The following is a 57,671-nucleotide window of genomic DNA, read 5'->3' on the forward strand; positions in this document are numbered from 1 at the left end:
CTGGCGAAATTGCCGGAGAAACCAAAACAGCTGTATCTGAAACAGTCGTTGATGCAAGCGAAACAGCTGCAGCAGAAACGGATAAAGTTGCTGACGAAATTTCTGACAAGGAATAAAACCACATTCTTTTCTTATAAAAATAAATACTTTATATTTGCAAAATAATACACCTTCTCATTTTGGGAAGGTTTTTTTATCCTTAAAAAACAATGATGAGCCCGGAACAATTAAGCACTTACGCTACAAGATTTATCGATGTACTAATAGATTATTCTCCAAAATTAATCTCTGCACTTCTAATTTTATTTGTTGGATTATATGCCATACGATTAATAAACAGAATTATCAGAAAGATAATGGTAAAGAGAAATCTGGATCCTACACTTACAAAATTCCTTGCAGATATTTTATTGTGGGCTCTCCGAATCCTTTTATTTGTAACTTTTATTTCAAAACTAGGAATCGAAACTTCATCTTTTGTTGCCATTTTAGGAGCGATGGGACTTGCAGTAGGTTTATCACTTCAAGGTTCACTTTCTAATTTTGCAGGAGGAATGCTGATTATTGTTTTTAAACCTTTTAAAGTTGGCGATACAATAGAATCGCAAGGTGTTATTGCAACAGTATTAGAAATTCAGATTTTTGTAACCAAAATGCTAACTGCAAATAATCAAACCGTTTTTGTACCAAATGGTGCTTTATCAAACGGAACAATTATCAATTATTCGATGCAGGGAGAAAGAAGAGCAGATTTAACGTTTGCAGTTTCTTATGATTCAAATATCAAACAGGCAAAAGATATTTTACTGGATGTTTTAAACAAAAATCCAAAAGTGCTTAAAAATCCTGCTCCGGAAGTTTTTGTAAAGAATTTAACCGCAAGTTCTGTCGAATTTGCTGTTCGTCCGTGGGCAAAAAATGCTAATTATGGAGCTGTTTTTTCTGAAACTTTAGAGAATTGCAAAACTGCTTTAGATGAAGCTGGTATTTCAATTCAGCCTTATACCATACAAAAATAAAACGTTTATTGTTTTTTTGATGGCTGCGTCATCATAAAATCTTTCAAATAATAAGGTTCAAAATAAGCGACATCTACAATGTCGCTTTTTTGATATTTATCGTAACTGATTTTACTCATTGCATTTGCCGAAGGGTATTTAATTCCTTCCAAAAAAACAAAGTTTTCCTTTGTCAATACCGTTTTACATTTATCAGCACAATCACCAACAAAATAAACTGTTTCATTATATTCGCTAAAAGATTCCTCTGTAATAACTTCAGCAAGAATACTTCTTTCAACTTCTAATTTAGCATTAAAAACTTCGCTGTAAACTTCCATTCTTCGGGCATCAAGCATCGGGATAATTTTTCCCTCAGAAACATTTGCCTGTGAAGCTAAAGTCTGTAAAGTATCAACCGCAATTAAGGGAATATTTAAAGCAAAACACAATCCTTTTGCTGCCGAAACACCTATTCGTAAACCAGTGTAAGAACCTGGCCCCTGACTCACTGCAACTGCTGCTAAATCCTGAACTGAAATTCCAGATTCGGCAATAACATCTTCAATAAAAACATGAAGCTTTTCAGCATGTGAATAACCTTCTTCAGCAATTTCTCTGCAAATGATGGTTTCACCATTTTTAGCAATTGATACTGAACAATTTTTGGTCGCTGTTTCGATATTGAGAATAAAAGACAAGATGGTGTGTTATTAAAAAATTATACAAAAATTAAAGCAGCAAAAATAAGGGTTAATAACCAGAATAAGAGAAATGCCACACATAAATTTGCCAATAAAAAGCCTATGTATATGATCAGTCTTTTTTCTACTGCAAAATATTTAAATTCGTCATTATAATATTTTGTTTTATAAACGCTATAATGTACCCATATCAAATATACAATCACACTAAGAGAGCCGCCAACAACACTTAAAATGATTTCTGACGGAACTCCATGCAAAGCAATTCTCATATTATAATCTACTTTTTGGGCGTTTCAGCTTTCTTAAGCTTTACCTTGTCACCAGAATTCAAATCCTTAGAAACTGTTGTATAAGGACCTGTAATTACAACATCCCCAGCTTTCAATCCCGACATTACTTCAATATTAGTATCATCCTGAATTCCGGTTTTAATAATTCTGATTTTAGCTTTGTCTCCTACTTTTACAAAAACACATTCAAATTTCTTGTCACTCTTTGGAGCGGCTTTTTTATCTTCATTAGGATCTTCTACTTTAAAATCTTTTACAGCAGTTGTATCCGATTTTACCACTACAGAACTAATTGGCACTGCCAAAACATTTGTTTTTGTTGTAGTAATAATATCTACCGTAGCTGTCATTCCAGGTCTAAAAGGTGAATAAGCACTTGGCTTTCCTTCTAACAAATCCTGATATGATTCTTTTAAAATACGAACTTTAACTTTGAAGTTAGTAACCTGATCTGATGTTAAGGTTGTACTTGCCGAATTCGAAATACTAGTTACAACACCTTTAAATTTCTTTTTCAAATAAGCATCAACTTCAACATTTGCTTCGTCTCCAATTTTTATTTTTACGATATCATTTTCATTTACATCAACTTCAACCTCCATATTATTAAGATTCGCCACTCTCAAAAGTTCTGTTCCCGCCATTTGCTGCGTTCCTAAAACACGTTCTCCCAATTCTACATTCAAAACCGAAATAGTTCCGTCTGCAGGAGCGTAGATTGTTGTGCGTCCTAAATTGTCTCTGGCTTCTGTAACTGATGCCGAAGCACTTTGTACATTATAATAAGAGCTTTGTTTTGTTGCTTTGGCTACTTCGTAAGTCGAAACTGCTTTATCCCAATCTGATTTTGAGATAACCCCTTTATCATATAAGGTTTTATTACGATCGTAATTTGCTTTTGCTTCTTTAAAACTAGCATCAGATTGTGTTAAACCAGCCTTAGTTCCTGCTAAATTTGCAACAGATCTTTCTAGTCCTGAAGTATACAAATCAGGGTTTATTTTTACTAATAAATCCCCTTTTTTAACCACCTGACCTTCTTTTACATTTAATGCAATAATCTCACCTGAAACCATCGATGATAATTTTACCTCGATTTCCGGTTGAATTTTGCCGGTTGCCGAAACCGTTTCTACAATAGTTGATGCTGCTACTTTTGAAATTTCTACTTCTTTTCCTTCATCCTTATTTCCTAAAACTCCAGCTTTCGAAAGACCAACTAAAATCGCTATTAATACTACTGCTCCTCCGACTAAGAAATAAACTGTTTTTTTTGACATAATAAATTATTTTGTAATAATTGGAACAATTGGAATTCCAAAGTAGAATTCAAGTATTTTTATTTTGAACATGTAATCGTATTTTGTTCTGATAACATCAGACTGTGCATTTGTTAACAACGTTTGAGCTTGTGTAAAATCAAACGAGTTCATCAATCCAACATCATACTTTTCTTTAGCATAATTATAAGCCTGTTGTCTTGCTTCTAATGTTACTGTCGCTGATTCGTATGTATTTAAAGCTCCTTTTGCGTTTGTAAATGCAGTATATACATTACGTTGCAAATCTAAACTTTTTTGTTCTAAATCTATTTTAGATTTCTCTAAACTTACTTTGTTACGCTCGACATTATTTCTAACCGAAAATCCGTTGAAAATTGGAACATTCAATTGAAAACCAAAATTATGTCCTTTATTATCACTAAACTGTTGAAATATTGGGTCTGGTCCTACACTGTAAGGTTGGTTATTTGAGTCAAATTTAATCTGATCACTATAACTCGCTCTTGTATTAAAAGCATAAAAACCAGAAAGAGTTGGCTGATAAGCTCCTTTTGCAATTTTTACATTTTTCTCGGCAATTTCAAGATTAGTCTGTGCCAGTTTTAATTCTGTTCTCGTCTCTTTTGCTTTATTGTAAATATCGATTGGACTTTGCGCCATGATGTTGTTTTCATCTTTTGCATTTGTATCGTCGATGACATCAAAATCTGCAAATTCTTTTAGCTGTAAAAGTTGCGCTAAACTTAATTTTGAGATCAATAAATTATTTTCTGAAACTGTAATGTTTTGTTTATCCGTTGCTATAGTAGCTTTCAGATCAAATAAATCTCCTCGTGGAATCGTACCCGCACTAACCATTTCTTCAGAACGTTTTAAACGTTTTTCATCAATTGCTAATTGTTCTGTTTTTACCTTCAAATCTTCTTTATAACCCAGGATCTGAAGAAAAGCATTAGCAACATTCAATGAAATATCTTCCTGCATTTTCAATAGTTGATATTGAGATGCAATAATAGCTAATTTCGCCCTGCGATAGGTATTTTGATTTTGAAGACCTTTATAAATATCAACTCCCGCATTAATACCAACTGATGAATACTGAGTGGTCTGATTACGTAAAAGACCTGTTGTAACATCCTGGTTTAAACCAATGTTCCAGGAGTGCGAAGCGTTTCCGCTTGCCGATGGAAGATAGTTTCCTAATGCTCCCTTTTTATCAATATCAGCATTTTTTACATCCAGTTCTGATAGTTTAATTGTAATATTATTATCCAGTGCATATCTTACACATTCTTCAAGTGTCCATTGTTTTGTTTGTGCCTGGCCTGATAATGTAAACCCAAAAAGCATGGCAAAAACAAGACTATTATATTTATTTATTTTCATATATTTTGAATGAAAGCACAGTAAAAAACCATGCAAATTTAACATTTTAAAAACCCTAAAAACTCGCTATTTGATCAAACTATTTTTTCTCTCCTTGTCCTTCTGTGATCAAACCCTGATTCCAGATTTTAATCTTATCTGAATCTTTAAGACCGCTTTTAACCTGAACATAGATTCCATCACTTACCCCCAGAACAAGATCTCTTCTTTGAAATTTCTGTGGACTAGTTTCTACTTCTACATATGGTTTTTGAGTTTTTTTGTCAAATTGTACCAATGATTCTTTAATTGCCATAACCTTATCTGCTTTTTCTAATATGATAGAAGCATTTGCACTTAATCCGGCTCTGATAAAGGTTTCATCTCTATTTTGTAAAGAAGCTTTAATTTCAAACTGAATAGCTCCATTTTCTGTAACTCCTTTTGGTGCAATATCTGTTAAAGCCGCATCAAATTTTTTATTTTCAATGGCTCCAATTGTAATTTCGATAGGCATTTTTTCTTTGATTTTACCCACCTCAGATTCGTCAATTTTTCCAATAAAAATCATTCTTCCAACATCGGCAACACTTGCAATTGTAGTTCCTTCGTTAAAATTATTACTTTCAATAACCTGATTTCCAACTTTTACAGGAACCGCCAATACCATTCCGTTTACCGTAGAACGGATTAATGTATTTGCATAATTTCCTAATGATGTCGTTGTTCCGGTTTTTACAATATCCAAACTTTGTTTTGCTGCCAGATAATTTTGTTTTGCCTGTTTGTAAGCCAATTGGGCTGCATCAAAATCATTGGCAGAAATTACATCTTTATCAAACAATGTTTTTTGTCTTTGATAAATTTTCTCCTGATTATCTAAAGCAATCTTAGCAGTTTGTACTTGGTTTTGAGTACTACTTACATTCGATACGTTGGCCACAACTCTAATTTTTGCAATCATGTCGCCAGCTTTAATTTTCTCACCTGCTTTGATATACACTTCTTCGATAATACCTGAGATATTTGGTTTGATGAGGACTTCTTCATCAGGCTGAATGTTACCGGTTGCAATGGTGTTTTTAACTATCGTTTTAATCTCTGCCTTTTCTGTTTTAAAAATAATTGGCGACTCTTGATTTTTTGCATATAAATAATAAAGTGCGCCAAAGAAAACTATAGCTATAAAGATTAAAATGGTTACGGTTACTCCTTTTTTCATTTTGTTTTTTAGTTTAATTCGATTTTATTTTGATTGATAATTTATTCTGTTCTTAATGCATCGACCGGTTTTACATTTATCGCGGTCTGTGCTGGTATAAATCCGGCAAGCAAACCAGATCCGACCAATATTAATAGGGCAACAAATACAACTCCTAAATCTACACTCGGATTCGCAAACATCGTATTACTTTCCGGGGGCATTGAATCCAAAACCATATTTAGTATAGCAATAATACCGGTTGCAACTGCTATTCCAAGCATTCCTGAAATAATAGTTAAAAATATCGATTCTGATAAAATTTGTCCGCGTATTGCCGCTGGTGTAGCTCCTAAAGCTCTTCTAATTCCAATTTCTTTAGTTCGTTCTTTAACTACAATAAGCATAATATTAGATATCCCGATAACTCCTGAAATCAAAACTAATGTTCCAACGAAGTAGGCGATGATTTTTAGGATATTAAATAAACTTTGCACTTTATTAAACTGTTCATATAAATCAAAATTACCTACCGCTCTGTCATCAGTCGGATTTACAGAATGCAATGCTTTTATCAATTCCAGAATTTTTGGTTTTAAATCGGTAATGGAAGTTTCATCCTTTGCAGTAAGCGCCATCCAGCCTACTTTATCTCCAAAATTAAAAGCTTGCTGAAAAGTGGTAAACGGAATAAAAATATTTTTTTGTTCCTGTTCTGCATTTCCTCCCTGCTGTTTGGATTTATAAACTCCAACAACCATAAAATTGATACTGTTTATTTTAATATAAGTTCCAACAGCCTCTTCTTCTTTTCCATAAAGTTCACTGATTACTCCTTTTCCAATAACACAAACTTTTCTTTTTTCTATAATATCCTGCTGATTAACAAATCGGCCTTTAATGATATCCATTGGCTGTTGTTTAATCAATTCAGGATAATCCCCATAAATAGTAAAAGCAGATGTTTTTGTACCCCGAACAACATTATTTGTCCCGTTAAAATCACCTAATTGATTCCTTGGCGAAACGTATAGCAAATCTGGCAAGGCCGCTTTTAAAGCTGTAACGTCACTATTTCTGAAATCATAACGGCGTGTTTTAGGCAAACCTTTGTAAGCCTTTGATGTTGTCTGACTCCACATAAACATAGTGTTAGTGGCAATCCCGTCAAATCCTTTTTTAATACCATTTTCCAGACCGTTTCCTGCAGCCAGCAAAATCACCAAAATAAAGATTCCCCAAAAAACACCAAATGCCGTCAGAATAGTCCTGAAAGGATTTGCCGTCAAGGCCTGTAAAATTTCTTCCCAATTATCTTTCTTAAACATAATTATTCGTCTCTAAGTGCTACAATAGGTTTAATCTTGGCAGCTCGGTATGCCGGAAAAAATCCAGCCAGTGCACCGGCAAATACTAATAAAACCAGTGTTGTTAAAGCTACATTAAAATCAACCTGCGGATTCTGAAAATATTCACTCTGTACCATTGGCCCCACAAACTCTAATAATAAAAGACTTGCCAATAGTCCAACAAAACCTGCTATCGTGGTAATAAAAATAGACTCATGAAGGATCATGGTAATAATAGAAAGCGGAGAGGCTCCTAATGCTTTACGAATGCCTATTTCTTTTGTTCTTTCTTTTACAATGATTAGCATTATATTACTAACTCCAACAACTCCGGCAATAATAGTACAAATACCAACCCACCAAAAGAAAAGTCTGATATACAAATTTAAGTCATAAAACTGCTTTGCATCTTTTACTGAGTTATAAACTCCTACTCCGCCATCATCATCCGGCGCTACAATATTTTTGCTTTTAAGCAAATCTTTTAGATCCTGCGTAAACTTTTCAGATTGCGCCAAAGCTTCATCATAATCATTTGTCTTTTTTAATGTAAAAAACAAATTACTAATTTTATCTCCGCCTCCAAAAGTTCTCTGCACGGTAGTCAAAGGCAAATATGCTCTGGTTTCTTCTCTTTCTCCCCCGGGTCTGTAAAAACACCAACTACTTTAAAATTGATTTTATTGATCTGAATTTCTTCTCCTATTGCATCTTTATCCTTCAACAAATCATTTTTCAATTTCATTCCAATCACAGCGACCTTTTCGTTATTTTTTAAATCTTTACTATTTATATAACGTCCCTGAACTATTGTTAGATTTTCTATTCCGCCATAATCAGGATCCACTCCTCTATATTGATAACTTCCGGATTCTTTTCCATAAGAAAAAGGTGCCCCCCAATAATTTTGTGTCGAAGCTCTTAAATCTAATTTATCTTCAAATTTCTTAACTGATTGTGAATAATCACTATTTCGAAACTGAATTTGTCTTCCCGGGTTAAGTCCTTTATACTCTTTTGTTGTCATACCGGACCAAACCTCAATAATTCCCGCAGCATCCCGCTCGAACTGTTTTTCAATACCGTTTTGAAGTCCTTTTCCCGCTCCAAGCAAAATCACAAGAATAAAAATTCCCGATGCTACTGAAATTCCGGTTAAAAAAGTTCTTAGCCGGTTTTTGGAGATTGCATCAAATATTTCCTGCCAACGCTCAATATTAAACATAAGATGAAGCTCTAATTTGTTCTACCTTTTTATCGTCGATAATTAATCCGTCTTTCAGGACCACATTTCTTTTGCACATTGCGGCAATATCAGGTTCATGGGTAACAATCAAAATTGTTTTTCCTTCATCATTAATTCCCTGAATAAGTTCCATTACTTCATAAGAAGTTTTAGTATCCAAAGCTCCGGTAGGTTCATCTGCAAGCAAAACTTTTGGATTTGAAGCTAACGCTCTGGCAATTGCAACACGCTGTTTTTGACCTCCTGAAAGTTCATTTGGCAAATGATGAGAATGTGATCCTAACCCCACTTTCTCCAGATATTTCATTGCAATGTCGTAACGTTCTTTTCTTTTTATTCCCTGATAATACAATGGCATTGCCACATTATCCAGAGCGCTTTTATAATTAATCAAATTAAATGATTGAAAAACAAAACCTAAAAATTTATTTCTGTATTTAGAAGCGATAGTTTCGTTAAGCTTTTTAATAGGCGTTTTATCCAAAGTATAACTCCCTGAATCTGCTTCATCCAAGATTCCCAAAATATTTAGAAGCGTAGATTTTCCAGACCCGGAAGATCCCATAATAGCAACCAATTCGCCTTCTTCAATATTAAAATTTATTCCTTTTAACACATGCAATTCTGAACTGCCCATTTTATAGGATTTGTGCAAATCTTTGATTTCAATCATGGTATTGTTAAATTTTTAAACAATAATAATATTTTTTATAAGTAATTTATGATAACAAAACGTTAATAATTTCGTTTCAGTATCTAAATAAGACGGCACTTATAATCAATTGTTACAGTTTAATACGTTAAATTGATTGTTTTTTTAATTTTGTACTACCTAAAAAAAATAATACTAATGAAGTTTTTTTCGACCATCTCTTTGTTTACGGTATTTGCGGCACTTGTTAGCTGCTCAACAACTCAAAAATTAGAAACACTAAAACCTGAACCAGATGATGCAAGTCCGTTGGTTTATGATGCAAATCCTTCGTTTATTAACCTGCCCATAACGGTTAAATTAAGTGATATTGAGAATCAAACCAATTCACTTTTGAATGGATTAATCTATGAAGACAAGAATATTGAAGATGATGATATTGAAATGAAAATATGGAAACAGGCACCCATCAAAATTCAAAATGACCCCGCAAATCCGGACAAAAAAATAAAGACTATTCTACCTCTAAAAGCAACGGTTAAATATCGAATTGGCACAAAAAAGTTAGGAATCGAACTTTATGACACACGCGAATTTAATTTAAATGGAGTCATCACTCTATCTAGTGAGGTTGCTTTGACCAATTGGAAACTTAACACCAAAACAGAATTTAAATCGTTAGACTGGAGCGAAAGTCCAACAATGATGGTTTTTGGAAAAAGTATGCCGATAACCTATTTAGTAAATCCTGCAATTTCTATTTTCAAATCTAAAATCGAAAAGAAGATAGACGAAGCAATCGAGAAATCAATGGATTTTAAGCCAAATGTTTTATCTGCACTTGAAAAAATCTGCACTCCATTTCAGATGAGTGATACTTACGAAAGCTGGTTAAGAATTGTTCCTGTCGAAATCTATTCAACCAATGCAAAACTCAAAAACGACTTATTTTTGTTAGACATGGGAATGAAATGCAATATGGAAACCATTATAGGCAAGCAACCCGAATCTAAATTTAATGCCAGTAAGATTGCTCTAAAACCCGTTGCCAAAATACCAAACCAGATCTCTGCAAATATCGCAGCAATATCAAGTTATATTGATGCTTCTAAAATTATGACCAAAAACTTTGCCGGTCAGGAATTTGGATCCGGAAGCAAAAAAATAACAGTGAAAAATGTTTCCATCTGGCATAAAGATGGAAAAATGATTATTGCGCTTGATGTTCTTGGCTCTATAGACGGAACACTTTATTTAACCGGAATTCCTCAATATAATGCACAGACAAAAGAAATTTACTTTGAAAAACTTGATTATGTTTTAGATACTAAAAGTAAATTAATGAGAACTGCAAGTTGGCTGGGACAAGCCTATATTATAAGAAAGATGGAAGAAAGCTGTCGCTATTCGATACAGCCCAATTTAGAAGAAGGCAAAAAAAGTATGGCAGCGTATCTTAAAAATTACTCGCCAATGCCGGGCGTTTTTGTAAATGGAAAAATGGAAGATATACAGTTTGATAAAATCCAATTAACCAATCAAGCCATTATTGCTTTCATAAAGATAAATGGAACTGTAAATGTTTCTGTAGACGGATTGAAATAAAATAAAAAAAGCAGTCTGAAATTAGACTGCTTTTTTCTTTTTCGATTTGTACATTCTGTAAATCAGAACACCAATTATTGCTACTAGTAAATATGGTATTATCATTAAAAAAACGATTCCGTCATTTACAGCTTCAGCCTTTTTTATATTCGAATCTCCCGCAAGCGCTGCACGACACATTGCACATTGAGCGTTTGCACTCAGAGAAAAGAAAATAGAGAAAAGAATATAGAAGCATTTCGTTGAGAAAAAATTCATAAATCCACTTCTGTTTGCCTTTCTATTTTCTTTATTCTTTATTTTATTTTCCATTTTAAGCATAATAAGGGGAAATCATTAAGTAAACTACAACACCGGTAACCGCAACATATAACCAAAGCGGAAACGTTATTTTAGCTATTTTTTTATGTCTGTCAAAACGTTTTGCCAATGCTCTAACGTAAGTAATTAACACCAAAGGAATAATTACAATAGACAATAATATATGAGTTATTAAAATAAAGAAATAAGCATAACGCAAACCACCAATCTTTGCAGTTTCGACAAGATCAAGGATTCCATCATGATTTAAATCTCCAAATTTAGTAGAGTCTGCTGTCATGTGATAAGCCACATACATTACTAAAAATGCAACAGACAATCCAATTGCAAAGGTCATTAAACGCTCATGCAATGCACGCTTCCCATTTTTAATTGCTATTACCGCCCAAACCAACACAATAGCAGTTAAACCATTTGTTGTAGCATAAATTGGAGGCAAAAACGAAAGTGGCTCAACATCGAATCCAAAATCTTTTAATTTAACGGTAAACAAAACCGCAACTACTAATGGAATTACAATTGATACTGCAATAATAAACTTGCTAAACTTTTTTTCTAATGAATTATCTTCCATTTTTATTCTTCTAATAATATTTTTATGTCTTCCTGAATGTCTCTAACTCCTTTTTTATCCAACCCATCATAGTATAAAATCGGATTACCAAATTCGTCTTTTCTACAACGAATATTTCCATCTTTATCAATTAAGGCAAATAATCCCGAATGTTCAAAACCACCATTTACTTTTTCATTTTCACCGGCATAAAGATTGAATCCTTTATTTGATAAATCCATAATAGTAGTTTTATCACCAGTAAGAAAGTTCCAGTTTGAAGATTTAACACCTAGTAATTTAGCATGATCTTTTAAAACCTTGGCTGTATCATGTGCAGGATCAATAGTAATAGAAACAATTCCGAAATTAGGATTTCCAAAAAAAGTTTTCTCAATTTCCAGCATGCTCAAATTCATCTTTGGGCAAATTGAAGGACAAGTAGTAAAGAAAAACTCTAAAACATAAACTTTCCCTTTATAAGTTTCATTTGATATTTTAGCGTTATCCTGATTCGTTAATTCAAATTTTGGAGCCGGACCAATAGTTAACAATTTAGTATCCTCTTTTGAGCTTTTCAAGCCAACATTATCCAGACGGTTTCCTTTTACAACTTCGTCATTTTTTATTCTGTCAACAATTTTTGGCACAGCGTAAATACCAAATATTAAAACGATAAAAGAAATTCCGATGTATGATTTATTTTTAAACATTTCAGTAAAGATTTAGAGTTCTTTTGTAGCGTTATGATTCTTTTTAAGAGCAGCACGATATTCGTATAAAATGATTTTAAAATCATCCAGCATTTCGTTACTCAATTCAGACGGATGAAAAGTATCATAACCTTCTTTGTAATCGTCTTTATCTTTTCTTCCTCTCAAATTTCTTTCTTTGTCGACTATGAAAACATTTGAAGTTCCAAGCTTTTGATCTAATTTTCCTTTCAGATGAAGCTGATCATAAAATGCCTGAATTTCATTAGGAGAAGCAAAAACAAAATTCCAGCCCGAAACATCGGTAAAAGGCTTCAATGCATCAACCAATTTCTGAGCCTCTGCTTCTGTTCCTAAAGGACAAATCACAACAAATTGAAGATCTTCAAATCCATTGTAGCGTTTGTAAATTTTTTCATTTAAATTGAAGTAGTTTCCTCTGTGTTCTAAAATATCAGAACCGGAAAAACCAAGAACAGTAATTTTTTTATCCAGAGAAACTTTTTTACCGTCTAAAGATTTCCAATTGCCAAAGTCAGCAATTTTAGGCGTTATTGTAGGAAGTTTTGTAAAGCTATTTACACCTGAAGCAAAAAACAAATAAGCAACAATAGGCAAAACAAAAAGCACAAAAAGAACTATATTTTTTTTCATTGTATTAATCGAAGTTTTGAGGTACAAAAATAAAAAAAGCTCCGGTAATCGGAGCTTCTTTTCGAATTAATATCATGTTAAAAATTCCATTTAATAGTAGAATCTTTAAAAACCCCATAAATATAATGTCCTTCTGTCAAAAGAATAAACAATAAATATAATACCAGGAAAATAACTGGTGAAACAACAGACCATCTAAGGCTGCTTTTTTCACCTTCCATGTGCATGAATGCCCATACTATATAATAAGCTTTGAAAATTGTAAGGATATAGAAAATCCAGTTCAACAAATTCAAACCTACAAAATGATTAAGCTCTAATACTCCTGGTTTGTAGATACCAAGAATAACCTCTACTGTAGTTACTACAGACAATAATGCAAAAACAAACCAGATTCTTTTTGTATTTGATACGTGCTCGTGTGACATAATAATTAAAATCTAAAATTAAACTAAGTAGAAAACTGTAAATACAAATACCCAAACTAAATCTACAAAGTGCCAGTATAAACCAACTTTCTCTACCATTTCGTAGCTTCTTCTTTTCTCGTAAGTACCTAATAATACATTAAAGAAAATGATAATATTAATGATAACTCCAGAAAATACGTGGAATCCGTGGAATCCAGTAATAAAGAAGAAGAAATCAGCAAACAATTTGTTTCCGTATTCGTTTCTAATCAAGTTTGCGCCTTCTACCACATATTTTGCACTTGCTAAATGAGTTTCAGATTCTGCTCTTGTTAAAACAGTTTTTTTCTTCTCTGCAGTAAGTTTCTCTGTTCTGATTAACAATTCAGGATGTGCTTTAAAACCAGCCTGCACTTCAGCTACTGAATATGTTGGCAAAGTTTCTGCATCTTGCATAAACCAAGTAGATTTACTTCTTGTTAAAGCTTCTCTTTGTTCCGGTAATTTTACAGCAAAATCTGCAAGAGCAACTCTTTTACCATCCTTATCAACAAATTGTAACAAACTTCCACCCACAGTTTCAACTGCACCGTACTCACCCTTAATGAAGTTTTTCCACTCCCAGGCCTGAGACCCAACGAAGATTAAACCTCCAATAATTGTTAAGAACATGTAAATTGCAACTTTTGTTTTCTTTAATTGATGTCCTGCATCAACAGCCAAAACCATTGTTACAGATGAAAAAATCAAGATAAAAGTCATTAAGGCTACATAATACATCGGAGCCGAAACACCATGCATAAAAGGAAAGTGAGTAAACACATCATCAGCCAGTGGCCAAGTTTCAATAAATTTAAATCTAGAAAAACCATAGGCTCCTAAAAATCCAGAAAATGTCAAGGCATCTGATACGATAAAAAACCACATCATCATTTTACCATAACTTGCTCCTAGTGGCTGAATCTCATGACCGCCTCCCCAAGTTTTTTCGTCGTTGTTTGCAGTAGTAACTGTCGCTCCCATAAAAGATATTCGTTAAAAAGTTCCCAAATTTACGTTTTTTTCTTATTTAAAGAAATATAAAAATAAAAATAATAATACCCATAATAAATCCAAAAAGTGCCAATACATCGCACCTAGTTCTATACCAAGAGTTTGGGTCGGATTGTATTTTTGTTTAAAATGATTATAAATTATAATTAAAAGTGAAATTAACCCTCCTGCAACGTGCAACAGGTGCATAAGTGCTATTACATAAAGAAATGTTGTAGTAATTGAACTACCTTGTCCGGTCATATAATAACCGCTTTCTATAATTTGACCGAATCCTGCAAATTGCAGAATAACGAATAGAATTCCTAAAGCTAATGTTCCGAACAAAAAAGCTGTAGTTGCACTTCTATTGCCTTTTTCAATCGCTTTTTTAGCCAGATAAAACATAACACTACATCCAATAATAACTACTGTACTGTAATAAAATGCAATTGGTATTTGAAAATTCTGCAACCAGTCTGCTCTTGATTTACTTACTACAAATGCACTTGTAAGTCCGGCAAACATCATGGTCATACTAACCATTGCGAATAACAAAATCAGTTTTGCCGATTTTGATTTCCTTAATTGTTCCTCACTTGTTGTCATTGTCATTTCCATAACTATCTTAAAAATTTATCTACTATAAATACGATTTGCAGTAATGAAATATACGAAACACTTACTAACATTAATGTTCTGGCAGATTTTGGTGTTCGAAGCTGATACAATTTTACAGCATAAAACAACATCCATAATCCTAACAAAAACACTAAAACCGCAGCAATTGGCGAAATAAACAGCTGCCCGGTATATCCTAGTGCTGGTAATAATGATGCTGCGATAAGCCAAACGGTATATAAAATAACCTGCAAAGCGGTTCCTTTATCTTTTTTTCCTGTTGGCAACATGAAGATTCCTGCTTTTTCATAATCTTCGTATAAAAACCAGCCAATAGCCCAAAAATGCGGGAATTGCCAGAAAAACTGAATTAAAAATAAGGTTCCGGCTTCAATACCAAATTCCCCTGTAGCCGCAACCCATCCTAACATAAACGGAATTGCTCCAGGAAAAGCGCCCACAAAAACAGACAAAGAGGTCACTGTTTTTAGAGGTGTATATATACTTGTATATAAAAAAATCGAAATTGCAGCAAACATGGCTGACTTTGCATTGATTGTATACAATAAACTTATTCCCAGAATAGTCAATAAGCTTGCAACAAGTAATGCAACTTTTGGAGACATACGTCCAGAAGGAACCGGGCGGTTTTTAGTTCGATCCATCAATGCATCGATATCTTTTTCTATTACCTGATTAAACGCATTTGATGCTCCAACCATGCAATAACCGCCAATAGATAAAACTAACAAAACACTCCACTTAAAAGGATGTTCTTCATTGACTCCTAACAAATATCCTGCAATTGACGAAAACAAGACACTAATTGCTAAACCAGCCTTAGTGATCTCTTTAAAATCCAGAAATATTGATTTGGGTGAAATAGTATTTTTTGTAGCGTTCAAACCGTTATTGTTTGTATATTTTTTTTGAGTGCTGCAAATGTACAAATTAGATTGTAGAATTTAGAACTATAAAATTAGATTTTTTTCAATAAAACCTTTACAAAATAAGGACTTGTAAATCTTTAACACTATTATTTCGAAAAATCTTATTAAAAATCCTAGTAATCAAAATACCAATTAAAAATATCTGAACGCAATCCGATAGAAAACCAGGTTGTATTTTGCTTAAAAGTTGTTGCTGTTTCCTGAGTCGGATCAAAATTTCTATATATAAAACTTCCAAACAATTTCAGGTTCGTCATTGGGTTTATTAAATAACCTCCCTGAACATCTGCAATAAAAACACTTGTTTTGTTTCCTTGTCCAACTTTTACACCTGTATTATAAGGACGTTTTTCGTCGTAACTTTTATAAATATTACCTCCGTAATTGTAGCTGTCGGCTGTAGTATTAAAATCCAGACCTCTTGTTCCTGTTGTCACTTTAGCATCACCAAAAATACGCCCCTTGTGGTAACGACCAATTAAAACAAGCTCGTTAAAATTTCCTCCCCATTGATGACCAACGCTCTGGTTATTATGCCCGTAATTTGTTATTACCGCGCTGTGCGCATAAACATAAGGACGCACATGATTGTATTCTACCTGTACTAAAAGATCTTTTACATTGAAAGCATTGAAATATTTTCCTCCAATTTGAAAACCAAATTTATTTTTCCAGCTTTGATCTCCCGCTTTCACATCAGAAACCGAAAATTCATCGATCAAAAACTGACCGTACAAGTTTACATTATTATTCCATTTGTATTTTCCTGTAAAACCTAGTAATGCATTTCCACTTTTTGAAGAAGATCCAAACTCAACCGCACGATAAAAAATAATAGGATTTATAAAATTAGCATCAAATCCTCTATTATTTGAATCTGTCCAGACTACTGACTCGAAAAAACCTAAATTCAATCTATTAGAAACATTCCAGCTCAAATAGTGATTCGCCATAAATTTAGTAGCATAGGTCTTCTCTGCTGTTACTTCAGGACGCACATCCTTAAGCCACATATAGGTATTGGTATATTTAATTTTCCAGAAAGTAGTGTTGATTTTAAAATACGGATATGGGCTGACTCCGTCGCTTTCAAGCAAAGAACGGTATCCATCTCCAATAAAATTTCTTCCATACCCTAATTGTAAATCAAAGAATTTACTTGGCACATAAGTAATATTTGCTTCTGCCATAGGAAAATCATACGCATCTGTTTTAAATCTTTTTGCAATTCCAATTCCCGGAATAATAGCAGGGTTTCCTCCAGAAGGCTTTATCGATTCTGCATAATCATTATAATAACCCGCAAATCTTCCCTGACTTTCAAAAACGGTAGTGGTAAAATTAACCTGTTTTCCCAGCCCTCCTCTAAAATTCAAAGCACGTGTATTTACATAAGTATAAGAAGCATCTAAATCTGATGCTTTACCTACTTGCAAATCAAGAATTGGATTTAATACAAACCAATAGTCTTCACCCTGAATCTGCACCAGATTTTCGTTCCACCATTTTCTTCCTAACCAGGTTGAAACATTTTTCTGAAGAGATTCATTAACCGCTTTCAGATTATAATATTTAGAAACTTCTGCATATGTATAAGGTTTTGAAGCAGTATGATTGTTACTCCCAACCTGGTTCATCGCTCCGTCAAACTGCGCATAATAACTGTGTGAAAAAGGAATATTCAAATGACTTTCGAACTCAGGATTTCGATACTTTTTAGACACTATACTATCCAGTTCTGTCATTGGCTTCTCAGCTGGCTTTAAAATTTCGGCTGCCGCCAAGGCTTCTGCTTCAATTTGCTGAGAACTTTTTAAAGGAATAGCAATCGAAATGGTATATTTTGAATAGGTCGGTTTACCATTATAGGTTGATGGTTTTATTTTTGGAAACTTCTCAAAAACACGTTTAGCTTCTACAGACAACTCATCATTTCCTGCATTAACATAAATTACTTTAAATACCCCTTCGCTATCTACTTCAAAGAGTACTTTTACCTCACCTTTATAATTGGATTGTTTTAAATTTGCAGGAACTTCAAAATTTTGAAAAACAAAATCCTGAACTTCCCTGTAAAAGCAATTTTCTAATTTTTTAGATTCTAAATTTTCACAATTTGGAAAAACAGGAAACTTTTCACTTGTAAATCCGGACTGAACTGAAGAGTTATTATTTTGTTGCGCAAAAACAGTTATAGAGGCTAACATTAAAACAAAAGATAAAACATTTTTGTTTTTTACGTAGGTTTTGATTTTCATTTAATATTGATTTTGGGTATTTTCTCCATTTGCAATAGCCTTTGCAGCTGAAGTTCCGATGCGTTTAACTCCTAAACGAATCATTTCTATTGCTTCTTTATATGAGCGGACTCCACCAGCCGCTTTAACTGATAAAGGAGAGGCATTTTCTAACATTATAATAATTGCAGGAACAGTTGCTCCGTTTGGCAAATCATTTTCAGTTTTAAAAAAACCTGTCGATGATTTTACAAAAACTGATGCGTAATCCTCTTCTTTAAAATTAGATATGACTACGTTTTTGATCAGCACCGAAAGCTGTATAATTTCTTTTTCGGTCAGGGCTGCGATTTCAATAATCCATTTTACAGTTTTATTATGCGCCAATCCTATTTGTGTACCTACTAAGATTTCTTTTTTTACCAGTTCAAGGTCTCCATTTTTAAAAGCTTCATAATTACAGACAAAATCTAAATCATCTGCTCCATTTAGAATGGCTTCATTTGCTTCTTTAATTTTCTCCTCCAACTCTGATTTACCTTGAGGAAAATCAATAACAGTACCTATAAGCAAACTCGAATGGGCTGCTATTATCATTTCTTTAGCTAAAGAAACAAATTCAGGCCTGATCATTATTAATTTGAAACCTTCTGTTATAGCCTCTTCAATTGTATTTTTTACAATAACAAAATTCTCTGCATCCGAAATTCCCGCCTGGGAAGCCGTCTTCAAATAAGTGGAATCAAGATATTGTTTTACGTTCATAACTTTTAAAATTCACAGAGTTGCGACAAAAATACATTTAATATTGAGAAAAAAAACAATCTTTTGAAGCTTGATTTTTAGACAATAAAAAACCCACCGAAGTGGGTAATCTTATTCTTATATTTTATCGATTTGTTTCTTAAAAGCTATTGCCGTAAAGACACCGACTGTAGCACCAATTGTATTTGCTAAAACATCTGACACATCCGAAGCTCGTGTAACTGTAAAAACGCTTTGCAAAATCTCTATTGTAATACCAAAAAAAACAGAAAATATAAATGCGATTAAATAGGCTTTATAATCGTCTGTCGTTTTTCCTTTAAGTTCTTTTTTGAAAAACAGAATCCATGAAAGTGTAAATCCAAAATGAAAACAAAAATGTACAATCTTATCTATACTTGGAAAATTTACCGCTGGTATATTACTTGAATCTGTCAGACAAAAATAAGCAATTATACCTGAGCAGATAATCGCCCAAAGTAAAAGGAGTTGTTTAGGCACCTATTAATTGTTTGTAAGCTTCGTCAGATAATAGAGAATCGATCTCTGATGGATCAGCGATTTTTACTTTGATCATCCATCCTGCTCCATAAGGATCAGAATTTACTGTTTCAGGCGCGCTTTCTAAACTATCATTAAAAGCAATGATCTCTCCAGTTAATGGCAAAAACAAATCTGAAACTGTTTTTACTGCTTCAACAGTTCCAAAAACTTCATCTTTATCAAGTGTCTGATCTAAAGTTTCCACCTCAACATATACGATATCTCCTAATTCTTTTTGTGCGAAATGCGTAATTCCTACTGTAGCTACATCTCCTTCGATGCTAATCCACTCATGATCTTTTGTGTACTTTAAATTTGCTGGTATGCTCATAATTGTGTGTTTGTAAATTGATAATTTAATAATTTAGTCACAAATGTAATAATCTTCTAATAAAATTTGGTTTACAAACTCAAATTTAATTTCCAAAATTGTAACGAAGTGTAAATCCTGATCTAATATTAGTTAACGGAAACGATGTTGATATTACAGCTTTTGAGAACGAATGATCGTAATAAAATATAGCCGTAAGGTTCTTACTAAAGGCGTAATCTGCCGTAAGTTTTAATGTCCAGATATTTTGACCTGCCGCCAATTGATTGTTATCATAATCTAAATAACGCACCAATGTCTGGTTATTTCTATACGAGAAATCAGCTTTAATGTTGATATCACTTTTTATAATTCCGGTTGGACTATCTGCCAATCTTGACGAGAATATAACATCTTTAAAACGATACCCTAAACCTACTAAATACTCAATACCTTTTACTTCTGTCAACAAGTTATTATCAAAACTCATCGATAATGCTCTGTCTTTTTTAATTTCACTTAGTAAACGCAAAGAGCTTTTTAATTCGAAATCTACTCGAACCAAAGGACTAAACTGCTCTACTAAATTGACATTTGACATGATCGTTTTATTAAAGAAATTTGTATTTAAATCTTGCCCTGAAGGGTTTTCATTGTAATCAAAATTAGACCTAAACTGATTGATCGTATAAGATGCTCTATAATTATGCTGCAAAGAAAAACGTTTAAATCTGTCTTTAAAATACTTATAACGCATTAAACCATTATACTTAATACTCCAGTTTGGAATAGGAAAACTTCTAAAAATATCTGTTGAGCTACTTGATGCATTACTTCCTGTATAAGCCGCTAAAAACGAAGGCAGCAAAACAGCCTGATTACTTTTTGTAAAACCAATTGGGTATCCAACATTTGATGAATAAATAGCATAGTTCGGATCTCCTTCTGCCGGAATAGGATTGTTTGCATCACCATATCTTGGTATTGTAACTCCTGCACCATAATGATCTTCGGCAAGACGATTTGCAATAGTTAATCGGTTATTTCTAAAATCATCAAATGCCGCAGATTGTGTCTCATTACTGGTAGAAAAAGCGGTCTTTATTAAAACCGTTGAAATAGAAAACATTCCATAACTGTAAGGCGATAATGGCGTATATTCCCCATCGATAACGCTATATTGTTCTGATGAATTTTTAGAATATGCACGATCCATTGCCAAATCTATTTTTAAATCAGGAAGCAAATCTATATTTGCCGTGATCTTTAAAAGTTCGTTTTGCACCTGCGTAAAGTTCTGATTGAAATTTTCATAATTTGTCAACCAGCCATTCTTTGCAGCCTCGTAACGCACATCATCCTGGCTTCCAAAAATAAAACCTAAACTTGGTTTTGCTGTTCCTAAGAACCCAACACTTGGCGTATATCCAGGTAAAACGGTTCCGCTATTTTTAGTATAATTAACCTGAATGTTTTTAACACTTGTCAAAACTCCAATCATTCCATCATAAAACGGACTATTGTTTACAACAGGTTTTGCTGTGTTCACCACTTTTTCTCCTGGCTTAGGCGGTGCAGCCGGTTTAGTTTTAGCTGTTTTCTTAGCTCCCGGAGTTAAACCTAAATACTTATACAGCATATTCATATTTAACGTTGTCGTAAATGTATTTGAATTTGCATTCTGAATTGTATTTCCAAGATTATACTCTGTTCCGGTATCATCAACAAATTGAGACAAAGCAGTCGAAGAACGCTGCCAGCTATAATCTGCTGTATAAGAATAACTCGCTTTAATAAAACTAAAAATTGGCAATTTATTAATTGGTATATCCCAGTTTAAAACTAATTGCTGCACATGTTGATTTGGGGTTCCGATATCCCAATAGCTATCCCAGATATTAAAATCTTCCTTAGGCGTATTATCAGCGTTCAGATAATTTTTTACAATATTATTTGATGCCGCAGTGTAATTTATTTTTACTGATTTTGTCAAATTATATCCAAAACCATACTGATAATTAAAGGCAAAATTTCGTCTGTATAACGGATCTAAACCAATTCCTTCAACTTCAACCAATCGATACTGCTGACGGTTACTTTGTCTTAAAATATTCGTATTAAATGAAATATTTGAAGGCAGATAATTAAAGTTAAAATCGCTTAATAATTTCCAGTACTCGCTTTTCTTCATGAATTCGTTCTTCTTGAACGGAACCACTTCTTTTGGCTGAAAAGTATAAGCATAATTAACGGCCGTATTTGATTGCTCATCTTCATAGCTTTCTACTTCATAATCATGTCGCTCTACCTGATTGTACGATTGCGAGAAAGTAAAATTCTCAACATCATAAACATGCGGTTTCTGCTCTGGAGCTCTGTCTTTTCTAACCCCTATAAAGTTAATACTCTTACGCTTTGTATAGTCAACTGCACGGGTTCTGATATTATCCTTTTCGTTAGGATCAGTAGTTTCATTTATTAACTGATCTAATTTGATATCCTGGTTAAAAGGGTCGTATTCCGGAGTAATAACTTCTTCACCAATAGCATAATTAAAAGGTAAATTAATTCCCCATTTACGAGGCATTAATTTTCCTAAATTCAAATTCGTAACAATATTATACTGCTGAATATCTTCACGATCTCTCTCGTTTGCACCTTGCTCTAAAGATCCAAATCCAATTGTACTCTTCTTTCCTGTAGCAGAAATGGTTGCAAAATCTGCCATATTGGTATCAACATTTAATAATGCTGCCATACCACCTTTGTTTTCTAAATCAGACATTCGAAGCTCATTAAACCAAACTTCTCCTTTAATGTCTTTATGATCTGCCCTGCTTTTAACTCCGACCATTAAATTCCTGACCAAACCAAAATTTGGATTTCCTTTAATACCCAGTTTTAATCTGCTGTCACCATCTCCTCCGCTTTGACTTAAATCATCATCCGGATAATAAATACCATTAATATCTCTTTTATCAGAGTTAATATCGATACTCATGGCCTTAATTTTCATTCTGGTCAGTAAATCAAGCGCCAAATCAATATTGTTATCATCCATCCAAACTAAATCAGGACTTATAGAACAACTTCCTCCGGTTTGTGTCACTTTTAATGGAATTTCGATCTGATAAAAGTTTTGCGTAAAGTCATTACCAAAACGAATAAAACCAACCATTTCTTCGTCTAATAATGCACTTTCATTTGGCAACGATTCTGCATGTAAAAACATTTTCAGTTTTTTGTACTGACGCATATCAACGCTCACATTTTTAAAAACTGCTCTGGAATCCTGATATTGTAAACCTGCACCACCAACCCTAAGGGCTAATGATTGCTCATTTTGATTGATAACAGTATTATTATTATACAATTGCTCTCTTTGAACTCCCGGAGGAATTACATAGTTCACAGGACATTTTGTGCTATTTTCCTGAATATTAACAGCTGCAACATCAAATTCAACTCCATCATCATCCGGATTTGGATCATTTGCGTCAAGAGTTCCTGTATATCTTCTCCATTCTCCTCTTACTAAATCTAACGCTCCAAAACGCACCGTCATCTGGTCATTAAAACCTGTCATAAACATACGCATGAAACGAATAGACCTAAAATCTGTAATATTTCCAATTGTGTTTTGTGGCTGTGAAACCGGGATTTTAAACTGAATCCATCTTGCGGTTGTTGTACTTCCGTTTGGCAGCTCTACATTAGTGACTTCACGAATATCAGTAATATAATTTTGCCCAACCTGCATTCCTGGTTTTACATCAATACTATATTCATAATACGCATTGATGGTACTCATGGTATTATCACGATTAATATCTTCAACATCCGGCAAAGTTGTAGATCCCCTGTTTGGATCATCAACACTTACCGCAGAGTTATTTTCTACTCCATTATATTTTTTATAACGATTAATAACATCTCCATCTGTATTTAAATAATACTTGTAGTTATCTGCCGCAGGATCTTCTTCTCCCGCATAATTCGTATAAACTGCTCCTTCCTTAGCATCTGGTAAACCATCTAAACCTACGTCCTGATTTTTACGGTTATCCGGATTGGTATCAAAAGCATAGATTAACGATTGCGAAGCCGGAACATCTCCCCAAAGCGGTTGCGGATTAACCATTACCTGACCTGGTCCTAGCCCGTTTTCATATTGTTTTCTTCCGTCTTTTAAAACATCTTCAGAAATTTCACCTAAGTTAAAATAAATCTTTCCTGTATTGTTTGCAGGTGCTTCGGCATTTCCAACATACGGATCAAGTACCCAAAACTGAATATACTCAACATTCCCCTGTTCAAAATTGGTTGAATTTAAAGCACGCATAATTCCACCAAAATTAGAAGAGGCCGGACCTGCACTAAAATTTGGATTGTTGTTGTAAGCTCCCCTGTCTGATGGGAAATAAGTTAAATCCAGTGTATTAATAACCTGAATTTGTCCTTGGGCAATATCTGTATTTGGATATAATTCTTTACTGTAAATCCTTCTTGTTGTATTTAATGACAAATCATCATTTGAAATTCCGGATGGTTTAGACGAGTAAAACACAGGATCAATTGTATACCATGCCAGTTTTGCACGTTTGTAACCATACTCTAACGTATTTGAATTGGCATTAAAAGTATTATCATTGATCGAATTTACAAATGGTGTTGAGGCCAAACTCCACGCATAAGCCGATCGCATATCGATTGTTGATTGTGAGCCTTCAAAATCGTCAATATAAATTGTTGCTTCACCCTCAAAATCACTGGCTTTTGGTGCATCTGGTTTTAAAAATGCTACTTCACCACGAACCGAAAGATTAGAAGGAACATCTGTATCAATATTTGGCAATTTATTTACCAGCCTGGTAAAGAAAGGAACTTCGGTTGCATAATTACCATTAAACCCAAAAATTGTATTATTTACAGATTCTTGTCCGTAACTGGATTTTTGTGTAAAAGGTTTTTCACTCATTTTTAAATAAGTACCTCCAACTACAAATTTCTCTGAAATTTTGTGCTCAACATTAAATCCTATAAATCTTCTGGTTTGTTGTCCAAAAATGGAATTATTCTCTAAGGAAACTTCGATTGGTGTATTTGAAGCCTGAAGTGACGGATCCAGAATCTGAACACGACCTAATTGATAATCGACACTATAATCGATTCCTTCTACCAATCTTCTTCCTGCTGCCATTACTACAACAGATCCTTGCGGCACGTTGAACGCCCCGATTGGAATACCACTACTTCCTGATGATTTATATTTTCCTCTTAGTAAGAATTTATTTTTATCACTATCCTGCAAAGCGCCAGATTGTGTGTTTTTATACATATTTCTAAATACATACTTCTGCTGATTTGCATTATAAGTACTTGGATTATTATAATCCTCCCCGGAACCGGAATTCTGCAGTTTCTTAAATATCAGCTCCCCAAAAGGCTCTTTGGTGGTAAAAATGATTCGTCCGTTCTGTACGTCAACGGTAATACCCGGAATGTAATCGAAGAAACCATCTCCTCCTGTTTGCGGATCATTATTATAATTTAGTCTGTCCAGATTAAATACATTTAATAAAGGAGTCTGATCTACTTTATTATCCGGAGTTGGGTTTGTTGGAAAAGTTGTTCCCTGAACCGGCGTAATATAATTTATTGGAGAAGGATCTGTATAAAGAATATTCATTCTAAAATCATCCTGCTTAATTTGATACGCCTGAGGAATTTGATAAACGTTTTTCATCATCAGGTTCCAAACCGGATTTTGAACGTTTGTCAAATTGCTCTTCAACATCTTTAAAACCAAACTTTGTGAAATAATTGCCTGATTTGAACTATTATTTCCTGTTACAACTGTAGCATCAAGTCCATCACTTCCAAATTCTCCTACCTGATATACTTTACCTCCAACAGTATATTCAAAAGCAACTGCTAAAATTTCATCATTTGCTAAACGCTGCTGTAACGAAATATATCCTAACTGCGGATTAAAAGTAAACTCATTCGCTGTTAATTTACGGGCATTTTCTAATATAGAGTAATCGGTTCCCTCACTTACGTTTGTATTATTGAATCCTGATTTTGCCGTTACAATTTCTCTTATGTTTGAATTTAAATAGGAACCAGGCTGGCCAATTGCAGCAGGATCATATTTATTGTTATCATTTTCTGTTGGAGAATCTATAGGGTTATTAAAGAAACCTGTTGATGAACTAATAACAACTACCTGATTATCCGGAATACCACTAATTTGCCCTTCACCTAAATCCTGAAGTGCAATAATATTACGTAAGTTATTACTGGTCGTACTTACTCTGTTTTGTTTATTGGTTACCCATACCTCTATTCTGGTTACCTGCACACGGCTATCTATAACCGGATAGTTTTTTAAAGAGGCATCGTATTTATTTCTAAAGTATTGTGACAAGAAAAAGTGTCGGTCATTATCATAGTCTAAAGCATACAAATCAAAATTTTGAACTGTACCACCTCCTTCGGCTACAACACTCTTTGTTTGCGATTTTTGTTCTGAGAAAACACCTGTTACAGTTGTTCTTCCAAATTGCAGTTGGGTCTTTACACCAAATAAACTTTGAGCCCCTCGAATTAAGGTACTGTTTAATGGCATACTCACGTTACCTACCTCAACTTTTTGAATAATATCATCTTCTGAGGGTGTATAAGCAAGCTTAAATAAGTTTTGAAAAGCAAATGTAGATTGTGTATCGTAATTGGCATTTACCTCTAATCTGGTTCCTACTTTCCCCATTAAACTCATACTGATTCTCTGGTCAAAATCAAATGTAAGGCTTGATCGGTTTCTAGGTGAAAATGATGGGTTATCCTGTTTGGTGTATCGAACTCCCAAATCCATTTCTACAGATCCCGTGGGCTTTACGTCTATTGTATTACTTCCGAAGATGCTTTCGAAGAAACCTGAATTAATGTAATATCGCGGAAGCAAATTCTTCTTTGCTGCCTCACTTCCTGCTTTTTTACCATCAATAGCGTCCATTTTTTTCTTAAAATAATCTCTTCTGGATTCTTTAAGAACTAAATCTTCGTACTCTTTTGGAGTTAAAATAATAGGATAGTTGATCGAAAAACCATCAACTGTATTGGTGTAGATATAACGATCTGTAATGGGATCATATTTATATGCCGAAAGTATGCTTGGCGGGTCTTGCAACTCCATTTTTCCTACAGAAAATTGAGTTTTAGTTGTATCCTGAGTCGCCGGATTTACTTGCGATTGCAAAACATTACCGCAAAATAAAACCAGTAAAAAAATACAAATTTTACGCATACAATTGGTTTATGTTAGTTGAGTTACAAGCTTTTTAATGCTCTTTTAATGATTGTTTCTGCTGTAGCTTCCGGATCTTCTTTTACGATCTTTTCTACTACTTTTTCTGAAGCTTTTCGGACAAATCCTAAAACTTCCAAAGCAGATAACGCTTCATCTCTATTTGTATTGCTTTGAACGATAGAAACTTCATCTAAATCGTACAACTTTAACATTTTTTCTTTTAAATCGAGTATAACCCGTTGTGCCGTTTTGTTCCCAATTCCCTTTATAGACTGTATTACACCAACATCTCCGGCTGCAATAGCATTGATGATTTGCTTTGGCTCTATTGAGGACAACATGGTTCTGGCAATATTGGCTCCGATACCGGAAACCGACAGTAACATTCTGAATATTTCGCGTTCTGATTTTTCTACAAAACCATATAAAGTATGCGCATCTTCTTTAATTTGAAGATGCGTATACAATTTTATAAAATCTGCATTAGGTAATAATGAAAAAGTGTGTAACGATATATTAACGTGATATCCTACTCCGCCACAATCAATTACAACTTCTGTGGGGTTCTTTTCAACTAATTTCCCCTGCAAATGTGCTATCATAGTTTAATTTATATTATCAAATATAATAAAAATAAGATTGATTATCCGATTCTTACGATTTCTAACTATTTAGCTAATTTATTTTTTTTAATTTCTTTTTCCTGTGCATCAATAACAGCGATTGCAGCCATGTTTACCATTTCTTCCACGCTTGCGCCCAATTGGAAAATGTGTACAGGTTTGTCTAATCCCATCATGATTGGACCAATAGAACTAGATTTATTTAATTCTTTCATTAGCTTATAAGTAATATTTGCTGACTCCAGGTTAGGGAATACCAGTGTATTTACTTTTTTACCCGCTAATTTAGAGAATGGGAATTTCTCTTTAAGTAACTCTCCATTTAATGCAAAATCTGCCTGAATCTCTCCGTCAACAATCATTTCAGGATGATTTTTATGCAGGTAAGCAACTGCTTCTCTTACTTTTGAAGCATTTTGATGTGTAGATGACCCAAAATTAGAATAAGAAACCATTGCAATAACTGGCTCAATACCAAACATTTTAGCTGTTTTAGCTGTCATGATAGCAATATTTACCAAATCTTGTGCAGATGGATTAATGTTTATCGCTGTATCTGATAAAAACATTGGTCCGCGTGAGGTAAGCATCATGTTTGTTGTTGCTATTAAAGAAGCTGCAGGTGCTTTTTCTATTAATTGCATCATTGGTTTTACTACACTTGGATAACTTCTTGAGTGTCCGGTAACAAGAGCATCTGCATCGCCTTCGTTTACCATCATAGCCGCAAAATAGTTTCTTTCGCGCATAAATTTCTGAGCGTCAAGTAACGAAACACCTCTGCGCTCTCTTGTTTCCCAGTATGAATTTGCAAATCTGTTACGTCTTGCTTCTTCTTCATTTGTTTTAGGATCGATAATTTCAAGATCAGCATCAAAACCTAATTCGGCTTTTAATTCTAAAATGATTTCTCTGTTTCCTAACAAAATTGGCACACCAATTCCGTCTTCATGAACAATTTGAGCTGCTTTTAAAACATTTAAATGATCCGCTTCGGCAAAAACAATACGTTTTGGGTCTAATTTAGCACGGTTCGTAATTAAACGTACCATTTTATTATCATTCCCCATACGCTCACGAAGAGCATCCTCATAAGCTGCCCAGTCTGTAATTGGTTGTTTTGCCACTCCAGATTCCATTGCTGCTTTTGCAACTGCAGGCGCTACAATAGTAATTAATCTAGGATCAAATGGTTTTGGGATAATATATTCCTGACCGAAACCTAATTTTGTTGCACCGTAAGCCACGTTAACTTGCTCCGGAACCGGTTCTTTTGCCAAAATAGCCAACGCTTTTACAGCGGCCATTTTCATTTCTTCATTAATTTTTGTCGCTCTTACGTCTAGTGCTCCTCTAAAAATATATGGAAAACCTAAAACGTTATTCACCTGATTAGGAAAATCTGAACGTCCTGTAGCCATAATAACGTCTTTACGCGTTTGAACAGCCAGGTTATAATCGATTTCCGGATTTGGATTTGCCATTGCAAAAACAATCGGATTGTCTGCCATTGTCAATAACATTTCTGGCGATAAGATATCTCCCGAAGATAGTCCGATGAAAACATCTGCACCTTTTACAGCATCTGCCAAAGCAATTTGAGCACCATCAATAGCATATTTCAATTGTAATTTTGATAGTGAAGGATTATCTTTTGTTAAAAGTCCTTTACTATTGTACATTTTAATATTCTCTACTTTTACGCCTAGCGAAACATACAAATCAGTACAAGCGATTGCAGCAGATCCTGCACCCGAAACTACCATTTTTACATCTCCGGCTTTTTTTCCTGCCAATTCAAGTGCATTGATTAAAGCTGCAGAAGAAATAATTGCTGTTCCGTGCTGATCATCATGCATTACCGGAATATCCAATTCTTCTACCAGTCTTCTTTCGATTTCAAAAGATTCAGGCGCTTTAATATCTTCAAGGTTAATTCCTCCAAAAGTTGGAGCAATATTTTTAACCGTCTGAATAAATTCTTCTATGTCTTTTGTATTAACTTCAATATCAAAAACATCAATATCAGAGAATATTTTAAACAATAAACCTTTTCCTTCCATTACTGGTTTTGAGGCCTCAGGACCAATATCTCCTAATCCTAAAACAGCAGTACCGTTTGAGATTACGGCAACTAAATTTCCTTTTGCTGTATACTTATAAACGTCATCAACGTTTGCTGCGATTTCTAAACACGGTTCTGCAACACCCGGCGAATAAGCCAGTGACAAGTCTCTTTGGGTTGCATATTTTTTTGTTGGAACTACCTGAATTTTTCCTGGAGTCGGCTCTGCGTGGTACACTAAGGCCTCTCTTTTTTTACTCTCTTTGTTCATTGTTTTTAGCTTTTATTCTAGCTTACAAAGATATAAGTCTTAGTTTAAAATGGCATGTTTTTACTGCTTTCTTTTGTTAAAATAACAATTTGAGATAGTCAAAAAAAAATAGTCCGCAATAATTGGGACTATTTTAAGAATGTTTTTTTAAGTTCTTTATTATTGAGAAATATAAGAGTTTAAATGATTTATAGTATCTTTTTGAACTTCTATAATTGCTTTTACAACATCGCTAATCGAGATTATTCCTACCACAATTCCGTCTTCTATAACAGGTAAATGTCGTATTCTTTTGGTACTCATCAGCTCCATACAATCCTCGATATTGTTTGAAAGGTTTATCGAAAAAACGTTGCTTTCCATAATTTCATGTACAAAAGTTTCTTTTGATGATTTGTCTTTTAAAACGATTTTTCGAGCATAATCTCTTTCAGATAATATCCCTTTTAAGTCGGTTCCATCGATTATCAGGATAGCCCCAATGTTTTTTTCGCCCATTACTTTCAATGCTTCATAAACGGTTGTAGTCGAAAGTACAGAGTAAACATTTTTTCCTTTTGCGTTTAGTATTTGATTTACAGTCATATCTGAAAAATTTTAGATTTATAAAGTTATAAAAAAACAAACACAATTTGTTGCAAAAAGCATTTTTTTAAAAACCTAACACATTCATTTTAAACAAAATACACCGTTTCACGAACTTTAGAAATTATCCATCAAAGAACAAATCCATTTACAACCCTTTTTTGCGAAAAATTTGATTTTTTAACTTTTAGCCGAAACAATTCCGAAAGCTCTTTAATGATGTAAAATTATACTCAGATTTCAACCATAACCCACAATTTCAACCGTGGGATAACAATTGTAAATATGTATTGGGTTCATATATTGCGTTCCAATGGTTGAAACCATTGGCTATGTTTTATGCTGTAAATGCAAATATTTAATTGCTATTAAATAGCTCTTTTCTAACAAAAAAAACAACGCGACATATATGTCGTACTATTATTTCTGACCTTTTTATAGATTTGATTTTTGAAAAATTTGTTATTTATAAGAAAAACACCTACACATACTGTAGTATGTGAGAAGTAACAATTAGAAATCTGAAATTGCAATAATTAAAAGCAAGAACTAAGAAAAACAAAAAAATTAATCATATAACAATCTAAAATCACTTCTTTTATGGAAACCAATGAAATTAAAAATTCAGAAAATCTTAGAAAATTAGCAAGTCGATATTTCACAACTTTAAAACCGGCTGATCATAAAACAAAAGAGAATGTGGTCGAAATTAAGTTTCAGAATTATCTGGAACTGGGCTGTGTTATTACTGATATGCTAAAACTATGCGTTTTGGCTCTGAATGACGATGCACCAAAGCTTCCTGACGCCAAAAAAAGTGACGAAATTAATGTAGGTCTTATTTTAGAAACAGTGCTGCAAATGATTCCGTTAGATGAATTTGAGTTTTTAAGCGAAATTAATTATAAGCTTATGACAGATTCTCAACATGTCAATGAATAAATAAAAAAGACCTTTACTAAAATTTAGAAAGGTCTTTTTGTTATTGTATAAAATTACAAACTCGTAATTATAAACTCACTTCGTCTGTTCTGTTGGTGTTCTTTTTCTGTACATTTTACACCATCGGCACATCGGTTTACTAATTTTGTTTCTCCGAAACCTTTTGCATTTAATCGGGTTTCATCAATTCCTTTACTTACTAACCAGTCTTTTGTAGACTTTGCTCTTTTATCGGATAAGATCTGATTACTTTCTGCTGAAGAACGACTGTCTGTATGCGAACGAATATCTAATTTTATAGCCGGATACTGAATTAAAACATCTACTAATTTTTGTAATTGAGGTTCTGATGTTTTCTTAATTGTAGCTTTGTTTAAATCGAAAAAGTTCATAGGAAGGTGAAGCAGTTTTGCCAAATCTGTTCCCACTTTTATTGGCCCTATTTTTACCGGTTTTACCGTTACTTTATTTACTGCAATTGCTTTTGCTGCAATTGGTTTAAAAATCTTTTGTAATGTAATTGGTAATGTTGTTGTTCCCTGTGCTTTCTTTATAGTAACCGAAGCATCTTTGATATTATAATCGTTTTTAGAAATTCGTAAGGCATATTTTTTACCACATTTTACTTTAGAGAAAGTATAATTTCCTTTTTCGTCTGAATTGATTGTCGATACAACGGTCCAGTTTTCGTCAAATAATGTAATAGCTGCATTTGGCAGGATTTCGTTTGATTCAACATCGCTTACTGTTCCTGTCAAATCCTGTTCGCAAATCAGTCTTTTGGTTTCGGTAAATCGATAGATATCATCTACACCATGTCCGTTTTCTCTATTCGAAGAAAAATAACCATTTCTGTTTTTACTGTTAATGATAAACCCAAAATCATCTTGTTTGCTATTTATAGGTTCCCCGACATTCTGGATATCATCCAGCGTTCCGTTTTCATTTATTTTGGTAACAAATACATCTAATCCTCCTAAACCCGGACGGCCGTCTGAAGCAAAATACAATTCGTTGTCTCCGGAAATAAACGGAAACGTTTCGCGCCCTTCTGTATTAATTGCAGTCCCTAAATTTTCGGGCGTTCCAAAAGTTCCATCAGCATTTATTTTTACTTTATACAAATCAGATTGTCCCAAAGTTCCCGGCATATCTGATGCAAAATATAAAGTCTTTTCGTCAATGCTTAATGCAGGATGTGCTGTGCTGTATTGATCACTATTAAAAGGAAGCTCCTTTACGTTCTCCCATTGTCCTTCGATTAAATCTGCTTTATACAATTTAAGAAGCGTTATTTTATTGTCGCTTTTTCCTCTTTTACCATCTATAAAATTATTTCTGGTAAAATACATAGTTCGTCCGTCTTTTGTAAAAACAGGCGTAGATTCGTTGAATTTTGTATTTTCTTTTTTTCTAAAAAGCTTTGGTTCTCCAACACTTCCATCTGGCATTAATTCGGCAAGGTATAATTTTGAGAATGCTTTATTTGTCCATTTAAAATTACTTTTACCTACTCCGCCCGTATCTCGTGCAGAAGTAAAGATTATTTTATTCTCATAAATTGCGCTTCCGTAATCTGAATATTGCGAATTGACTCCGGCATCTGCAATTTCAAAACGGCCTGAATTTGATTTTATTTCTTCTAAATAATTCTTCTCGTTTCTAAATAATGCTGCTCTTTTTTCTGTTTCTGCTTTTTGAATGAATTTTTCCAGAATCTCATCGGCTTTTTTATAATTACCCGAAGATTTTAAGCATTGTGAATATCGGTACAAATATTCGGATTGCTGATTTTCGTTTATACTGAATAAATCATCGTAATACTTTAAAGCACTTGGCAATTCTCCCATAAAATAATACGAGTTACCCAGCTTTTGCATTATTTTTTCATCCTTAACACCTTTGCTAATAATGTTTTCATAAGCAACTATGGCATCTGCATAAGCGTAATCATCGTACTTTTTATCGGCATAATCTGTATTTATTGTCTGAGCGTTTGATTTGAAAAAGAAACACAGGAATAAAATAATATAAGTTAAGTTTTTTGTTGGCATAAGGAGCAATATTAGAAGAATCTTGGAGATGTCATTTTATTGTAATTTTTTAAGAACTCAAAACGAAGGAAAATTTCATGTGATCCCGAATTGTACTTTCTTAAATTGGTTGTTTCATGATCGTAGCCATACCCAAGGTACAAACCATCTGTAACCTGAAAACCGGCCATTGCACTCACAGAGGCACTCCATCGATAGGCAACACCTACAACAAATTTATCATTAAACATAAAGTTACCCGAAACGTCTACTTGCAAAGGAGCTCCCTGAACCATCTTAGTTAGCAATGCAGGTTTGAACTTTATGTATTGCAAATGATCTAAATTAAATACATAACCTGCCATTAAGTAGTAATTGATTTTATCTTTAAAAATAGCTACATCGTTATTATCATAACGATTGGTTTCTATAAAATTAGGAACTGAAAATCCTATATAAGCTCTGTCTGAATGCCAGTAAACTCCAGCCCCGATATTGGGTGAAATTTTATTATCAAGATCCTGAAATTGAGGATCACCCTGATCTTCAAAACTTAACTTGCTTGCATCAAGATTAAAGATATTTAATGATCCTTTTATTCCGAAGGAAAGCTGAAAACTCTCAGAAGTTGGGATACTATATGACAAGTCTGCCGATAAATTGTTTTCGTTTGTTGGTCCGATTTTATCGTTTACCAAAGAAACTCCTAACCCCAGCTTACTATTGTTTAAAGGTGTGTTTATAGAAAAGGTACTCGTTTCGGGCGCTCCGTCAAGTCCTATCCATTGCGTACGATACAAACCAAAAACACTTAATGCTCCTCGAGAACCTGCATAAGCAGGATTAACAGAAATGGTATTGTACATATATTGTGTAAACTGTGCGTCCTGCTGCGCGGAACACACAACGGAAAAAAACATAAAAACAATAACTAATTTTTTCATTTAATAAGTTTTAAAACGGTTTGGCTAACACTAAACCGTTTGTCATTTTTATTTATTAATATATAGATATCCTGATTTTTCGTGCTGATTTGATTCACTGTCTCTATATTTCAGAACATAGAAATAAGTTCCAACAGGCAATCCGTCTGCTTGTGTTACAGTTGCACGACCGGCAGAGATTCCAACAAAGACTCTGTCTTCGTTATTATAACCATTAATATCAAATACAAGAACTCCCCAACGGTTGTAAATTTCTACTGTATTATCAGGATAACATTCCAGACCCTGAATATAGAATCTTGCATTTTTAGAATCTCCGTTTGGTGAAAATGCATTGAATACTTTAATCTGACAACCATTTAAGTCCAATACAGTTGGCTGATCTCCATCTACACCTGCCTCATCAGAAATATCCTCTACTTTAACACCTCTTACACTACTTCCGCTAACGCTGGCCTGATTACTTACTTTTCCTGTGTTTATATCACTTTGTTTTATGGTGTAATACGCAATAAAGTTTGTACTGTTTGACTCATGAACAGCTAAATCTATTGGCTGCCCTGAAACTACCACTCCCGGTAAAGGATCAGTAACTTTTACATCAACCAATGGTACATTTCCTGTGTTTGTTACTACAAAGTTGTATGTAATTGTTTCACCTGCATTTGCAATTCCGTTTTTATTTTCATCATTAAACGTTGCTGTTTTAACAATTGCAATAGCTGGAACTTCTACAAAAACATTTAAGGTTGCGGTAGTACAATTGCCTGCACTTGCTTTTTGACAAATTTCATACGTTAAAGCATAATTTCCACCCGGTGTATTCGGTTTTACACTTACGGTTCCGTTTGGATTAAATTCAAAATAAGGACTTGGTGAATTATTTGTAATGGTAATATCCGTTAATTTAATTGGCAATCCGTCTAAAAGATCATTATCTAAAACATTAACAAATTCAATTTCTCCATTAATTCCATCTACCGAAATATCTAAATCATCTTTTGCAATAAGAAGCAGTTTTGGATCTACAGAATTTAATACTGTTACTTTTACTACTGCCTGACTGCAATTTGAAAGATTTGAAGCTTCACAAATTTGATACGTCAACTCGTAAGCTCCAGATGGGGTTCCAGATTTTACATCTACTGTTCCATCTGCATTTAAAACTAAGTTTGAATTAGGTACAATTGTAGTCAAAACAACATTTGCCGCAGTAATTAATGTTCCGTTTAAAAGATCATTTTTAAAGATGTTTAACGTTAAATTGGCTCCTTTATTTAAATCTATCGGGCCATCTGTATCGTCGTTTGCCTGAATTGTAAATGTTGGTCTGGCATTACATTGCGGGGTCGCCGGAGGATAATTTACAATTACATTTACTGTAGGGTTTAATGAGAACTCCATCGTAACATTTGTTCTTGTATTTTCAAATCCGTCTGTTCCTTCAAGCCATTGGTTATTTTGCAATAACCATCCCGGCCAGTCCACTCCATTTCCGTTGTTATCAACTACAGCACCTGGCCATAAAAGATCTCCACTCAATGGTAGATTAGTCTGAGTCGCTACTACATTATTTGCACTATCAATCCATTTTATAGTCAATAAGTTATTTGGAGTAAAATTATCTGGTTCTACATTGTATGTTACATACGGAACATTGTTTGAGCAATAACTAGTCGCCGTTACTCTCATTGTTGGCGCTGTAACAGTAACTGTTACTGTATTTGATTTACAATTTGACAGATTTAATACTTCGCAAATTGTATAGGTTAACTCATAATCCCCTGCTGGTGCATTTGGTGCAAGTGTTACGGTTCCGTCCGGATTCAATATTAAATATCCTTTTGGATCTGGTGTTGAATTGGTCAGTTTTACATCTGCCGGATTTAACGGAAGTCCATTTTTAGTATCATTTGTAAATACATTGACAACAGTTTGTGCAATGTTTATTCCAACTACTGAAGTAACAGAATCCGGATTGGCAACAAGATCACCTGCCGTAACAGTTACAACTGAAATTACTGAATCGCAATTTGTTGGGTTGCTTCCTGTCTCGCATATAATATATTCAACATTATAATCTCCTTTTGGAGTTCCGGGACTTACTGTAATCGTTCCGTTTGCATTTAGCGTTAAGCCTGTTGGTAAAGTCCCTACAATGTTTAAAGTAACTTCTCCCGGATTATTTCCAATTACAACCGGATTTCCATTTAAAATATCATTCGCTGTTAATGCTACCGTTGTTCCTCCAATGTTTCCATTAATAGGAAGAGTAGTTTCGATTACCGCTTTTATTTCATTTTTAACCACAACTGTCGCCGTTGCACTATCACAGTTTACAGAAGCTGAACCTTCTTCACAAATTTGGTAGATAATAGAATAGGTTCCGGAAGCAGTGTTAGCTGCCAAAGTTAAAATTCCGTCATCATCAACACTTAATGGCCCCGTTATTTTTGGTGTGACATTAGTATTTGTGGTTGTAACTGCCAAACCGTTTAATTTATCGTTTGAAGTTACATCCCCTAAATTTACTGATGTTGCTCCCGAAATTTTAGTTCCGAAGTCATCTGCATTAGCACAAATTTTAGAATCAATAACTACAGTTGAAATTCCAGATGTACAATTATTTAAGGTTGCTGTTATATTATAAGTCCCAACTTGTGCAGTCACAACTCCTGTTGATACATCGAGAGTAGCTCCTGAAGGTGTAATAGTATAAGTATATAAATTATTATAATTTGATATTGTAAAACTTCCAGTATTTACACTACATGTTAATTGATTTATGGAAGCTATTGTAGGTACATCCGGAATTATCAACTTAGCTGCATTGCTAAATGAAGCTGAAGCCACAGAAGTACAAGTTGCATTTCCTGCTGTAACCGTATAAGAAGTTCCAACGATCATTCCGCTTATTAATCCTGAAGTAGCAACACTTGGACCAATCGGATCAAAAGTATAGGTTACACCTGAAACGTAATTTGATATTTTAGAAATTCCGTCTGCTGAACAAGTCGTTGCTGTCGAAGCTATTGTTGGTACAGCTGGAGTGACCAACTTCGCTGCATTGCTAAATGAAGCTGAAGCCACAGAAGTACAAGTTGCATTTCCTGCTGTAACTGTATAAGAAATTCCAACGGTCATTCCGCTGATTAAGCCTGAAGTATCAACACTTGGGCCAATCGGATCAAAAGTATAGGTTACACCTGAAATGTAATTTGATATTTTAGAAATTCCATCTGCTGAACAAGTCGGATCTGTCAAAGCTATTGTCGGTACAGCTGGCGTGACCAACTTCGCTGCATTGCTAAATGAAGCCGAAGCGACAGAAGTACAAGTTGCATTTCCTGCTGTAACGGTATAAGAAGTTCCAACGATCATTCCACTAATTAATCCTGAAGTAGCAACACTTGGGCCAATCGGATCAAAAGTATAGGTTACACCTAAAATGTAATTAGATATTTTAGAAATTCCGTCTGATGAACAAGTCGAATCTGTCGAAGCTATTGTTGGTACAGCTGGAGTGACCAACTTCGCTGCATTGTTAAATGAAGCTGAAGCCACAGAAGTACAAGTTGCATTTCCTGCTGTAACCGTATAAGAAGTTCCAACAATCATTCCGCTAATTAAGCCTGAAGTATCAACACTTGGGCCAATCGGATCAAAAGTATAGGTTACACCTGAAACGTAATTTGATATTTTAGAAATTCCATCTGCTGAACAAGTCGAAGCTGTTGAAGCTATTGTTGGTATAGCTGGCGTAGCTAACTTCGCTGCATTACTAAATGAAGCGGAAGCTACAGAAGTACAAGTTGCATTTCCTGCTGTTACTGTATAAGAAGTCCCAACGATCATTCCACTGATTAGTCCTGAAGTAGCAACACTTGGACCAATCGGATCAAAAGTATAGGTTACACCTGAAACGTAATTTGATATTTTAGAAATTCCATCTGCTGAACAAGTCGAAGCTGTTGAAGCTATTGTTGGTATAGCTGGCGTAGCTAACTTCGCTGCATTACTAAATGAAGCGGAAGCTACAGAAGTACAAGTTGCATTTCCTGCTGTTACTGTATAAGAAGTCCCAACGATCATTCCACTGATTAGTCCTGAAGTAGCAACACTTGGACCAATCGGATCAAAAGTATAGGTTACACCTGAAACGTAATTTGATATTTTAGAAATTCCATCTGATGAACAAGTCGGCGCTGTTGAAGCTATTGTTGGTACATCTGGTGTTATCAACTTCGCTGCATTGCTAAATGAAGCTGAAGCTACAGAAGTACAAGTTGCATTTCCTGCTGTAACTGTATAAGAAGTTCCAACAATCATTCCGCTGATTAAGCCTGAAGTAGCAACACTTGGGCCAATCGGATCAAAAGTATAGGTTACACCTGAAATATAATTTGATATTTTAGAAATTCCATCTGATGAACATGTTGCTGCAGTCGAACCTATTGTTGGTACATCTGGAGTTATCAACTTCGCTGCATTACTAAATGAAGCTGAAGCCACAGAAGTACAAGTTGCATTTCCTGCTGTAACTGTATAAGAAGTCCCAACGATCATTCCGCTGATTAATCCTGAAGTAGCAACACTTGGACCAATCGGATCAAAAGTATAGATTACACCTGAAATGTAATTTGATATTTTAGAAATTCCATCTGCTGAACAAGTCGGATCTGTCGAAGCTATTGTTGGTGCATCCGGAGTTATCAACTTAGCTGCATTGCTAAATGAAGCTGAAGCTACAGAAGTACAAGTTGCATTTCCTGCTGTTACTGTATAAGAAGTCCCAACGATCATTCCACTGATTAGTCCTGAAGTAGCAACACTTGGACCAATCGGATCAAAAGTATAGGTTACACCTGAAATGTAATTAGATATTTTAGAAATTCCGTCTGATGAACAAGTCGGATCTGTCGAAGCTATTGTTGGTACAGCTGGAGTGACCAACTTCGCTGCATTGTTAAATGAAGCTGAAGCCACAGAAGTACAAGTTGCATTTCCTGCTGTAACCGTATAAGAAGTTCCAACAATCATTCCACTGATTAGTCCTGAAGTAGCAACACTTGGACCAATCGGATCAAAAGTATAGGTTACGCCTGAAATGTAATTTGATATTTTAGAAATTCCGTCTGATGAACAAGTCGGAGCTGTTGATGCAATAGTAGGAACTGCCGGAGTTGGCAACATTGTCGCATTGCTAAATGAACCTGAATCTACAGAGGAACAACCACCATTAACAGATTTTACTTTATAAGAAGTGCCAACAGTCATTCCGCTTATTAAACCCGTAGAACTTATTGTGATTCCAGCTGTGGCCGGAGTGAATGTATAAGTATTAGACGAACTGTAATTGCTAATTTTACTTGTCCCGTCTGATGAACAAGTTGCTGCTGTTGATGTAATAGTAGGAACTGTCGGAGTTGGCAACATTGTCGCGTTGCTAAATGAACCTGAATCTACAGAGGAACAACCACCATTAACAGATTTTACTTTATAAGAAGTGCCAACAGTCATTCCGCTTATTAAACCCGTAGAACTTATTGTGATTCCAGCTGTGGCCGGAGTGAATGTATAAGTATTAGACGAACTGTAATTGCTAATTTTACTTGTCCCGTCTGATGAACAAGTTGCTGCTGTTGATGTAATAGTAGGAATTGCCGGAGTTGGCAACATTGTCGCATTGCTAAATGAACCTGAATCTACAGAGGAACAACCACCATTAACAGATTTTACCTTATAAGAAGTTCCAACAGTCATACCGCTTATTAAACCCGTAGAACTTATTGCGATTCCAGCTGTAGCCGGAGTGAATGTATAAGTATTAGAAGAACTGTAATTGCTAATTTTACTTGTCCCGTCTGATGAACAAGTTGCAGCTGTTGATGTAATAGTGGGAACCGGAATTGTTGTAATCGTAACAGTTCCTGTTTTAAAATCTTCTGTACAAGGTGCTGTATGACCAACTGTTGTTATTGTATAAGTACCTCCTGTTGTAGGAGTTCCTGAAATCGTTACTGTTTTTGCATTAAGATCTACTGATGATGTTAATCCAGCCGGCAAGTTTGATATTGTGGCATTTGTAGCACTACCACCAAAAGTATAAACAGCATTAGGAATTGCTGTTCCGTTACAAACCGTTGGATTTTGTGCACCGCTTGAAAATACAATTGTAGAGGCATTGTTTATAACTGCAGCAACCGCAATCCTCGAAGCTGTATTACAACCTGCTGTAGAAGTTGCTCCCACGTAGTAGGTAGTTGTAACCGATAAACTTGAGGTAGTAAAATTCGCTCCTGTGTATAATGGTGTTCCTCCTGTCGGATCAGCATACCAATTGATCGTTGCTCCTGCAGATGCCGTTGCTTTTAATGTTAATGATCCTGCACCGCATCTCGAGTCTTCTGTTGTAGAGTTTATTGTTGGTGATGTATTTACTGTTGCTGTAACAGCTGTTCTGCTTGCAGTAGTACATCCATTACTCGTAGCATCTACATAATAAATAGTAGTTGCAGAAAGACTTGGAGTTGTAAAACTTGGCCCTGATCCTAATGACGGACCGCCATTTGAAGCTGCATACCAATTAATTGTTCCTGTTGATGCTGTAGCTCCCAAAGTAACAGTTCCTGTATCACATCGTTCAGCTGATGATGTTCCTGTAATTGTTGGTATCGCATTAACAACAAAATTAACCGCTGCTCTACAATCTGAATCTCCGGAACAAGCTGCATAATAAGTCTTAGTTATCGCTGTACTAGTGTTTGACAAACCTGAATTAGCAACTCCCACTGGATTGAAAGAAGTACCTGTATATATTACACTCCCTCCTGAAGCCACTGTATACCAAACTATGCTACCTGAACATGTTGAAGAGGCTGTTAAAACTCCTGTCCCTCCTTGACAAATAGTAACTCCTGTAGTTGTTGGCGCTCCGGCAACGGTATTAATTCTAATATTTGACGTTGGAAGCGAAATACAACCTTCTGCATTCGTTGCTATTATTGTATAATCATTGGGTACTAATCCGGAGAAAACTCCAGTTGAGTTGGTAACTGATGCTGTTGCAGGATTTGATCCTTTTATAGTATAACTTATACCACTAACTGGATTATTCACTGTTATTGTTCCTGTTGGCGCTTCACAGCTTGATTGTGTAGTCGTTACTGTTGGAGTAGCCGGTAGAGCCAAAATTGTTATATCATCTGCTGTTACAGATGAAAGTGTTCCATTAAAATTTGTTCCGGGAACATCTCCCTGACTAGCTCCTTCATATTTTTTTAGAGCACTTCCAAAAGCATTTGTAGCTGCCGTAATTTTTCTATTAGAATTTACATTTGTACGTGTTGGGTCAAGATATAATGCTTGTGCTTTTGAACTGTATGTTCCTGCTGAAATAGATGCTGCAACCTTACCTGTTAAAGTTATCGTAACCACACCGTTTTGCGCAATATTAAACCCTCCAAACGTAGGATTATTTGCTGTAGCTGTATTTGGTAATGCTCCGGAAGGTCCGGTAGCATCTGCATTATATGCTGCCGTAGCCGAATCAAATTCTATACCTGCCGGGAAACTGTAGTCTAAAACTACTCCGGCAGCATTTCCACCACCTGTGTTTTTTATCTGAATCTCATAAGTAACCTTTTCTCCAATTGAATTACACGCTTTTGCAGTAGGTAAAGCTTTAATATTTGTTTCAAGAACCGGAAAACAGTTTGAGTTAATCTGTAAGTTTTGAGGTATATCCTGAGTGGTAAATTTTGACACATAACCATTTTCACCATCTTTAGCACCATGATTATTTCCTTTTCCTGCATTAGATTTACCAGCTAAACCACCATTTACACTAGATGTTATTGTTACTGTACTGGAAAGATTATGGCTAACTATTCCACCACCACCACCACCACCTGGTCCGTGTTCATTAGCATCATCATTTTCTGTATTTCCGCCATTTCCTCCATTTGCTTCTACTGTAATATTTGCGGTACTATTATTCGCTACATTCAATAATACAGTTCCTCCGGCTCCTCCACCTCCGGCTCCGTCAGGTGAACCAGAATAAGTTCCAGGTGCTCCTTTTCCTCCATTGGCATAAATATAACCATTGCCTAAAACCGTACCTGCATTAACAAGAATTATGGCTCCTCCTACACCTCCTTTTACACCAGACGACGCATTATTTGCATCACCGGCGCCACCACCGCCTCCCATAACAAGTCTTGGAAACGGAGTAGAAGTAATATACGATCTGAAACCTGGTCTTCCGCCTCCGGTAAAGTTAGGATATAGATCACCACCGTTACCTTGCCATCCGGCTCCGCCTAAACCTCCATATCCACCATTACCACCACCACCGCCTCCGGTATTATGGTCATTTCCTCCACCACCGGCATTAGCGGGAGCTCCTCTACCAGATGATCCGCCAGGCAATCCTTCAACAGAATTCTCTACCTGATTAAAACCATCCCACATATATTTAGGTGTTCCGGCGATTCCTTCTCCTTTGCCCGAAATCTTATCACTTGTTGATAATCCCACATAAATAGTAGAGGTATTTGCATTCGAGTCTGCTTTCGGACTATATCCCCCTCTAAATCCTCTGGCAGTTCCATTAATACTAAATCCGCCAAAATTGAAAGTTCCGGAAACATTAAAAGCAATAACACCACCAGCAACACCATTAAAAGGCGGTGTTGTAATATTAGAAGTTAAGCTTAAATTAGAATATTGAGGAACTCTTACAATTTGAAATGTTCTTTTACCTCTTGTTGTAGTTGCATCTGCATTATAAAAACTATTTAGTACTCCTCCACCGGAACCTGTACCTTTAAACGTTAAATTTCCTCCTGTTAATGGTACATTATTGGTCGCAATAACATATTCAAAAATACCAGTATTACCCAAAGACGTAAACCCAGTACCTCCCAAATTATCTAATCCACTCTTTGAGGTACCAGACCCATAACTAGTAGTATTTGTATAGTCTATCGTAGCATCCTGCATTTGGATAATCAAAATTAGATCTCCTGCAGAAATTTGAATTGCACCAAAATTGTTATTATAACTATCTGTTGCCGGTACGCTGCCTAACAATATTGATTGTGCGCCCGCATTCAACGTAATATTACCTGCTATAGGATAATAAGTATTTATAGAGTTTGATACCGTAACTGGTCCATCAACTCCTGGTGTTCCGCATACTTGCGCAAATGAAGATATTGATGTTATTATAAATAAAATAAGAGTGATTTGTTTAAATAAATTAAACATTCTAAAAGTAGAATTACGCATAGACAACTGAGGTTTGTGGAACTAAAAGATCAAAAGCCGATATACTCGTTACGAGTTTCAGCTTATATTCGAAATACGAAAAAATGGAAAGATTGGTTTTAGTAATTTCAATAATGATCCGGACAGGATCTTCTGAAGAACTAAATAGCGTTTGGACCATAGTCATGATAGGTTCAAGACACAAAATGTGTTTTTAGGTTAAAAGTAGTTTTGGAGGTGCGAAAATATACAAAGCCCTCAATACTAGCTACATTACTCGATAAACTACAAGGAAATTCGTTGAAATGCACATTCACATAGAATAAACAAGCTTAATCCTATCTAAAAACCTGCTGATTCAACAATAATAGAGGGAAAATATCTTAATTTTTTAAACAAAAGTTATAAGATCCGAAAATTGACACCTAAAAACGCAAAATTATCCTACAACAGAATGCTGCAACAATTAACAAACTAAAATATAACAATTTGAAATACAAATCATTACAAACTAAAAACGAATTTTAATCTGTTCTTCTTAAAATACTTAAAAAAAGTTTTTTATAACTATTTTAAAAAATTAATGTTTCTTTTCAATCCATCAAATTTTGTTCTCTTAATAGGTGAATTTTTGAAAACAGCACGAAAAGTTTCTTCTGTAATTTCTTCCCAATCCTGTTTAGAAAAAGAAAGCAAATCAGGATTTGGATTAAATAATGGTTCTGAATGTGCTTTTGAAAATCGATTCCACGGGCAAACATCCTGACAAGTGTCACAACCAAACATCCATTCATCAAATTTCCCTTTCATTTCGTTAGGAATATTCTCTTTTAATTCGATAGTGTAATAGGAGATACACTTACTTCCGTCAACAATATATGGAGCAAGAATTGCTTGTGTAGGACAAGCGTCAATACAAGCTGTACATGAGCCACAATGATCCGTAACAGCATGATCATACTCCAGTTCAATGTCAATAATTAGTTCAGCAATAAAGTAAAAAGAGCCTACTTTTTGAGTTATCAAATTACTGTTTTTACCAATCCAGCCTAAACCACTCTTTGCTGCCCATGCTTTGTCTAAAACCGGAGCGGAATCAACAAAAGCTCTTCCTGACACTTCTCCAATATTTTCCTGAATTGAATGAAGTAATTCTTTTAGTTTTTCTTTTATAACGAAATGATAATCCTGACCGTAAGCATATTTAGAGATTTTAAAACTCTCCTTATTCTGAGATTCCGAAGGGTAATAATTAAGCAGTAGAGAAACAACACTTTTACCACCGTCAACCAATAAAGTAGGATTTAAACGCTTATCAAAATGATTCTCCATATAGCCCATTTGGCCATTATGATTTTTATTCAGCCACTTTTCTAATCGTGGAGCTTCCTGTTCTAAAAAACCAGCCTTAGATATACCACAAGAAAGAAATCCAAGACGCTTAGCTTCGGATTTTATAAATTTAGAATATGTTTCTTTTGAATTAATGGTCATCTCTTAGAAAATAAAACTTCAATTCCCACTGGCTTTAAAGTAATCAACGGATTAAACTGAATATCCTCTTTCGTTGATATAATATTGAACTGTTTCACGATATGCGCAATTGTTAAACACATTTCATAAATTGCAAATCCGGCACCAATACACATTCTAGGTCCGGCACCAAAAGGATAAAAATATTGCATCGAATGTTTCTTTTGCTCTCCGAGAAATCTTTCGGGATCAAACTTATCAGGGTCTTCCCAATATTTAGGATTTCGATGTAATTCATAAAATGAAACTCCAATCAAAGTACCTTTTTTCAAATGATAAGCACCAATACTATCATCTTCTACATTCTGTCTGTCTGTAATCCAGGCGGGAGGATAAAGACGCATAGATTCGTTTAAAACAGCATTTGTATAAGTCATTTTTTGAAGCTGTTCTACAATACTACTCGTTTCTGACTCTATTTTTACTATCTCCTCCAGGACTTTCTGTTGTATTTCAGGATTTCTTCCCAGAAGAAAAAGTGTAAAAGTTAAGGCATTTGCGGTTGTTTCGTGTCCGGCAATAAAAAGAACTTTAATCTCATCTATTAGCTGTTCTACAGACATTCCTTCACCAGTATCTTCATATCTGGTTTCCAAAAGCATATTAAGCAAATCATTAATTTCTTCTTTAGATGAAATTCGTTCCTCAATAATTTCCTGGATAATACTGTTATTTTCTTTTGCTAATTCCAGATGCTTTTTGACCTGGCCACTTATAGAAAACCACCACGCTTTATGTGGAAGTCTAATCTCTTTTATCAGGAAGTTTTGAACCTCCTCAATAATTACTTTAATTCGGGTTAATTTTTCTTCAGAGATTGAGAGTTCAAATAAAGATTTAGCTACAACATTAAAAGCTAATTGACTCATAACCGGAAAAAGATCTATCGATTTATTTTCTACCAGATCATCCAATTCTGAAACAATAGTCCTGTTCATATTCTCAACCAGCTGATTCATTTTTTGTTTATGAAATGCCGGTTGAATAAGTCTTCTTTGCTTCAGCCAAAAATCACCATCAACTGTCAAAAGTCCATTTCCTAAATATTTAGAAAGATAAACAGACTGAAACTTTGATTTATGATATTTTCTTTGATTCTTTTGTAAAATATGCTGCGCAATTTCATTGTCTCGCGACAACATTAAATGCTTTGTGAAACCAATTTTCAAAGAAAAAGAATCCCCTAATTTTTCAAAATATCTTTTATGAAACGGAATTGGATTTCTACGTACTCCTTCAGCATCCAGAAAAAATCTAAAAATCGAAAGTTTATTGGGATAGTTGTATTTTCTATTTTCAGACATTGATTCAAATTAAAATAATCCGCCCTGAATGTTTGTATTAATTTTTCCTAAATGTTTATAAGCTTTATCTGTAACTTCACGTCCACGAGGTGTACGCATTATAAACCCCTCCTGAATTAAAAATGGCTCATAAACTTCTTCGATAGTCTCACTACTTTCAGATACGGCTGTAGCCAAAGTAGAAAGTCCAACCGGACCACCTTTAAACTTATTAATAATGGTTAACAAAATCTTATTGTCCATCTCATCAAGACCATGTGCATCAACATTCAATGCTCTTAAAGCATAACGTGCAATGTCAATATCAATAGTTCCATTTCCTTTTATTTGAGCAAAATCACGAACTCTTCGTAGTAAAGCATTAGCAATACGAGGTGTACCACGACTTCGCCCGGCAATTTCGATTGCAGCATCTAACGAAATAGGCATTTTTAGTATAGAAGCACTTCTTTCAACAATGGTTGTTAAAAGCTCTGTAGTATAATATTGCAAACGAGATGAAATCCCAAAACGCGCACGCATTGGCGCTGTTAATAAACCGGAACGTGTAGTAGCACCGATTAAAGTAAAAGGATTTAAATTGATCTGAACCGTTCTTGCATTTGGCCCTGACTCAATCATGATATCAATCTTAAAATCTTCCATCGCAGAATACAAGTATTCTTCAACGATAGGGCTTAAACGGTGAATCTCGTCAATGAATAAAACATCTCTTTCATCAAGATTAGTAAGCAATCCTGCTAAATCTCCAGGCTTATCCAATACAGGCCCTGATGTAATCTTGATACCGACTTCCAGTTCATTTGCTAAAATGTTAGCTAAAGTAGTCTTTCCTAGTCCCGGAGGCCCATGAAAAAGAGCATGATCAAGCGCTTCACCACGCTGATTAGCTGCGGCCACAAAAACTTTTAAGTTCTCTAAAACCTGATCTTGTCCAGCAAAATCATCAAATGACAATGGACGTAATCTTTTTTCAAGATCTAACTCTTCCGGATTGTACCCTTTTGTCGTGGGATCTAAATTTTCATTCATTTTACAAAGATAGGTAAAGTAATCAGTTTGTAAAATAGATAAATTCCGAATAAAAGAAAACCAAATTCCAATTTTCTAAAATTCCAAATTCCAATAAAAATGATAACCATTTTTTCTAATAATCAAAGAAGAATCTTTTAATCATAACCTAAATTCAATAAGTTGGAATCTGGAATTTTAGAAAATTGGAATTTATCTCCATATACCATAAAAAAAGACCATCTTTTCAGATGGTCTTTCTTATACTATTTTTAGTGGTGTAAAACTTCTTCACCTTCTTTCATTGGTACATTTTGCGGTACAAAATCTACATCATGATTTGGGTTACTGTAGTCATACGGCCAACGGTATACATGAGGAATTTCACCTGGCCAGTTACCGTGAATATGCTCTACAGGAGTAGTCCACTCTAAAGTTGTAGATTTCCATGGGTTCTGAACCGCTTTCTTACCGTAGAAAATACTACTAAAGAAATTGTATAAGAATACTAATTGGAAAGCTCCACCAACTAAAGCGAATGTTGTAATCAAAACGTTCACATTTTGCAAATCGTCAAATAATGGGAAGTTTGTGTTTGTATAATAACGTCTTGGTAAACCAGCTAATCCAATAAAGTGCATTGGGAAGAAAACTCCGTAAGCACAAACCGCTGTTACCCAAAAGTGAATGTAACCTAAGTTTTTATTTAACATTCTTCCGTACATTTTAGGGAACCAGTGATAAATACCAGCAAACATTCCGTAAAGTGCAGAGATACCCATTACTAAGTGAAAGTGAGCAATTACGAAGTAAGTATCGTGAACGTTAATATCTAAAGTACTATCTCCTAAAATGATTCCAGTTAAACCTCCAGTGATGAAAGTAGAAACCATACCAATAGAGAATAACATTGCAGGGTTGAATTGTAAATTACCTTTCCATAAAGTTGTAATCCAGTTGAACGCTTTTACAGCAGAAGGAATTGCAATCAATAAAGTAGTAAAGGTAAATACAGATCCTAAGAAAGGATTCATACCTGAAATAAACATGTGGTGACCCCAAACAATTGTAGATAAAAATGCAATTGCAAGAACTGACATAATCATCGCTCTGTAACCAAAAATTGGTTTACGAGAGTTTGTTGCCATAATTTCAGAAACAAGACCCATTGCAGGTAAAATTACAATATAAACCTCAGGGTGTCCTAAGAACCAGAATAAGTGTTCGAACAATACTGGAGATCCACCTTGGTAATGTAAAACCTCACCAGCAATATAGATATCAGACAAAAAGAATGAAGTACCAAAACTTCTGTCAAAAATCAATAATAATGCTGCAGATAATAATACCGGGAAAGAAATAACACCAATAATAGCTGTTACGAAAAATGTCCAGATAGTTAAAGGAAGTCTGGTCATAGACATACCTTTTGTTCTTAAGTTAATTACAGTTACAATGTAATTTAAAGATCCCATCAATGAAGATGCGATAAAGATAGCCATAGAAACTAACCATAAAGTCATACCAGTTCCAGATCCAGGGATCGCTTGTGGTAAAGCACTTAATGGAGGATAAATTGTCCAACCTGCAGAAGCTGGTCCAGCTTCAACAAATAAAGAAGACAACATCACTACAGCAGATAAGAAAAACAACCAGTATGAAATCATATTCATAAATCCAGATGCCATATCTCTTGCTCCAATTTGAAGCGGAATAAGTAAATTACTAAAAGTACCACTCAGACCTGCCGTCAGTACAAAGAATACCATGATGGTACCGTGAATTGTAACTAAAGCCAAATAGATATCATTTGCCATTACACCATCAGGTGCAAATTTATCTCCTAATAATACATTAAAGATTTTGAAAGACTCTTCTGGCCAAGCCAATTGCATTCTGAAAAGCAAAGACATTGCAATACCAATTACTCCCATTACAATACCTGTAATTAAGTATTGCTTAGCAATCATTTTATGATCAATACTAAAAATATATTTAGTAATGAACGTGTCTTTATGATGATGTTCGTGCTCGTGATCGTGTCCGTGATCGTGACCGTGCGCTTCTGCTGACATATATGTGTACTTTAAATTTTCTTAATAATATTACTTAATCGCAACTTTAGCTACAGTTGCTTTTACAGTATCTATAACCGCTTTTACAGTATCAATTACTTTTGAAGTTGAATCTGTTGTCGGAGCAGTTGCTTCGGCTGCTTTTGCTTTTTCAGCATCTGCTGCTACCTTAATATCCTGAGCTAAAGTAGTTTTTTCGCTTAACCATTTTTTATAATCTTCAGGAGTATCAACAATAACTTTCATTTGCATGTTGTAATGAGAAGCTCCACAAATTTTATTACATAATAATAAATAATCAAATGTATAAGGATCTAAAGCTGTTCCACCTTTAGCAACTAGTTCAGTGCTTTTTTCAGCTCTTAACTTATTAATGTTTGCTACTTTTTCAACCATGAAAGGTAACTCTCTGTATTCAGCAGTTGTGTAAGTAGGAATGAACGCAAATTCAGTAACCATACCAGGAACACAGTTCATTTGCGCTCTAAAGTGAGGCATATAAGCTGAGTGTAATACGTCTTGAGAACGCATCTTAAAGTGTACTTTTTTTCCTTTAGGAATATGTAATTCAGTAACTACAATATCGTCCTGAGCATTAGGATCTGACATATCAACACCTAAAGTATTAATACCTTCGATCAAACGAACGTTTGCTTTTCCTAAAACATTATCTTGTCCGGCATATCTTGCAGTCCACTTAAATTGTTGAGCATATAATTCTATTTCAACAACATCTTCATCCTTGTCAACAAACATAATGTTGTTCCAAGCATATAATCCGTAAAGAATTAAACAAGCTAAAACTACAGATGGAATAATACTCCAAATTGCCTCTAATTTGTTACTATCAGCAAAAAATAATGCTTTTTTATCTTTGTGTCCTCTATTTTTAAAAGAAAACCAGTATAGTAAACCTTGTGTAATAAACTGAACTACAAAAATTAAAACCCAAGTAATATTCATTAAGTTATCTACTAAAAGACCATGCTCAGAAGCTGGAGTATGAAGTGCTAAACCACCCCATTTTAGTAAACCATAAATCGTAAATATATATATGAATGCCAAGAAGCCAAACATAACATATCCTTGAATATTATTATCATTATCTGATGCAACCTGAGAATCGTCCGAAGAAGACCCTACTTGTGTAAGATCAAATATCTTGGTCAATTGCCACAATGCAACTGCTAATAAAACTAAAACTATAATTACCAACAAACTTGTCATCTGTTTACTTCTTTAAATATTAATAATGAAAATGTTTACTTTCTTCAATGAAAGGATTTCTTTTTGCTAACAAAGGAGCCTTAGTTAATGCAGTAAATACAACAAAAATAAACAAACCTAAGAAGAAAAGTATAGATGCAATTTCAGGAACTCCAATAAACCATTTGTCTCCTACTGTACCAGGCATAACCATATTAAAGAAATCAACATAATGTCCTAATAAGATAACAATACCTGCCATTACAATAACCCAACTTAGACGTTTAAAATCTGTATTGATTAATATTAACAATGGGAAAACAAAGTTCATAACTACAGCACCAAAGAATGGTAAATTGTACAATTGAATTCTTGTCACAAAGTAAGTAACCTCTTCCGGAATATTAGCGTACCAGATTAACATGAATTGAGAGAACCATAAATAAGTCCAGAATACACTAATACCAAACATAAATTTAGCTAAATCGTGTATATGACTTGTATTTACATACTCTAAATACCCTTTTGATTTTAAATAAATCGTTACCAAAGCAATAGCTGTAATACCACTTACAAAGAAAGAAGCAAATACATACCATCCGAATAATGTACTGAACCAGTGTGGATCAAATGACATAATCCAGTCCCAAGACATAATAGACTCAGATACGATGAAGAAAACTAAGAATCCGGCAGATAACTTAAAGTTCTTTTTGTAATTTAAATCATCATTAGCTTCGTCCTGAGCTAAACAATTTTTTCTAGAATAAATACGATATAAGTTCCATCCTAATAAAAAGATAGCAGCTCTTGCAATCCAGAAACCAAAATTTAAATAACCTGATTTTCCAGCTATAATCGCATCGTAATTTGGGCTTTTAGGATCTGTAACTCCTTCACCTAACCATACAAAAATATGATTAAAGTGTAATCCGCATAAAACTAAGATTATGAAGAAAATTACTGACCCAACTGGCAAATAAGCCGTTATACCTTGCATAACTCTAAACAAAACAGGAGACCAACCTGCCTGAGCAACTTGTTGAATAGCATAAAATGCTAAAACTCCCATAGAAAGCAGTAAAAAGAAAATACAAGCAACATATAATGCTGACCAAGGTTTGTTTTGTAATTGGTGCAACACGTGAGTTAAATGCTCTTCATGCTCATTTGCACCAGTAACTTTTGCATGTTCTCCACCTTTATGTGAATCATGCGAAGCTTCGGCAGCAGCTTCATGATGCCCAGCTTCTTTGTGAGAAGCTTCTGCACCTTCTTCATGCGTAGCTCCATGAGATCCATGAGCATCCGCAGCTAGTATTTTTTCAACTTCTTGAATATCTTTAGGTGCACTTAAAAAACCATACCCAATTCCTAATAAACCAACGGCCATTAGGATGATAGAAAAAGTTTTTAATTTACTTGAAAATGTATACATATCTATTACGATCAGTTTGTTCAACAATTATAATTGGCTTCTTAGTTTTAGAACATAGTCAGCAACTAACCAACGTTCGTGGGCGCTTAATTGATTTGCATGCGAACCCATCGCATTTAAACCATAAGTTTCTACGTGAAAAATACTTCCTTCAGTAATTTCTCTGTCTTTATAGCTAGGTACTCCAAGAAATTTCTCTCTTTCAACCAATTTACCTTTACCGTTACCAGTTGCACCGTGACAACTGATACAATAAATTTCGAAAAGCTCTTTTCCTTTACCAGAATTTCTATCTGCTTCAGTCAAAGGAGATTTTAAATTAGCCTTAGCCAATTCATAACCTGCAGTCGAATTTTCATACTCATAAGGTTCAAAACCTCTATTGATAGTTCCTGTAACAGGAAGCTGACCTTCTTTTCCACCTTTAAATACTTTTGCTTCTGCATATGGTTCATACCCTACAGACTCATACATATTTGGGAAATACTGATAGTTTGGTGCCGAATTATTGTGGCAAGATGAACCTAAAATAGTTATACCAACTAAAAGTGTTATTTTATATATCCTTTTCATAGCTACAATTAATTCTTTTCAATTACTTTAACTTCAACTGCTCCTGTTCCTTCGAAAAAAGAAACAAGTTCTGCCTCGTTATCATTTACAGCAACTTCCATTAAGAAATGGTCATCTGTTGTTCTTACATCAGGATTTTCTGCTTGCTTAAATGGCCAAAGTCTACTTCTCATGTAAAAAGTAATAACCATTAAGTGAGCTGCAAAAAATACAGTCATTTCAAACATAATTGGCACAAAAGATGGCATATTCTGAATGAAACTAAAACTTGGTTTTCCTCCAATATCTTGTGGCCAGTCATGAATCATGATATAACTCATCATAAATGTTGCAACAGAAATTCCAACACATCCATAAAGGAACGCACAAATTGCTAATCTTGTTGGTGCTAAACCCATAGCTTTATCCAATCCGTGAACTGGGAATGGAGTAAAAACCTCTTCAATATGATGATGAGCAGCTCTTGTTTTCTTTACTGCATCCATCAAAATATCATCGTCATTATAAATGGCGTATATTACTTTATTACTCATGATGTGAATCTTTACTATTTGCTCTTTCTCTAATGTAATTATCTCCTGTTCCTTTCAAAATTGTTTTAACCTCTGCCTGAGCAATTACAGGGAATGTTCTAGAGTATAATAAAAACAATACGAAGAAGAAACCAATTGTTCCGATGAAAATTCCAATATCAACAAATGTTGGTGAGAACATTGTCCATGAAGATGGAAGGTAATCTCTATGTAAAGAAGTAACAATAATTACGAATCTTTCAAACCACATTCCGATGTTTACAACGATCGAAATAATAAATGAGAACATGATACTTGTTCTTAGTTTCTTAAACCACATAAATTGCGGAGAGAAAACGTTACAAGTCATCATCGACCAATATGCCCACCAGTAAGGTCCGGTAGCTCTGTTTAAGAATGCATATTGCTCATACTCTACTCCTGAATACCAAGCCACAAATAACTCAGTGATATAAGCCACACCAACGATAGAACCAGTAATCATAATAATGATATTCATTAATTCAATATGTTGTAATGTGATGTATGCTTCAAGATTAGAAACTTTTCTCATAACGATCAACAATGTGTTTACCATCGCAAATCCTGAGAATACCGCTCCTGCAACGAAGTAAGGAGGGAAAATTGTTGTATGCCATCCTGGAATTACAGAAGTAGCAAAGTCCATAGATACAATCGTATGTACAGAAAGTACAAGAGGAGTAGCCAAACCAGCTAATACTAAAGATACTTCTTCAAAACGTTGCCAGTCTTTAGCTCTACCGCTCCATCCGAAACTTAAGATAGAATAAACTCTTTTATTAAATGGAGTTATAGCTCTATCACGAAGCATTGCAAAGTCAGGTAACAAACCAGTCCACCAGAAAACTAATGATACTGAAAGATACGTTGAAATCGCAAATACGTCCCAAAGTAATGGTGAGTTAAAGTTTACCCATAGAGATCCAAATTGATTTGGAATAGGCAATACCCAGTATGCTAACCATGGACGACCCATGTGAATAATTGGGAATAAACCTGCTTGTACTACTGAGAAGATAGTCATAGCTTCTGCAGAACGGTTAATAGCCATTCTCCAACGTTGACGGAAAAGTAATAATACCGCAGAAATTAATGTTCCGGCGTGACCAATACCAACCCACCAAACGAAGTTAGTAATATCCCAAGCCCAGCCAACTGTTTTATTTAATCCCCATGTTCCGATACCGGTAGATACGGTGTAAATTATACAACCTAACCCCCAAAGGAAGGCTATTAATGCGATTGAAAATACAATCCACCATTGTTTATTTGCAGGTCCTTCAACAGGCGCTGCCACATCTACAGTTACATCGTGATAAGATTTATCACCAATAACTAAAGGTTTTCTAATGGGTGCTTCGTAGTGAGACGACATAATCCTTTATATTGTTTCTTATTAATAATTTTACTAAGTATTTCTAACTTTAACGTGGTACACCACATTAGGTTTTGTTCCTACATGCTCCAATAAGTGATATGATCTTTCATCAGCAGCTAATTTTGCTACCTTACTATCAGCGTCATTTACATCACCAAATATCATTGCTCCAGAAGAACAAGCACTTGAACAAGCAGTTTGGAATTCACCATCTCTAACTGGGCGACCTTCGTTTTTAGCTTTTAATTTAGTAGCTTGTGTCATTTGAATACACATAGAACATTTTTCCATTACTCCACGAGAACGAACGTTTACGTCTGGATTTAATACCATACGACCTAAATCATCATTCATGTGATAATCGAATTCACTGTTTTTATTATATAAGAACCAGTTAAAACGACGTACTTTATAAGGACAGTTGTTTGCACAATAACGAGTACCAACACATCTGTTGTATGCCATGTGGTTTTGACCTTCACGTCCGTGAGAAGTCGCTGCAACAGGACATACTGTTTCACAAGGTGCGTGATTACAGTGCTGACACATTACAGGTTGGAAGGCTACTTGTGGGTTATCTCCAGGTTTTTCCATTTCATTGAATGTAGACAATGAACTAGATAAACCAGCAATTCCTTCTTTTCTTTTATTATCACCTTCAAAAGTGCTTTCAGAAGAATAATATCTGTCAATACGCAACCAGTGCATATCACGGCTTCTTCTAACTTCAGCTTTACCAACTACAGGTACATTGTTCTCTGCGTGACATGCAATAACGCAAGCTCCACATCCAGTACAAGCATTTAAATCAATAGAAAGATTAAAATGATGACCAGTTGAACGATCAAATGATTCCCATAAGTCAACAGTTGTAGCTTCAACTTCCTGGTGGTCTAAAGATACCATTGGTTTTTCATTCCAATGCTCAGCATCTTCACTATTAAATACTGTAAGAGTAGTTTCTTTAATGATATCTCCTCTACCCATTAACGTTTTCTGTCCTTGAACACAAGCGAACTCATGAACACCATTAGCTTTTGCTAAAGTAATAGACTGAACACCGTTAAAGTTTTTATATAAAGCGTAAGCATTTAAACCTACTTGCATTTCTTCTTTTAAAGCCGCTTTACGACCATATCCAAGTGCTAAACCAATAGTTCCAACAGCTTGTCCAGGCTGAACAATTACAGGAACATTTTCTAATTTAACTCCATCAGCAGTTGTAATTGTAGCATAACTACCGTTTAAACCACCATTTGCAACGATCTCATTTGATAAATCATATTTTTTAGCATCACTATTTGATACTGTAATATAGTTATCCCATGAAACTCTTGTAATTGGATCCGGAAACTCTTGTAACCAAGGGTTATTTGCATGCTGACCATCTCCTAATCCAGTTTTAGTATAAAGAACTAATTCAAGACCTCCAACAGATTTTGATTTAGAAAGTGCATTTGCAGCACCAGCATAATCAAAAGATCCACCAGCTAAAGCCGTAGAACCAATTACTACTACACCATCATGTAATACTTTGTTCCAAGAAGAACCAGCAACAAAACCAGCAGCATTAGCTTTAAGGTAATCGTAGAAAGTTCCACCAACACCATTTAAAGACAATAAAACATCTTGAAATTGTTTCGTATTAAATATAGGACGAATAGTAGGTTGTGTTAAACCGTAAGTTCCTTTAGTGATTACCACATCTCCCCAAGACTCTAAATAATGAGGTGCCGGAGCAGCGATTGTAGCAATAGAAGCAGTTTCATCATCTTTTAATGCGAAAGCTACTGAAGTATTTACTTTTTTCAATCCAGAAACAAACGAAGCAGAATCTGCTAAAGTGTAAACAGGATTAACTCCACTCATAATTAAAGTATGAACAGAACCTGCATTCATATCTTTCAATAACTGAGATACAACTGCATTAGATCCTTTTCTAATTTGTCTTGTACCAACTGTACTAAAAGACTCACTAGCTAATGCCTGATTAATAGCTAAAACTAATAACTGAGCATTTTTATCTTCAATTCCAGATACTAAAACCCCTTTTGAACCGGCTGCTTTTAACTGCTGAGCTGCTTTTACAACTTCAGCTTTAAAATTACCTTCCAAAGTAACAGGAACAGAAGCACCTACAACTATATTATATATTTGAACTAAAGCTTGTTTTTGATCCGCTCCAGTCATTGGAACACGCTTATCAGCAGCAGCTCCGGATAATGTCATATTAGATTCAAACTGAAAATGACGAGACATTTTTCCATTTTGAGGAATACGTCCTTTTGCATATCCAGAATCATATCCACCACCTTGCCAGTCTCCTAAGAAATCAGCTCCAACAGATACAATTAAAGAAGCTTTTGAAAAATCATAATCAACCAAAGCTCTTTCACCGTAAACAGCTTCAAAAGCATCTAAAGCTTCTGATGAAGAAACAGCATCATAAACAACATGCTTTGCATTTGGATTCTTAGCGATAAACTCACCAATTAATTTCTCAGTAGATGGACTTGCCAAAGTATTCGTTAATAATACTACCTGTCCACCTTTTGCTTTCGCTTCAGCTAAACTTGATTTAATTTTCAAATCAACAGCAGACCAGCTGCTATTTTTTCCATCCAATTTAGGTTCTTTTAAACGAGAACTATCATATAATCCTAAGATAGATGCATGAATTCTAGCATTAGCAGAAAATTTAGCACCCTCGATAGTATTGTTTTCAACTTTAATTGGACGACCCTCA

40 protein-coding genes and 1 pseudogene (2 of these 41 cut by a window edge) are annotated in these 57,671 nt (G+C 34.7%); 4 read left to right on the top strand and 37 right to left on the bottom strand.

Annotated features, from left to right (window positions below; translation table 11 throughout):
* Nucleotides 1-116: the final stretch of a YtxH domain-containing protein gene (locus OLM51_RS19690; RefSeq protein WP_264552274.1), read on the top strand. The gene continues 292 nt to the left of window position 1, outside the view; the window shows 116 of its 408 coding nt (coding positions 293-408); its start codon lies off the left edge, out of view; the stop codon is at nucleotides 114-116.
* Between the two features lie 96 nt (nucleotides 117-212).
* Nucleotides 213-1,019 carry a mechanosensitive ion channel family protein gene (locus OLM51_RS19695; RefSeq protein ID WP_264552275.1) on the top strand — a complete coding sequence of 269 codons (807 nt, stop codon included), beginning with the start codon at nucleotides 213-215 and terminating at the stop codon, nucleotides 1,017-1,019.
* A gap of 5 nt (nucleotides 1,020-1,024) precedes the next feature.
* On the opposite strand, the gene tsaB is transcribed toward OLM51_RS19695, so the two are convergent.
* The 8 genes and pseudogenes from tsaB to OLM51_RS19735 all read right to left on the bottom strand — a co-directional run bounded on the left by tsaB (nucleotide 1,025) and on the right by OLM51_RS19735 (nucleotide 9,112).
* On the bottom strand, nucleotides 1,025-1,699 hold the full coding sequence (gene tsaB, locus OLM51_RS19700; protein ID WP_264552276.1) for a tRNA (adenosine(37)-N6)-threonylcarbamoyltransferase complex dimerization subunit type 1 TsaB: 675 nt from the start codon (nucleotides 1,697-1,699) through the stop codon (nucleotides 1,025-1,027).
* A gap of 20 nt (nucleotides 1,700-1,719) precedes the next feature.
* Nucleotides 1,720-1,974, bottom strand: a complete 255-nt coding sequence (locus tag OLM51_RS19705; RefSeq protein ID WP_264552277.1) for a hypothetical protein — start codon at nucleotides 1,972-1,974, stop codon at nucleotides 1,720-1,722.
* Between the two features lie 8 nt (nucleotides 1,975-1,982).
* Nucleotides 1,983-3,275 (bottom strand): efflux RND transporter periplasmic adaptor subunit, encoded by a 1,293-nt coding sequence (locus OLM51_RS19710; RefSeq protein ID WP_264552278.1) that lies wholly within the window; start codon nucleotides 3,273-3,275, stop codon nucleotides 1,983-1,985.
* A gap of 6 nt (nucleotides 3,276-3,281) precedes the next feature.
* Nucleotides 3,282-4,664 (bottom strand): TolC family protein, encoded by a 1,383-nt coding sequence (locus OLM51_RS19715; RefSeq protein ID WP_264552279.1) that lies wholly within the window; start codon nucleotides 4,662-4,664, stop codon nucleotides 3,282-3,284.
* 79 nt (nucleotides 4,665-4,743) lie between these two features.
* The gene (locus OLM51_RS19720) at nucleotides 4,744-5,865 is read right to left on the bottom strand and encodes an efflux RND transporter periplasmic adaptor subunit (RefSeq protein ID WP_264552280.1); all 1,122 of its coding nucleotides are present in this window, start codon (nucleotides 5,863-5,865) and stop codon (nucleotides 4,744-4,746) included.
* Between the two features lie 41 nt (nucleotides 5,866-5,906).
* The gene (locus tag OLM51_RS19725; RefSeq protein WP_264552281.1) at nucleotides 5,907-7,172 is read right to left on the bottom strand and encodes an ABC transporter permease; all 1,266 of its coding nucleotides are present in this window, start codon (nucleotides 7,170-7,172) and stop codon (nucleotides 5,907-5,909) included.
* Nucleotides 7,173-7,174: 2 nt separating this feature from the next.
* A pseudogene (locus OLM51_RS19730) lies at nucleotides 7,175-8,418 on the bottom strand (ABC transporter permease).
* A complete protein-coding gene (locus OLM51_RS19735; RefSeq protein WP_264552282.1) occupies nucleotides 8,411-9,112 on the bottom strand; it encodes an ABC transporter ATP-binding protein in 702 nt (233 codons plus the stop codon). The pseudogene OLM51_RS19730 and the gene OLM51_RS19735 overlap by 8 nt, the downstream one beginning before the upstream one ends.
* A 177-nt stretch (nucleotides 9,113-9,289) precedes the next feature.
* Here OLM51_RS19735 and OLM51_RS19740 point away from each other — a divergent pair, with 177 nt between their 5' ends.
* Entirely contained in the window at nucleotides 9,290-10,696 is a 1,407-nt protein-coding gene (locus OLM51_RS19740; protein ID WP_264552283.1) for a DUF4403 family protein, read from the top strand.
* A 21-nt stretch (nucleotides 10,697-10,717) separates the two neighbouring features.
* Here OLM51_RS19740 and OLM51_RS19745 read toward each other — a convergent pair whose 3' ends face one another.
* From OLM51_RS19745 to OLM51_RS19820, 16 genes are all read right to left on the bottom strand, one after another.
* On the bottom strand, nucleotides 10,718-11,017 hold the full coding sequence (locus OLM51_RS19745) for a hypothetical protein (protein WP_264552284.1): 300 nt from the start codon (nucleotides 11,015-11,017) through the stop codon (nucleotides 10,718-10,720).
* Nucleotides 11,010-11,591, bottom strand: coding sequence for a DUF420 domain-containing protein (locus tag OLM51_RS19750; RefSeq protein WP_264552285.1), 582 nt, complete (start codon nucleotides 11,589-11,591; stop codon nucleotides 11,010-11,012). The genes OLM51_RS19745 and OLM51_RS19750 overlap by 8 nt, the downstream gene beginning before the upstream one ends.
* 2 nt (nucleotides 11,592-11,593) lie before the next feature.
* A complete protein-coding gene (locus OLM51_RS19755; RefSeq protein ID WP_264552286.1) occupies nucleotides 11,594-12,283 on the bottom strand; it encodes an SCO family protein in 690 nt (229 codons plus the stop codon).
* 12 nt (nucleotides 12,284-12,295) lie between these two features.
* Nucleotides 12,296-12,937 (bottom strand): hypothetical protein, encoded by a 642-nt coding sequence (locus OLM51_RS19760; RefSeq protein WP_264552287.1) that lies wholly within the window; start codon nucleotides 12,935-12,937, stop codon nucleotides 12,296-12,298.
* A gap of 77 nt (nucleotides 12,938-13,014) precedes the next feature.
* Entirely contained in the window at nucleotides 13,015-13,365 is a 351-nt protein-coding gene (locus OLM51_RS19765; RefSeq protein ID WP_264552288.1) for a cytochrome C oxidase subunit IV family protein, read from the bottom strand.
* Between the two features lie 18 nt (nucleotides 13,366-13,383).
* Nucleotides 13,384-14,370 carry a cytochrome c oxidase subunit 3 gene (locus OLM51_RS19770; RefSeq protein WP_264552289.1) on the bottom strand — a complete coding sequence of 329 codons (987 nt, stop codon included), beginning with the start codon at nucleotides 14,368-14,370 and terminating at the stop codon, nucleotides 13,384-13,386.
* A gap of 42 nt (nucleotides 14,371-14,412) precedes the next feature.
* Nucleotides 14,413-15,000, bottom strand: a complete 588-nt coding sequence (locus OLM51_RS19775) for a heme-copper oxidase subunit III (RefSeq protein WP_264552290.1) — start codon at nucleotides 14,998-15,000, stop codon at nucleotides 14,413-14,415.
* Nucleotides 15,001-15,002: 2 nt separating this feature from the next.
* Nucleotides 15,003-15,905, bottom strand: a complete 903-nt coding sequence (gene cyoE / locus OLM51_RS19780) for a heme o synthase (RefSeq protein ID WP_264552291.1) — start codon at nucleotides 15,903-15,905, stop codon at nucleotides 15,003-15,005.
* A gap of 158 nt (nucleotides 15,906-16,063) precedes the next feature.
* A complete protein-coding gene (locus OLM51_RS19785) occupies nucleotides 16,064-18,208 on the bottom strand; it encodes an energy transducer TonB (protein WP_264552292.1) in 2,145 nt (714 codons plus the stop codon).
* The gene (deoC, locus tag OLM51_RS19790) at nucleotides 18,209-18,952 is read right to left on the bottom strand and encodes a deoxyribose-phosphate aldolase (protein WP_264552293.1); all 744 of its coding nucleotides are present in this window, start codon (nucleotides 18,950-18,952) and stop codon (nucleotides 18,209-18,211) included. It abuts the gene before it with no gap.
* Nucleotides 18,953-19,069: 117 nt separating this feature from the next.
* The gene (locus tag OLM51_RS19795; RefSeq protein ID WP_264552294.1) at nucleotides 19,070-19,453 is read right to left on the bottom strand and encodes a VanZ family protein; all 384 of its coding nucleotides are present in this window, start codon (nucleotides 19,451-19,453) and stop codon (nucleotides 19,070-19,072) included.
* On the bottom strand, nucleotides 19,446-19,826 hold the full coding sequence (gene gcvH / locus OLM51_RS19800; RefSeq protein ID WP_264552295.1) for a glycine cleavage system protein GcvH: 381 nt from the start codon (nucleotides 19,824-19,826) through the stop codon (nucleotides 19,446-19,448). Before gcvH ends, OLM51_RS19795 begins: the two co-directional genes overlap by 8 nt.
* An 85-nt stretch (nucleotides 19,827-19,911) precedes the next feature.
* Nucleotides 19,912-27,114 (bottom strand): cell surface protein SprA, encoded by a 7,203-nt coding sequence (gene sprA, locus OLM51_RS19805; RefSeq protein ID WP_264552296.1) that lies wholly within the window; start codon nucleotides 27,112-27,114, stop codon nucleotides 19,912-19,914.
* A gap of 23 nt (nucleotides 27,115-27,137) precedes the next feature.
* The gene (gene ruvA, locus OLM51_RS19810) at nucleotides 27,138-27,719 is read right to left on the bottom strand and encodes a Holliday junction branch migration protein RuvA (protein ID WP_264552297.1); all 582 of its coding nucleotides are present in this window, start codon (nucleotides 27,717-27,719) and stop codon (nucleotides 27,138-27,140) included.
* Nucleotides 27,720-27,784: 65 nt separating this feature from the next.
* Nucleotides 27,785-30,076: an NADP-dependent malic enzyme gene (locus OLM51_RS19815; RefSeq protein ID WP_264552298.1), complete on the bottom strand. Its 2,292-nt coding sequence runs from the start codon at nucleotides 30,074-30,076 to the stop codon at nucleotides 27,785-27,787.
* A gap of 159 nt (nucleotides 30,077-30,235) precedes the next feature.
* On the bottom strand, nucleotides 30,236-30,661 hold the full coding sequence (locus tag OLM51_RS19820; protein ID WP_264552299.1) for a CBS domain-containing protein: 426 nt from the start codon (nucleotides 30,659-30,661) through the stop codon (nucleotides 30,236-30,238).
* 600 nt (nucleotides 30,662-31,261) lie between these two features.
* Here OLM51_RS19820 and OLM51_RS19825 point away from each other — a divergent pair.
* Nucleotides 31,262-31,603 (top strand): hypothetical protein, encoded by a 342-nt coding sequence (locus OLM51_RS19825; RefSeq protein WP_264552300.1) that lies wholly within the window; start codon nucleotides 31,262-31,264, stop codon nucleotides 31,601-31,603.
* 53 nt (nucleotides 31,604-31,656) lie between these two features.
* On the opposite strand, the gene OLM51_RS19830 is transcribed toward OLM51_RS19825, so the two are convergent.
* The 13 genes from OLM51_RS19830 to OLM51_RS19890 form a co-directional block, all read right to left on the bottom strand.
* Complete coding sequence (locus OLM51_RS19830; protein WP_264552301.1) at nucleotides 31,657-33,657, bottom strand: OmpA family protein; 2,001 nt, start codon at nucleotides 33,655-33,657, stop codon at nucleotides 31,657-31,659.
* Nucleotides 33,658-33,668: 11 nt separating this feature from the next.
* Nucleotides 33,669-34,580 (bottom strand): type IX secretion system membrane protein PorP/SprF, encoded by a 912-nt coding sequence (locus OLM51_RS19835; RefSeq protein ID WP_264552302.1) that lies wholly within the window; start codon nucleotides 34,578-34,580, stop codon nucleotides 33,669-33,671.
* Between the two features lie 48 nt (nucleotides 34,581-34,628).
* Complete coding sequence (locus tag OLM51_RS19840) at nucleotides 34,629-43,874, bottom strand: gliding motility-associated C-terminal domain-containing protein (RefSeq protein ID WP_264552303.1); 9,246 nt, start codon at nucleotides 43,872-43,874, stop codon at nucleotides 34,629-34,631.
* Between the two features lie 546 nt (nucleotides 43,875-44,420).
* Nucleotides 44,421-45,347, bottom strand: a complete 927-nt coding sequence (gene queG / locus OLM51_RS19845; RefSeq protein ID WP_264552304.1) for a tRNA epoxyqueuosine(34) reductase QueG — start codon at nucleotides 45,345-45,347, stop codon at nucleotides 44,421-44,423.
* A complete protein-coding gene (locus OLM51_RS19850; RefSeq protein WP_264552305.1) occupies nucleotides 45,344-46,690 on the bottom strand; it encodes a cytochrome P450 in 1,347 nt (448 codons plus the stop codon). Before OLM51_RS19850 ends, queG begins: the two co-directional genes overlap by 4 nt.
* 9 nt (nucleotides 46,691-46,699) lie before the next feature.
* The gene (gene ruvB / locus OLM51_RS19855) at nucleotides 46,700-47,722 is read right to left on the bottom strand and encodes a Holliday junction branch migration DNA helicase RuvB (protein ID WP_264552306.1); all 1,023 of its coding nucleotides are present in this window, start codon (nucleotides 47,720-47,722) and stop codon (nucleotides 46,700-46,702) included.
* 251 nt (nucleotides 47,723-47,973) lie between these two features.
* Nucleotides 47,974-49,776 carry a cbb3-type cytochrome c oxidase subunit I gene (locus OLM51_RS19860; protein ID WP_264552307.1) on the bottom strand — a complete coding sequence of 601 codons (1,803 nt, stop codon included), beginning with the start codon at nucleotides 49,774-49,776 and terminating at the stop codon, nucleotides 47,974-47,976.
* A 30-nt stretch (nucleotides 49,777-49,806) separates the two neighbouring features.
* The gene (locus OLM51_RS19865) at nucleotides 49,807-51,003 is read right to left on the bottom strand and encodes a cytochrome c oxidase subunit II (protein WP_264552308.1); all 1,197 of its coding nucleotides are present in this window, start codon (nucleotides 51,001-51,003) and stop codon (nucleotides 49,807-49,809) included.
* A gap of 19 nt (nucleotides 51,004-51,022) precedes the next feature.
* Complete coding sequence (locus tag OLM51_RS19870) at nucleotides 51,023-52,420, bottom strand: quinol:cytochrome C oxidoreductase (protein ID WP_264552309.1); 1,398 nt, start codon at nucleotides 52,418-52,420, stop codon at nucleotides 51,023-51,025.
* Between the two features lie 27 nt (nucleotides 52,421-52,447).
* Entirely contained in the window at nucleotides 52,448-52,993 is a 546-nt protein-coding gene (locus OLM51_RS19875; RefSeq protein WP_264552310.1) for a c-type cytochrome, read from the bottom strand.
* A gap of 8 nt (nucleotides 52,994-53,001) precedes the next feature.
* Nucleotides 53,002-53,526, bottom strand: coding sequence for a DUF3341 domain-containing protein (locus OLM51_RS19880; protein WP_017498155.1), 525 nt, complete (start codon nucleotides 53,524-53,526; stop codon nucleotides 53,002-53,004).
* Nucleotides 53,519-54,922, bottom strand: a complete 1,404-nt coding sequence (gene nrfD, locus OLM51_RS19885; protein ID WP_008466839.1) for an NrfD/PsrC family molybdoenzyme membrane anchor subunit — start codon at nucleotides 54,920-54,922, stop codon at nucleotides 53,519-53,521. The genes OLM51_RS19880 and nrfD overlap by 8 nt, the downstream gene beginning before the upstream one ends.
* Nucleotides 54,923-54,955: 33 nt before the next feature.
* On the bottom strand, nucleotides 54,956-57,671 hold the 3' portion of the coding sequence (locus OLM51_RS19890) for a TAT-variant-translocated molybdopterin oxidoreductase (protein WP_264552311.1). Its footprint extends 338 nt past the window's final position; only the last 2,716 of its 3,054 coding nucleotides appear in the window; its start codon lies off the right edge, out of view; the stop codon is at nucleotides 54,956-54,958.

It is taken from the genome of Flavobacterium sp. N2038, from assembly GCF_025947185.1.
Classification (GTDB): Bacteria; Bacteroidota; Bacteroidia; order Flavobacteriales; family Flavobacteriaceae; genus Flavobacterium.

Coding starts and splice junctions, on each gene's coding strand:
- OLM51_RS19695 (WP_264552275.1), top strand. CDS start 213: ATGAGCCCGGAACAATTAAGCACTTACGCTACAAGATTTATCGATGTA.
- OLM51_RS19705 (WP_264552277.1), bottom strand. CDS start 1,974: ATGAGAATTGCTTTGCATGGAGTTCCGTCAGAAATCATTTTAAGTGTT.
- OLM51_RS19710 (WP_264552278.1), bottom strand. CDS start 3,275: ATGTCAAAAAAAACAGTTTATTTCTTAGTCGGAGGAGCAGTAGTATTA.
- OLM51_RS19715 (WP_264552279.1), bottom strand. CDS start 4,664: ATGAAAATAAATAAATATAATAGTCTTGTTTTTGCCATGCTTTTTGGG.
- OLM51_RS19720 (WP_264552280.1), bottom strand. CDS start 5,865: ATGAAAAAAGGAGTAACCGTAACCATTTTAATCTTTATAGCTATAGTT.
- OLM51_RS19725 (WP_264552281.1), bottom strand. CDS start 7,172: ATGTTTAAGAAAGATAATTGGGAAGAAATTTTACAGGCCTTGACGGCA.
- OLM51_RS19735 (WP_264552282.1), bottom strand. CDS start 9,112: ATGATTGAAATCAAAGATTTGCACAAATCCTATAAAATGGGCAGTTCA.
- OLM51_RS19740 (WP_264552283.1), top strand. CDS start 9,290: ATGAAGTTTTTTTCGACCATCTCTTTGTTTACGGTATTTGCGGCACTT.
- OLM51_RS19745 (WP_264552284.1), bottom strand. CDS start 11,017: ATGCTTAAAATGGAAAATAAAATAAAGAATAAAGAAAATAGAAAGGCA.
- OLM51_RS19750 (WP_264552285.1), bottom strand. CDS start 11,591: ATGGAAGATAATTCATTAGAAAAAAAGTTTAGCAAGTTTATTATTGCA.
- OLM51_RS19755 (WP_264552286.1), bottom strand. CDS start 12,283: ATGTTTAAAAATAAATCATACATCGGAATTTCTTTTATCGTTTTAATA.
- OLM51_RS19760 (WP_264552287.1), bottom strand. CDS start 12,937: ATGAAAAAAAATATAGTTCTTTTTGTGCTTTTTGTTTTGCCTATTGTT.
- OLM51_RS19765 (WP_264552288.1), bottom strand. CDS start 13,365: ATGTCACACGAGCACGTATCAAATACAAAAAGAATCTGGTTTGTTTTT.
- OLM51_RS19770 (WP_264552289.1), bottom strand. CDS start 14,370: ATGGGAGCGACAGTTACTACTGCAAACAACGACGAAAAAACTTGGGGA.
- OLM51_RS19775 (WP_264552290.1), bottom strand. CDS start 15,000: ATGGAAATGACAATGACAACAAGTGAGGAACAATTAAGGAAATCAAAA.
- OLM51_RS19785 (WP_264552292.1), bottom strand. CDS start 18,208: ATGAAAATCAAAACCTACGTAAAAAACAAAAATGTTTTATCTTTTGTT.
- deoC (WP_264552293.1), bottom strand. CDS start 18,952: ATGAACGTAAAACAATATCTTGATTCCACTTATTTGAAGACGGCTTCC.
- gcvH (WP_264552295.1), bottom strand. CDS start 19,826: ATGAGCATACCAGCAAATTTAAAGTACACAAAAGATCATGAGTGGATT.
- sprA (WP_264552296.1), bottom strand. CDS start 27,114: ATGCGTAAAATTTGTATTTTTTTACTGGTTTTATTTTGCGGTAATGTT.
- ruvA (WP_264552297.1), bottom strand. CDS start 27,719: ATGATAGCACATTTGCAGGGGAAATTAGTTGAAAAGAACCCCACAGAA.
- OLM51_RS19815 (WP_264552298.1), bottom strand. CDS start 30,076: ATGAACAAAGAGAGTAAAAAAAGAGAGGCCTTAGTGTACCACGCAGAG.
- OLM51_RS19820 (WP_264552299.1), bottom strand. CDS start 30,661: ATGACTGTAAATCAAATACTAAACGCAAAAGGAAAAAATGTTTACTCT.
- OLM51_RS19825 (WP_264552300.1), top strand. CDS start 31,262: ATGGAAACCAATGAAATTAAAAATTCAGAAAATCTTAGAAAATTAGCA.
- OLM51_RS19830 (WP_264552301.1), bottom strand. CDS start 33,657: ATGCCAACAAAAAACTTAACTTATATTATTTTATTCCTGTGTTTCTTT.
- OLM51_RS19835 (WP_264552302.1), bottom strand. CDS start 34,580: ATGAAAAAATTAGTTATTGTTTTTATGTTTTTTTCCGTTGTGTGTTCC.
- OLM51_RS19840 (WP_264552303.1), bottom strand. CDS start 43,874: ATGCGTAATTCTACTTTTAGAATGTTTAATTTATTTAAACAAATCACT.
- queG (WP_264552304.1), bottom strand. CDS start 45,347: ATGACCATTAATTCAAAAGAAACATATTCTAAATTTATAAAATCCGAA.
- OLM51_RS19850 (WP_264552305.1), bottom strand. CDS start 46,690: ATGTCTGAAAATAGAAAATACAACTATCCCAATAAACTTTCGATTTTT.
- ruvB (WP_264552306.1), bottom strand. CDS start 47,722: ATGAATGAAAATTTAGATCCCACGACAAAAGGGTACAATCCGGAAGAG.
- OLM51_RS19860 (WP_264552307.1), bottom strand. CDS start 49,776: ATGTCAGCAGAAGCGCACGGTCACGATCACGGACACGATCACGAGCAC.
- OLM51_RS19865 (WP_264552308.1), bottom strand. CDS start 51,003: ATGACAAGTTTGTTGGTAATTATAGTTTTAGTTTTATTAGCAGTTGCA.
- OLM51_RS19870 (WP_264552309.1), bottom strand. CDS start 52,420: ATGTATACATTTTCAAGTAAATTAAAAACTTTTTCTATCATCCTAATG.
- OLM51_RS19875 (WP_264552310.1), bottom strand. CDS start 52,993: ATGAAAAGGATATATAAAATAACACTTTTAGTTGGTATAACTATTTTA.
- OLM51_RS19880 (WP_017498155.1), bottom strand. CDS start 53,526: ATGAGTAATAAAGTAATATACGCCATTTATAATGACGATGATATTTTG.
- nrfD (WP_008466839.1), bottom strand. CDS start 54,922: ATGTCGTCTCACTACGAAGCACCCATTAGAAAACCTTTAGTTATTGGT.